Below are 57,671 nucleotides of genomic sequence, written 5' to 3'. Positions count from 1 at the left end.
AGCGTTTCCCGTATATACCATCGGCTTGCGACCACTTACCCTTTCAAATTCCGTCAAAAACGCCATGGCTACGTCATGGATCGCGGCAGAGCTAAGTCCACCCGGATTATTCTCATAATCCATGACCGCTGGAAAGTCCAGCGCTTCTGCACCTCCAACCCGATCCAGTACCTCGGCAAAATGTCTGGCCTCCGCTTTGGCCGCGTCAACGCTGGTTGCATCTACAAAATGGTAAGCTCCCAGCAATACCCCTGCTGCCTTGGCCCCTTTGGCGTTGGTGATAAATGTCGGATCGACGTAACGCTGTCCCTGACTCGCTTTTATAAAGGCAAACGATTTGCCATCGGCTCGTACACGTTTCCAATCAATATTTCCCTGGTATCGGGACACGTCAATGCCCTCGGCAGCGTTAGGACTGCGATCTTGCATAAGTCGATCCCTCCTTGTCATTCATAATGTTGTAACCGATGATGTTACTGTTATAACTATGCTTGGACCATTGACGTGGTCCGGGCTTTTCCAACTTGGTGCTGAAAATGGGGCAAAGGTGCATTCTGCTCACCTTATGAAGCTTTATTTCTTTTGTCGGAGGGGTCTGTTGGCTTTTTCTTTTCCCCGACCGACTTGGATTCAAAAATGGCTACCGCATTTCGCAAAATATCCGGCATTGGCACTCCCATTCGGCCCACATTTTCAATAATCGACAATAGTTCATTTGCCAAATAAAAGAAAACGACGGCATCCCGGAAATAATGTGCATCCCCGAGAATACCGTCGATCAGATGAGCTACTGTAATCATCAAAAACACCGTAACCTTGCGAAAAATACCGTAATAGCCTTCTCGGCTTTTCAATGCTCCATTAATCCAGGCCGCCGCCCAGCCGGTAAAAAAGTCGATAATGACCATCCATAACAACAACGTCAACATCGTCGTCCACCCCCCGAAAAAATAACCGATCAAGGTCCCCGTGGAAAACCCCAGCCAAATCTGATCGACCTTTTCATGCATGCTTGTTCCCCCTTTTGAATCAAGGTGTAAAATGAATGTCCCCTTGAGGTAATCAAGGGCACAAAAAGACACACTCCGTTGTGAAATGTGCTTGTTTATTTTATCTCTGTATTTATACTTGTTATATGTTATATCGTTTAATATTCTTTATTTTAATATTCTTTATATAGATTTAATTTCAATACCTTTGTTTCTAAGTTTAGAATACCTTATGGTATGTCTTTTAGTCGGCTGAAGGGAAGGAGTAAAGCAAAGTCACGGTGTACTATCCTAAATTTCAGATGTGTGTGCCTCTCCCTTAACGTCCTAAGTTCCTGTTGATTCAATCAATTTTCCAATTATTCTTCTTCACTCGTAAGCCCACCACTGATATAGGCTAAACCGAAAATATGAAACTACAGGACTGGTAGTCGTTGATGTAGGTTTGAACGTAACCTGTTTTCCAGATAATGATATATCCACCTTACCGTTTGACCCCTGCACCCCGATTCCATCTTTTCCTGTATTCCTAATTACTGCAAATACTGAACCTCCACCTGAATAGTCTTGTAAAGCCTCCAAAGTTACAAAAACAGCACTGGGGTTAAAATCTATTGGTAAGGTAAGGATATATGATTCCCCCACACGAACGACCGTTCTATCTACGTTAAGATAACCAGTTGCATATTTCTTTGTAGGTAAATTTAGAATCGATGCTGCTAACTGATCTCCGGTCATACCAGAGTTGGCGCTGCCGCCTTTGCCAGTGATAGCGTTAGCAACCTTTGATTTAAGATCACTGGCTTGCGTAAAAGCCTGGTCTGCCCGACTATATGCCTCATTTGCTCGATCATTAGCTGCCTTTACCGCACTCGGCGTAGCTGCCTGATCCGTGGCCGTACTCCCGGTGGAAGTGTTAAGCTGAACAATACCACGTGCTTGTGTAGTGGCGCTTGGCAAATCCGATGCTGGGTGACTATGCTGCTTTGGAGCTGCATAATCCCTTGTATATTGCTTAGCATTCCCCTCTGCTGCACTCCATGCCACTTGCTTGACTGCCGAAACGTGAATATCTGTATTGCTGGCGTGGTTATCCAGTGCTTCTTTGGAAGCAACACCATTCCCGGCTGGGTCCTTTTTGATGCTTTCCACCTGTGCAGCCAGTTCCTGGTCGTTTGAATAAAGCGTATCAATTGGTACATTCAGGACATCCGCATGTCCCTGATCCGTTGTCACAAATCTACGTGGTTGTTTTATCGCCATAAGACTCATCCTCCTTAATAAATATCATCAATTTCAAAAATAAACTCCATGTCAGCATCCTTGGTCTTATTGCTCATCGTACGAACAGCCGTCAGCTTACCAGCCGAATCCACCAAAGCAAGCTCATTAATCGTTTCACCAGCCAATTCAGCTTCCGCCAGTGAGCAGATATAGCGGATTGTCGCAGGCGAAATAAATTCAAAGCTGGTAATATCCTTTTGGATTAGTTCTTTTCTCAATGACTGTTCCGTTCCTTCCAAAGGTAGCGGCTTACCTGCTTGATCCACACCTCCGCTACCAAATGCCATCTTCACCACTTTAGTTAGCGAACCACCTTCAGCGCGGGCACGCGCCATTTGTTCCCTTGCATAAGCGGTCGTGACTGTTAAAACTTGTTCTGCCATGACTAACATCCTTTCTCTCATAAAAATTAACGTTTACCCTTGTCTAATCCATTTATTATGGGGCAACTATGTTGCAAGTTTTCACGCTCTTGCCAATGAGTACCACATATTTGTAAGTGCTCTACGTTGAAATAATCGTCTCGGTTGAACTTAAAAGCTGGGTACCATCGAGCATCATGCTCCCATCAAATTTCCAGTAATGATTCCGGATCTTCACGTTACCTTCCTGATAATTGTCCACTCGATGCAAAATGGACAGCTTCGTGCGGTTCAAATACCGCAGACGTTCCCCAGTCCACCCGGACAAGGAAGCCCCTCCGTTTAATAACTCAACACCATCCAGATACCAGGGGCGACCACCAAAAAAGCGAACTCTTGAACGTAACCGGAGACGTGGATCCATCTCATGATCATGAAGGAATGTAAGCCTCGTTTTATTATTTATATAAAAAGCAAGATGAGCAGGCTTAATATCCCCTATGATCTTTCTGAAATCAGCCATATTATCTGGAACTCGATTTTCAAAACTTATGCCAAACTTGTATGCCGTCGGGAAAAAATCAACTTCTCCATCGGCACCAAACGAGTTCATAATACCTCGTACTAAATCCCCGGAAAATTTGCCACTCCCGCGCAGCTTGGATTCTACTACCGAACGTCGCTGCTCCAGCGGCTTGTCCAAATGATTAGGGATGCCCAGTTCCATCTCCCAACGCTCCAACGCCCAAGTGGCGGTACGAACGAAAAACTGGGCTAATGTATCGTCCAACGCGAGATATAGAGCATCCAATTCACTACCCTTTGCGTCCATATCAGCGTGCATTACACGGGAAATTTCGTAATAGGCTGGTAGATAGGAGAATAGATCCCGTCCTCGCACACTGCGCATTTGACTTTTGATATCCTTCATCACACTCTGGATATCGAGTTGATTATTGTTCAACCCATCACCATACACTGACGATCACCTTCCTCAGCTCTGCCGCCTGACCAAATCGAATCCTTATTTGCTGATTGCTCTGTCTATTCATTTTCAGATTGGAACGATCAATCATAATCGGATTCATTCTTTGATACATGCTCGTTCCCCCTTTGGGTACAGGCTGTTTTTTGTTCTGTTCGCTATACTGTTTTCTTGCGGAAAATAGAGCTATACCATTTAACCGTTTCTGGCTGTGTATCGGAAATCTCCACAGATGACGAATCCTCTGCGTTACCTGGTGCAAGATCAGAACGTTTGGAGAAAATGATCTCCATTACCTTGCCACGCTGTTGTTCATCCAAAACATAGCTTCCAATGATCGTAGCTACATCGCCCTCTCCCCGATCATAGCGGGTGATGCAGGCATGAGCACAAATACGCAATTGAGCCTCTGTTAAAGCTGCCATGGTTATGATTTCACCTCTTTTATATAGATGTATAGAATAGTCAGTACACGTTATTTTCCTATGTTACCAAGCATGAGTTGGGTCAGCGTTACTTCCAGATCTGCAATACGCTGCTTCAATTGGTCTGCCTCGCTTGGCTGTTGCTCCGTTTTTTGTGTCAGCTCCTTGATCGCTTCGTCACTTAATCCTTCACCCCAGAATGTCGTTGGGTCTTTTCGTTCTGGAGTTGTAAAATTTGATGCAGAATATACGGGTTCTTCCCCACGTTCTTTTTCCGGCTTGCTTTGCCATTCATCATGCAGCTTCTGAAACGAAGTTTGGGATTCCTTGCCCCGTTGCTCATACGCGTTTTGGGCCTCTAGCAGCTTTTGGTTAAACTCTGCTTCATAGATCAGCCAGCCTTGGATGTCAAAACGGGGATGGTATAAGCCTAGTGGCACTGGAACAGCCACGATATAACCAGCAGGAATCTTTTCCTGGCTAGTTTGATCCGTAGTATTGGAATTAGTGACGGTAGGCTGATAAGTGTCTAGCTGCTCGTTTTCATAAGATAGCGTGAGCGAAGATGGAGCATAAAAAGGGAAAACGCCTGAAAAGGCATCGTCCACCAACTCGTCCTCCAGATAGAGGCCGTCTGTGTTTACTTTGGCTGCTGATTTCATTCACTAACCTCCCTTAATCTAAGTTAAATTCAACAAACGCGTTGATTTGATTATTCGATCCTGCTGACGGTATAACTCTTCCATCAACGTCCAAGATCAAGGTCGCCAACACATCAGCGCTGCCCGTGTAAGAATGGATCGGTATAATGGCATACTTCGTTGGTCTGTAATCTTTCGGCAGAACTAAAACTGGTGAACCGATCACGCCGTTTTTAACGCGCATTCGTAATTGGACTCTGTTTCCCATCCGTCTATACTCAGGAAGAATACCTGCCGTAACCCAGCCGTTAATAGTGGTTGAAATCTGAATCCAAGCCGGATCATCCCACTCCGCTTTCTTGTTCTCCAGCACAGACACCCGCTCTGTGTTCTGTTGTACACTGTCTACCAAGTCCAGCAGCAGCGTTTTTTCATTCGCTACGTAGGTGCCTGTAAACAGCACGACAGGCGAGCGGTCAAATAATAAATATGTGGCACTATAGGCCCGATCTAGTCGTGTTTCCTGTGGGGTGATAGAGGCAAACCCTGTACCAAGCAAGGGTACATAAGTTGGGCTGCGTTGCCCCAAAATCGCGGAAGGTAAGACGTGACCGTCCTCATAAATTACCAGCACTTTTTCCGCTCTAAATTTGAAGGCCGATGCAGCGGCATTGAATACATTCGCACCAGCGCCATTGTCTGCGTAGGTAGCCCGTTCGCGCAGCACAATCCCTGTACCCACCTCAACCTGATTATCCCCCTCAACAAAGGATAGCTGCCCTTCGCTCGTGATAGGTTCCACTGTAGGCGTTGCAAGTTGGTATACGAGTTGGTACGGTGTTTTGTAATCCGGCGCTACAGTATTCGGTAGCGTGTTGGTGTAGTAGTCTGTGCCACCTGATACGAGGGAACCCCAAGCTTTAACGCCACTTGTGTACGGGTCTAGAGTTGTTTGATTACGCATCCTCCAGCCCATGAAATACGCCTTAATCTCGTTTGCTGTCGGTGTATAGCTGTCTCCCCATCCACTGTCAGCGGTAGCGACAGAAATGTATAAATCTCCTGCGCCTGTAACAGCGTTTGTATCCGTTGTGCTACCTGTCGTACCCTGCGGGATGATTTTACCGTCAAATTTGGTTGCCCATCCACTCGCGGTAACTGCGCCAGATACCAACCCGACTACCTTAACCTGCTTAAGCCCTGTAGAGGATGTATCCCCAATCGCCCAAGATAACGTGCCATCCAATACCAACGAACGCCATTTTTTCGACTTGAAGTATTGACCATCTCGCTCATACACCGTATCGGCATTAGCCCCTGTAACTGGATCGGCGTACAGTTCTGTTTGCAATGCAAGCATGGAGTCTTCACGCGGCTTGAATGGCTTGAGTGTGCTGCCGATAGAGAGTATGGGAGCATAAAATTTATATTTGGTACCTACAGGCCAAGTCCAGGTATCGACATTAAACTCATTTGTGTACTGTATGACACCACTTAAGTTCACACCAATTCGAACAGCAGCAGCATCCATTTTTATAACCCGTGTTTCACCGGGTTTAATAAAGATGCCTTGGATACGTGTTCCAGCAGCGTTATACGAGGATATCCGTATTTTACCTGTGCTTTCAGCAGGATTGGTAACTGTATACTCTTTGTTCGGAATTACACCAAGGGAAATGACCGAGTATGCATCTGTTCCAATTGCGCTGCTTAAAAGCTCTCCCTCAATGGAATATGGCGAATTAATTGATACTTTGTGCCCCGTTGTTTGCCACTCATAAAACGATGGCAACAAATTCTCCCCATAACGTATCGCATATGGATTACGTACAGGCATTACACTGTCCACATATGGATACTTAGCGTCAATTTGCTCCCCCGTCATTAAGGCCAAAGCGGTATAATCAGTAGCAGAAATTTCATAGATGCGGACAGCCTCAAAATAAGAATACTGTCCTTGAGTCCCCTGTATTCTCAAATCAATATTTGAAGTCACATTGCTGGTAGGAGCCGCCCTGAACCATGAAGTAGTAAATTTAGTCTTATCTGTTACTGTCGTCCCTTCCTGAACGTTCGGGGCCGATATCCCCGCACTTACAGAGTTTCCAACCTTCACCTTTGCGATTGCAACATAATACTTTCCAGCCAAAAATTTAAAATCGCTATAAAACCCAACTCCGACTGTATATCCCGATTTGATTGTTACTTTTAACGAATTGGGCATCGTTTCCTTATTCGTAGTATCCAGTGCTATCTCGGATTGATAAGGTGTAATACCCGTTAAACTACTTAAGTTTCCCCATCTTCCCAACAAATTCACCAACGTACGCCCGCTCAGCCCCGTGAGCGAGAACGGCGAAGCCTTCTCCGCATGAACAATCTGCACCCCGGGTTCCAGCGTTACCTCCTTACGCTCCGTCGTATCCAACCGCTTCTTGATCGCATCCACACCATCATTCACATCACCTGCAAAATTATCTACAGCACGCCAGTTTTGATCCAAATACTTCTCCAGATCAAAATACGTTGTTTTAGGCGATGTACGGTCAATTTGATTTAAGCCTAGATTTGGTGTCTTTTCGCTTGCCATGTTATGCGCCACCTCCTAAATATCTATCCTGTGTTGTATGTTCATTTTCATAGATGGTCATAGACTCGACTTCAGCAATGGTCAGGTAGCGTAGTTTATATTCTACCGCCAAATGAGCCGGCTTGATCTCCTCAATGGCTGCTTTAAGATCCTCCACGTTGGGCGGAATCCCGATGGTATCTATAAATTTGACCGTGAATCCCCATTCAGCGGGATGAAAGGTAACATCTACTGTACCGCCGTCATATGCTTCAGCTACATTTTTGACAAGTCGGCCGGAAAAAGTCCCTGCTCCCCGTAGCTTCGACTCTACTACTGCACGACGCTGGTCCAGCGGCTTGCCAAGGTCGGTTTCGATACCCAGCTCCATTTCCCAGCGTTCCAATCCCCATGTAGCGGTACGGACGAAAAACTGAGCCACCGTCGCATCCATCGCCAGATACAAGGAATCCAGTTCACTGCCCTTCGCATCCATATCGGAGCGCATCACACGGGAAATTTCATAGTAGGCGGGTAAATAGGAAAACAGCTCGCGTCCCCGCAAGCTGCTCATTTGCCCCTCTTCACCCATAGCTAGACGATTCGTTTGATCGTTCATGTTCATTCCATCATTACTCACTGACGCTCACCGTCCCCAGCACCGCCACCTGGCCTGATCCAATCTCAATATTTTGATTGGTCAGTCCGTTGATTTTTAGCTCAGAGAAATCAATAATGATCGGAATGTCCAGCAAAACAGCAGAAATCCGGGTATACCGAACCAACGGGTCTTCCTTGTAAAAAGCAAGCTGCTTCAAATACGTCCTCACACCACTTTCGATCAGCTTTTTGATCTCTTCCAGGGTGGATGGCTTCTCCTTGGTACGCTGTACCTTGACCGAAATGTTAATTTCCACCTCTGTCGCTGGCATGATCGTCACTACAGGACCCGCTGGTGCCAACCCTTCGCCTTGCCCATCCTGAGTCGGATCAATGTACTTCTGTACCGCAGCGACGATAACCGGACTGGCAGCGCGTTTATCTGTGTCCAGCACATATAAAGCCACCGTACCCGGCCCTTTCCACAGCGGAACAACCTCCACGCCGCCTACTCCAGCGATTTCATTCGCCCACTGCATATACTGCGCCTTGTTGCCGCTTGTCCCCTGGTTCCGCACCTTGGCATAAAAACGCTCCAGCAACAGCTGGTCGCTCTCAATGTCCGTGCCACTTTTCGTTTCCTCCGTATTGATAACGGAGGAAACACCATTGACCGGGCTAGCCATCACCTGAATGACGCCCGCGGGTACGTTACCGCTGCGACCGGGATTGACTGCCCGAATCGCCGCTTCTCCTTTACCCTGCTCATCCAGCGTGACTGATGCCGTGGTCGCATACTCAATGGAGGCTTCCCCCGATACATCATCTGCCGGGGTCGCAACCAACGTTCCCGCCGGAACGGTCGTTCCCGCTGTGCCCGTGAATGTGACCATGCCTGAGGCAGCAACCGCTTCCCGCCGTGTCACTCCATGCTCTGCTGTTCGCAGATCCAGCTCCGGCGAGCGAAAATCCGGGTTATCGCTAGCTGCTGTGCTGGCAAAGCCACGTCTTAGCAGCTCCTGCGCCCAAATCGCCGCTTCGGAGAGCATAAACGCTACCGGTGCCTGCGCATCCCAAATAAAAGAACCCTCGGACTTATCAATGTCCGAAGGCACTTTTTCCAGCATACGACTCAAAATTTCCTCTTCCGTCTGGTCTACCAAATATTCCGGCAAGTCTGCCATTAGATCACCACACTTTCTACAATTTCCGTTTCATCCCGCACATTCGTAATCTGGCAGCTAAAATGGCATGCCTCACCTTCCCAGCTAAACGTGAACTGATCCACACTAGCCGTGCGAGCATCTGCCAGCAACGCTTCGGTGACCATGCGCTTGATTTCACTTTCCTGCACACCGTGCCCATAGCTGCTGCCAATTAATTCCTCCAACTCGCTACCATAGTCGGGAGAATAGATGACATGACGGTAGCGGGGGGTACGAATTGCTTTTTCACACCACTGTACCCAAGCTTCTTTTTCACCTGTAGTCACGATTTTACGACTGGGACTCATGACAAATTCTCCGGCTTCAAAATCAAACCGCCAGCTTCGCCCAAATACTGCCCGATTATCCTCCAGCACATCCGGGTCCGTAATATCCGTCCAGAGCATATCATCCGTTTCGGGAAATAAATTAGCCACGTCCACTCACCACCTTGCACACCACAACCACATCGTTGCCGCTATTCACCCGAACCGCAAGTACGCGATCTCCGGGTTTAAGTCCTTCGTTCAGGCTCAGATTCACATCCTTCAGCTCGTCCTCCCCGATATAAAAGGAGGTTTTCAGCTCCTTGCCCTCCCAATTCTCCGACTCTACTGCGGTTGAGGTTCCTTTGTACATATGACGCGGTACAGACAGCAATCCCGGCAGCTCGGCGACCAAATAGTCCTGAAGCTCATGTTTAAAATCGTCCAGCTTGAGTCCCGTGGAAGTAATCGTGCCCAGTACCGCACCTACTCCACTCAGCGCTTGCCGAGTGTGTCCCGCCATAGACGACTGCATTACACTTACAAATGCACCATAGGGGTCTTTACTCAAGAAAATACCTCCTTTTTACCATATCGAAGGAAGCGAGCTCTAAAGTCATATTTCCCGGATTCCCCAAATCCCGACTGACTGATGTAACAATCAGCTTCAACCCTTGTAACATTACAGCTTCACCAGCACGTAGGGTATTAATATCTGGTAAATTAACTGTAAAAGTTTCCTGGATCCCAGTTATATGACTTTTAGCAAGCTTACTGGCTCCACCAGCTGCTTTCACTTGATCATCCTCAACCAGCTTTTGCAAAGTACCCAGCGCTTTAGTATCCCCTTCTGCTACAGCCAGCACCTTAGACGGCACCTCTTGTCCGCTTCCTACATTCTCATTAGCTGTCATCACTTTAACTTTAGTTACGGCTCCCTCAAGTGTCCGCAACTGAGTAAGATCAATAAATCGGTCTAACACATAGGGGGAAGGATTGCTGCCGATTTTAAATAACTCTAATCCAGCACTTGTCATGCGTAACTGGTACAAATCTCCGCCCAACTTTGCTGTCTCTTTCAAATCAGCCAGCATCATGGAATATAGAGTCTGGGCACGATAGATACCTTTTCCTAACTGCACTTTCGTATCGGGTATTGAGGCGATTTGAAACTTCCAATCCTTCGCGTATTTGCGCAACCGTTGTGTGGCCGTTTGTCCTTTGGGAAATAAATATTCGTCCTCGGATTTATCCAAATAAATCGTCCTATCGTATACAACCAGAGAGTAACGTTTTGTTCCGCTGTTAGAACTCTCTACTTCCCACACAACAGCAGGATGGAGAAGTGGCACCTTCACATTTTTCCCAAATGGAATTCCACTGACACGAATAGGCATTCCCGGAGTAATCGCGGGCATACCATTTGAAGCAGCTACTCGGATGCTGGCCTGATATGCAATTTGGTTAAGAGCATCTTTTAAAGTTATTTTCTCCACCAGAGGGGTAAGATCATATTTATCTTGAAGTATTACTTGGTAGCTCATGGCATCACCAGCTTTTGACCCACTTTAATCATATTCGGGTTCTTGCCTATGACCTTTGTATTCATTTGATATATACTTTTCCATTTGGAACTATCCCCCAACTCCAGCTTTGCAATTTTGGAAAGTGAATCCCCTGTCTTGACAGTATACGTTTTAGATTTAGCTTTAAGATCCGTGCGTGGAAGGGTTTTTGAGTTCACTTTTTGGGGAGAGCTTCCAGTTCGTAGAGCTATTTTGGGTTCACGCCATGTACGCAAAGTAATTTCAAAATAGATATCCCCTGCCTCTCCTCCACGAAAGGTCGTATTATGGGCAATGATAAAAACCGGAACACTAATTAGCGTATTGGTAATAATAAATTGATATGGGTTCTCTGCTTTTAACATTGCATTTAACCTGTTCATCGCTTCATTAGGATCCGGAATATTTTTATAACGGCAATAAGATGCATCATATACCTTGGGAAAAAAAGAAGAAAAGGTGATTTCTTTCACCTTTTCTCCTTGCGGAAAATCAAACTCTCCGTGTGTAAGCATCGTAACTGTTTCATATCCCTTTTGTCGTGAAATATTCACCTCTTCAGGATTAACCGGGAATTGAAATACACTTCTACCATTAATCAAAAAAAAGTCTATACTCATGGCCCCCCTCCTTTCTACTATGATAGATTTACGTTAGGCTTGTACAACTTTACCCTTTTTAAGGGAGCTATTGTCTCCTCCACCTCTATTAATAATTGCCTGTCGCACCTCATTTACAATCCGGTGTCCCACTTGAAGTGCCATCGTGTCAAAATCAATTGAATCTTCCTGAACTGTTACCTGTACTGCCCCTGGGGGTAACGTCACACTAATCTGATTGTTCATTTCTGTCTTGAAATCCTTGAGAAAGCCTGAAAAACTGCTCATTTGCTCATCCGTTATTCGCACGAGCTGCGGAGCAGGTTTTCCTCCATTCGCTGTAGGAGCTTGTGAACCACCTGGTCCCATGCCTTGAATTACCTTAGAACGGTTTTGGGCATCCTGGATAAAAGATGGTAGCGGCAGTCCCGGATCTACCGAAGGAAATCTTGACAGAGCTAACGACTGCCCAGGTGTGGTGGAAGCGGGATTATAAGCTTGTGAGATCTTATTTTCAGATACAGCAGGTTGTGATTTTTCTGGTTCTTTTGAATAACCAAATATATTGGATAAGTCATTTTTCAAACTATCTGTTTGACTGGAAAACCAATTACCTACATCAGATGCTTTATCACTCATCCAATCCGTTGCTTGGGAAGCTTTTTCTCCAACCCAATCCTTTGCAACAGTAGCTTTTTCGCCAATCCAATCCTTTGCACCAATAGCTTTTTCTCCAACCCAGTCCATTGCAGAAGTAGCTTTTTCTCCGGCCCAATCACTCATTTCAGAGAACTTTTGAGCTAACCATTCACCTGCTAAACTATCTACTATAACACTAGCAATTGCACCAATAAGACCACCAATTACGGTACCTATACCCGGAGCAATCATTGTACCAATACCTGCACCAGCTATGGTAAGACTACTTCCTAAAACTGCTGATGTAATAGCAGCCGGACGTTCTTCCGGCGAAGCAGTAGCAATGTCTACAGCATCTAAAAGCAAGCTAAATGGTCCAAGTAACCTCTTGCCCCCCTTCATAACCCCCTTGCCTAGCTTCTTAAGTGTATTACCCGGATTCTCACCAAGTATTTTTTTTCCGAAATCAAAGATTTTTCCAAACGTTCCCTTATTTCCATTTGGAGTCGGCCGTCCCCCTGGAATTCCCGGCTTATTGGTAGGCTTAGAGCCTGGTTTTGGGTTTAAAAGACTCTTTACCTTTTCCCACAAATCAGAAAACCCTGGTTTTTTTCCAGGATTTTTTTTGTTCTTCTTATTGTCTTTCTTTTTGTATTTACGATCAGGTCCGTCTTGTTCAGGAGCGTCTCTTTTGCGGCCGCCTTTTTTTCCACAACAACAACAATCACAAATCACCTTTATTCTGGGAGAAACTCGAATGGGGCCTGTTTTCACATTGATCTTAGGCGCATACTTTGGAGCCGCCACTCTAATATTCAATCTCGGTGGTTTAACCTTGATATCATAATTAAAGTTAAAGTCAAACTTAGGATCCTTTATCTCTATGTTTGCAGTAACGCTAACAGTCTTCTCTACAATATTAGAGATATTTAAATTGTTCCCCTCAGAGCCGCCACCCCTAGCCTTCTTCTTATTTGTACCCTCTTGATCAATGCCCGTTTTAGCACGCGCAACAATGTAGACATCCTTAAGACTTTTTAGCTTTCTGATGAGCGCTTCAAGCACTGGAGTAGCCTTGTCAATTAGAAAGACTTTCGGCATAATACGCAGGCGACTAAGACGAATAGCCAAACTGTAAATGTTGCCTAGATGCCTATGCATATACTTGAGTTCAGTATTAAGCTTAATCAAGCTCTGATAACGAGCGCGCCCTAGCCGATCAGAAAGTCGCTGTATTTGCTCAATATAACGACTTGTGGCTTTAAGTTCCCGGTTTGTCATGATCAAATCCTCTACATCTGTAACAATATTAACTCTGTAACTACTTGATCCTGCCATATATTCACCTCCTAACGTATCATTGCTGTATTTGTTTGGATAATGCATCCAGTTCCTCTTGTGCAAATGCGATTAACATGGATTTTTCTCCTCTGTTTAAGGCCCAAAACTCTCCGGGACGGAGATGATGCCGTATCCACAAATGATACAGCAGCGTCGTCATCCCGCCGGAGCGAATCAGTTTTTTAGATCATCAATCTCCACACCGAAGCCGGATAGTTCCAGAACTTTGTCACCTACCGCATCCAACTCACCAGCCAAAAGCATACGACGTACTGCCTGTTCACCACCGGACAATTTGAGACGGCTAGTGATTCGCGGATCACCCCATCCATTAATTTGGAGGCCTTTGACTTCCAGTCCAGCCGTAGCTTCAGAGATAAGCAACGCATTAAATGTTTCTGTATCTACTTTTTCATCCACACGGCCTTTAATTGTTTTACGAATTGTGCAACGTTCACGGATGCTATCGACTTTGTTGGAAGTTAAGCCACGAAGTGTGAGAAGCATATCCAAGCGCTGAATACGAACAGTTTCCTCTGGTAATTTGTCTGCGGCTTCAAAAAGACTATCTAAAATTTGTTCTTCTGACATGTTTTCTGGCAAGCTCATTTTATATCCCCCTAATATTTTTTAATTAGGCCTGGATTACTCCAGGCCCACTATTAAGCAATAAATTACTCAGCGACGATAGGATCGAGAAGCTCGTAGCCTTCAAAGGTAAATGTCGTTTCCTCCGGTACTTCTTCTCCAGCGGTCCAGTTAGCCAACTGAATTTTATCTGGCATGCAGCGAATCAAACGAACACGTTCATGTCCAAAAGATTCAGGATCATCCAGCTTGGAAATAATATCGAATTTTGCAAATCCACGACGAATCATATCAGAAGTTACTTTGTAACCGCTCATTGTCCCAGTCCCTTTTTTGGCTCCATTTTTATGCACTTTCCAGGTATTACCTACCAAATTCAGTTCTCTTTTATCAATTTCCACACTGGCTTCCAGCTTGTTGACATGTGTCTGCCATACCCCGTCAATATATGCCTGACCATACGTACCTAAAATGACTCTTGAAGCATCCAACATTTATTTTTCCTCCTCAAAATGATCCATAATATAGTTTTGGATTTCTAATTTTCCACGAAATGCTTATTGCACGTAAAATGTACCGAACAGTTGCTCCATCACGTCGGTCAGCTTCACATTCCATTGCAGGAACACTTGGTCCGGCTCCGGTTTGATGACTGGCGCATCACCATAGTAGGCTGGGTCGAGAATGACATCGTAGCCATCGGCTTCGATAACGTTGCTTAGCGACAGCTGTGCCAGGTATTCTTTGATCGCACCGATGAGTGCCAGACGGCCTTCTACCGTGTTGTTGATTTTGCCGATGTAGGTCTCTTCGGCTGCACGCTGCAAGTCAGCGTTAATAGCATCCATAACGCGGATGGAACGGATTTTCTTCCATGCGTTGTTTTGCCCGGCAGCCGGGTTCACCAAGCTGTTGATCCCACGCAACGCTTTGACCTGACGGCCGTCGAAGAACAGCAGGAAGACACCATTGCGGACAGCCTGCTCCTGCTCGGAGCGTGTCCAGCGGCGGGTTACATCCTCAAAAGGCGTCACCGCATATGTGGCGGATTGATTCAGACGTTGGCCTGCGATCAGTCCGGCTACATAAGCAGCCGTTTGAGCGGAGCTGTAGTCCGTACCTGCCAGACGCACGCCAGTACCCACGTTTACGATACCTTCATGGTTGAGCGCCAGGGAGCGGGCAGAGGCCAGGCTGACAGCGGTTTTGGATACATCATCCGCCGCAGAACCACCGAACACGGCGATAACACCCTTGCCTTCGCTCCGGACACGCTTGATCCACGCGGCAAAGCTTTGCAGCAAGGCCAGATCGGCTGCATAATCCAGCGCGAGGACGTTAAATTCCTGTCCTTCCAGCGCTTCCTGCATGGCGATGTAGTCTGCATTAACCAGCTTGCTATTACCGCTGTTACCGCCTGTGAGATGTACGCCGCTGACATCCACCGGAATGCCGCCGTTGCCGACAACTTCCGCCTTCACCCATACATTTTCGCTGTTCTTGTTCATCGCTTCGGCAATCGAAGCAGCCGTACCGTCGCTGCCTTTATACGTACCCAGCAGCTTAGTGCCCTCATAGAGACGCACCTCACGGGCTTGCTCGTCACCCAAGGTTGGCTGTACCGTTACGGCAAAGCCATTACCACGACTACCTGTGTACAAAGCCTGCAAGCGCAGCACATCGGTTGGGGCCTCACCGCCGCTTTTCAGCGTCACAGTTGCTTGAGCAGCCGTGTCATCTGCCAAACGGTAGGCCAACAGCTTTTTCGGTCCACCCAGCAGAGCCAGATACAGCGTAGAATACGCTGTTGCTCCATCCAGACTGTCATTCGAAAAGATTTGGTTGATCGCCGTTTCGCTGCCAATCTCTACAAACTCACGTACAGGTCCCCAGTTGGCTTTAACCGGCACAACGACCGTACCGCGTGAACCACCTTGAATAGCTGAAGCTGCTGCTGCCTGAAAATTCATATACAAACCCGGCAATACCGGTTTATTCGTGTTTTCCCATGTTCCGCCTGCCATAATTAGTCCACCTTCGCTTTCATAAATTGTTCGATTTTAGTGTGTGCTTCTGCTACCGTGAACAGCTTGTCCTGTGTGCCAAAAAATGCGCCTGCCAGCACTTCTTCCTTCACGGAAAACAATTGTTCCGCGTGTTCCTTAAGCTCCTCCAGCGTATAGCGGGGACCGCTTGCTTCCTGCCCGGCATTAACCGGGGCTTTCCCGTTGTTGTCCAAGGTCACTCGGACCACCTCATTTCAAAATAGGATGAATTTCCACTCTGCGGATTAACGCCGCTTCCTCAGCCGGACGCATCCGCCGCTGTACCAGCGTCAGCCGGAGCTGACCGTCCAAAATCGCATCCGCCTGCAAGTCTGCGGAAGCTTCCGCCGTGGACATATAACGGCCCTTCTCCTGATCCAGAGGAAGCTGAATTTGAGCGCCAAAGCCCTCGACCAGCACGGAAGCCCCGCGGTTCTCTTCAGCAGTGTCCGGGGCAATAACGTGCCCAATGAACCGTTTGCGGAGTTCATACATGGAGGCTCCCGCCATCCTTGTCTCGCAGCCGCTTAGCCGCCATAGCACCGAGTGGCGTCCCGGCTGTGCGGGCCATGCATCGGCGTATACCGACCACGTCTCACCCAGCTGCTTCTGTGTCCAGCGGGTCAGCGCCGCCAGCCATTCATCCGGCTGTGCAACACCGTTTGCCGGAGCGGCCGCCGGACTCCCTTCCGTTTCAGGCACATACACGCCAAATCGCAGCGTTCTGTAGGCCTTGCACGTGACGGTGTCCAGCTTTTCCGCATCCCGCACGCCCAAATAGTGCGCGGTAAAAGCCGACGTGTCCTCGCCTTCGCCTGTCACCGGTTCCCGGTGCAGTCCGGCAATCAGGGCGTTCGCCCATACATCGGCCTGTGCCAGCCCGGCTTGTCCTGCGTACAGCTTGATACGGACAACCTGCCGATATCCAGCCCAGGACGACTTCCAGATTTCCTCGCCCAGCGCCATAACCGCGTACGGCTCCTCTGCCGCCTGCGACGGTGGCTGAACATCGTATACGCGCCCTTGTAGCGCTGGAACAATTTCAATGAGCTTTTGTTTAAAGGCTTGTCTCATCCTGCGGCATGCCACCTTTGCGCATCCTGCACTCGCATGTTGTGGCTGCTTAGCCAGGCTTTTTTCCACTTCCGTGTTCTCATCCGGCGCAGCCTCAACCTCATGCATTGCAGCATCCATTGCTTAGGCAACACGACTCCTCCTTTCTGTAAAACAATTCCCGGGAATCGACAGGGACGACAACCGCATGAAAAAACCGGCCCTGGTGGCCGGCTAACGTTTGACTGTGTGTGTCTTCGGTATGTCCTCTTGTCTTGATTCCCGATGATACAATCTTACACCCTTATAACGAATGCGTTGCCGGGGAAATGGACGATAAAAGCAGAGACTAGGGATGAAGTTGGGCGGATTTTTGAGAACAAGTGTTCTTATTAATAAGAAAGGCCTTAACCCCCGCCATTGCAGGAAATCAAAGCCTTTTAAGAAGCGATATTAAATTAAACATGCGAACGAATGGATAATTATTACATCATCCCAGTTTCCGATCCGCGTCCTTCTGTAAACCCGCCAGATTCAAAACACCTTGATCCGCCAGTGCAAGCGCCATTTTGTAAAAAGCCCGGGTGCGGATTTTCGTGTACGTATCCTTGCTTACTGGCGGGTCGAGCACATAATTGTAAACCTTGTAGTCGAACACATCGTCATCCTTTAAATAACGCTCACGGATGAGCAGCTGTTCGCGTTCATTCAAGCGGCCGACTACGGCATTCACCATTTCACAATAAGCCAGGCGAGCCGCAGGAGCATCTACATTATATACGGCTGTCCGTGCCGTTGGATCGCTGGTCACATTCGTCGGTCCGTTCGGGCGATCCGTATAGCCGGCAGTGATAAAACTTTCCCGGTCCATAAAGGTAATGGTTTTATAAATCCGATATTTTTCAAATACCCCCTCCAGTGCGTTCTGCGTTTTGCGTCTGTCCAATTCGGGTAGGTTATTTTTCATGTAAAGCAACACTCCTTATCTTATGCCTTTTGACAATGATGTATTTTTTAAATCCAGAATTTTGCAAAATCCGATTCCAGTCGCTCCAAAGTGCAATATATAGACGAACTAGACCCTTTCGATCTATATATTGTTCATTGGAAGTCGCTTATTGGATTTTTGCAAAATCCTCAATCGTACAACTCTTACGTTTACAATTTGTTCCCCTTTTGTTCGTATTATGAGTATAACATAGCATTATTTAGGATAGCTATCCATCAGCAAAAAAAGCGGTATAGCTTCAAAAACAGGATATTCGCTTTATTTTCCTATGCCTTTTGGCATATTACGTGCTTTTACTATTTACCTAATGGTATAATGAAACTAATCTTTTATTCTGTTGCAGAAGGGAGCCGCCATTGTGGAACAACCAGCATTTGGAACATACTTAAAGCAGCAGCGTGAGCACAAGCAATGGAGCATTAACCAATTGGCAGAAGCCGCTGGCATCAGCAATTCACAAATTTCCCGCATTGAAAACGGGCTGCGTGGAGTACCCAAGCCCTCTACTCTCCGCAAAATAGCGGACGCGCTCGGCGTATCGTATACCGAGATGATGAAGAACGCCGGATATTGGGGAGACCATGATTCCGTAGAGCAACATTCACACGACTCCTATCGTTCCAGCGTACCGGAATGGGCTACTTCCAAGGACCGCCGGGATTTTAAAAAAATGCTGGAGGAAGACGGCGAATTGATGTTCGACGGCATTCCACTGGATAAAGAAGATCGTCAACGGATCAAGGATGTGCTGACAGGTCTGTTCTGGGAAGCCAAACAGATGAACAAGCATAAACCCAAATCGCCCCCAGCGGGCAGTGATCAGGAATAGTAGGTGAGCGCATGAACGAACTCATTCACAAACTCGTCCGAAAATACCGTACGAACTCCCCCTTCGATATTGCGGAAGCTCTGGGTATCCATATCCGTTATTGCGATCTGGGCCCCACAACCAAAGGGCTGTATTACCGCAAGCTGCGCAGAAGATTCATCGTCATCCACAACGGGCTTACACCGGAATGGGAACGATTCGTCTGTGCGCATGAATTAGGGCATGATCGGCTTCATAAAGGCGTCAGCCGCTTTTTTATGGAGGAGCATTCCTACTTTTTCCCCGGCAAATTTGAGATGCAAGCCAACCGGTTCGCTGTGCTATTGCTCAGTGAAGGACAACCACCGCTTACTGACGAAACGCAGGAGCATTATTTATCTCGGATCGGTCTGCCCAAGGAGGCTGCCCTTTTTTTTGACCCTAAAACGGAACATTAGTTCCCACATCTAATTGTCGTTTATTAATTCATCTTCAATATAGGTAATTTGGCGATGGCTTTAACAACCGATATGCAAAAAAATTTAGTGCCCTAATATAAAATAGAAGTTATTTTTACAATCTTCTGATAAAATGTGGACGTAAGTGGTTTCTCTAATTCATTCATTTTATAGGAGGTTGAAAGAACAACATGAACTCATGGAAAAAAATCTCGTCCATCTTGACGACCGCCGCGCTTCTGCTCGGATGTCTTGGCACAGCAGCAGCGGACCCGGCAGTCAGTACGGGAACAGCGGGAGCTGCAACTCCTCCGGTCAGCGGGAAACACATCACCATCCTACATACGAACGATACTCATTCCCACGTGGTGGCAAACGACAAGGAAATGGGCTTCGCCAAGCTGGCAGGCATCATTGATCAGTACCGTGCTTCCAATCCCAATACGCTGCTGCTGGATGACGGAGATACTGTTCATGGAACGACTTTCGCTACTTTGGTCAACGGTGAGAGCATTGTAAAAGTGGTTAACAAGTTGGGCTATGATGCGATGGTACCAGGCAACCATGAGTTTAATTACGGCTGGAAGCATCTTGTAGAGTTGAGTAAGGAAATTCAATTCCCGGTACTCAGCGCCAATATTAAGCAAACGGACGGAACACGTTTGTTCCAGCCTTATGTCATTAAAGAGGTCGATGGCGTTAAAATCGGCATTATCGGCCTGACCACACCCGAAACGGCATACAAAACGAATCCTAAAAATGTCGAGGGCATTCAATTCACCGATCCCGCGGCTGAAGCCAAAGCGGCTGTAGATGAAATCCGCAGTAAAGTGGACGTGGTCGTGGTCCTTGGTCATCTGGGACAAGATGCTTCCAGCAAAGACACCAGCCTTAAGGTCGTCAAGGAAGTGCCTGGCATTGATATTTTCATTGATGGACACAGCCATACCGTACTGGAAAAAGGCTTGGTCGGTGACAATGGTACACTGATTGCAAGCGCGGGTGAATATACGAAGTATCTGGGCGTTGTTGATTTATGGGTCGACGGCGGTAAGGTTACCCAAAAACAAGCCAAGCTGATTGATTCGACGCAAGCAGCCGACATTCAGCCAAATGCTGAGATTACTTCATTGATCGCTTCCATTCAGAAGGAACAGGAGCCTATTCTCAAAGAAGTTGTAGCACAAACGAGTGTGAACCTGGAAGGAGCGCGTGAAAAGGTACGTGCAGGTGAAACGAATCTCGGCGATCTGCTCACCGATGCCATGCGTGATATTTCGGGGGCAGATGTGGCCCTGACCAACGGCGGCGGCATTCGGGCGTCCATCAAAACGGGAACGGTAACCAAGGGAGACATCATCACTGTGCTGCCATTCGGCAACCAGATTGTTACCCTGAAAGTGAAAGGCTCCGACATTCAGGCAGCACTTGAAAATGGCACAGCCTCCTATCCGGAGCCAAGCGGCGGTTTTCCACAAGTATCGGGGATCTCGTTTAAAATAGATACATCGGCAGCCAAGGGAAGTCGGGTCCACTCCATTCTGATTGGCGGAAAAACGCTTGATCCTGATGCCACGTACACACTGGCAACCAATGACTTTACTGCTGTAGGTGGAGATCAGTATACAATGTTCGCCAAATATCCGCAGGCAGGTATGTTCGGATCGCTTGACGAGGCGCTGATTCGCTACATGCAAAAGGTTGGCTCCGCCAGCCTGCAAGTACAAGCAGACGGCCGCATTCAAGAAGCCAAAGCAGACGGCAAGGCTTCCGTTCCTGCCGCGCAGCCTGTACCATCTGCTCCAACCGCAACACCGGCACCCGTGCAGGAAGAACCGCAAGTGGTCTCTACCCCGTCTGCGAAACCTGCACCAGCCAAAGCTCAAACAGCGAAGCCACAGCAGACACCTGCTTCTGCACAAGCTACAAAAAGCCATGTGTATATTGTAAAGTCCGGGGATACACTGTATGACATTTCCCGCCAATACGGTATCACCTGGCAACAGCTTCAAAAGCTGAACAAGCTGAAAAATCCTCACCGCATTTATCCGGGACAAAAGCTTGACCTCCCGGCCTAATTCAATAAGCTTGCAAAAGCAGCGTCCGGAATCCCAATGGTTTCGGACGCTGTTGTATGTCAGAAGGTTGTTTTTATGCGATAGTCCAAACTCATTTGGACATCGCATATTTTTTTCAAAAGCAAGCCTTTTAGACGCTGACAAGTTGTGAACCGGGAGGTATGATGGAGAAGAGCCATTCGGGCAGAAAATATCCATCCCGTTCTCTAACGGGATCAGTTACATGTGTGGAAGGAGCACAAAAATGCAATATATTATTTATGATCTTGAGTTTACCGTTAGCCGTAACGCCAGATATTCCTCCGAAATCATTGATATCGGTGCCGTCAAAGTCATGAAGGGAGACGATGGCTTGTACGTTGCGGACACGTTCCATAGCTTTGTCAGGCCCTCAAATCGGCCTGTGCTGTCTACAGATACCGTGCAGTTCACCGGTATTACTCAACGAGACATTGATGCGGCCCCGCTCTTCCCTGAAGCTGTGAAGCAATTTATCGCATGGCTCGGAACGGACTCCCCCTATTACTTATGTGCTTGGGGGCCAGATGACCGTCAGAAGCTGGTATCTCATTGCCGCACCCATCATGTGGACCTCCATTGGATTCATAATACGAATGATATACAAAAACAAATCTCCCGTCTGTCCGGCTCCAATGGCAAATACCGTCAACTAAGCCTGTCTCAGGCGCTGGAGCTGTGCAACATTGACTTTGATGGTCAACAGCACCGTGCGCTGGACGATGCACTGAATACCGCTCAGGTTTTCATGCATCATTTTGATCGTATCACATTATCCAATAACGCTTCTGACGATGAGGAAAGCCGGGGTTCGAAGCTTGTATACTCCACACCGGAAGAAGAACAGGAGCAGTACAGTCCATTTGGCAATCTCGCCAACCTGTTTAAGGACCGTTAGGAGGATAGCACCCCGGCCCGTTCCGGGGGATCTATCACCCCTTGTCATTCGTGATTCCCTGCCTTTTTATCGGAATAAAATGCCCCCCAGGTTCGCAGCATTTCCTGCATTCGCTTGCGGTATCGCAAAGGCTCCAAAATTTCCGCCTCCGCTCCATATTGAGTGAGCCAGTCCAGAAATTCACCATCATGATTAACCGTTACCTCAAACAATAGACTTCCATCCGGCAAATCCTTGAGAAAAGGCTTGATGAACAGCTCCTCTTCTTTGACCCGATATACAGATCCAGCAGAAAACCTTACCACAAAACGGATATTCTGGTCTCCCTTGGTAACCGACCAGGTTCCCTTAAAAAACATTTCCATTTCATAAGTATTCTTCTGAAACGTATACGGCAAAATCCTCATATTTCGAAAGCGGCTGATCCGAAAGGTTCTCATGGCGGCTTGCTTGTGACAAAAACCAAGCATATAAAAACGCCGATCCTGTGGAACCAGACAATAAGGATCAATCTGAACCAATGATACATCTTCATTTTGAGGCGAACTGTATTCCGCTTCAATGGTCTGCTGCGTAAGACTTGCCAAAACAATCAGCCTGAGCAGATAGGGCTGGTTTTCCCGCTCAAGTGTCGAGCCGAGCCGGACGATATTTTTCATTTCCTGCGCGAAGCTTGTCTGGTCCATCTTTTTTTTCTGACTGGAGGCCATCACTTTCTCATAAGCACTTTCAAAAGCTGGTGGTAAAAGAGGCTTTACGGTTTCCATGACATCCCCCAGCCTGGCAAAAGCCAGTGCCTCTTCTTCCGTCCAATTGAGAGGATACAAGGCGAAGTTACTAATAAATATGTATCCTTTGCCATGTCCCATATTGGCTATCGGAATATGCATAGCGCTTAGAGCCTCCATATCTCGGTAAATGGTGCGTTCTGATGTTTCACAACGTTCGGCAAGCTCTCTTGCCAATATCCCCGGATTTGCCTGAACAATAGTAATAATCCGCATTAACCGTATCAACCGATCAGTCAAGGAAGTCTCTCCTTTACAAAAAGATAGTAAATTAGACTCACTATATTACATAAATAAACTAGCATAATTGCCTACTTTAAAATATTAATTTCGGTAAAGCGAACATCCTCTACAGCTATCCCATTATTAACAAAGACTTTAGAACTATACGTTTCAAATAATCCAAAAGTCCCATTCCATTTATTGCGTACGGCAAAGAGTAATTCGGCTTCCTGCAGATATTCCATGTCTTCTGTTCTCGCCGCCCGTATAAGCAGTTCATCTGCTTGTCTGGTAAGCACAAACGCCCCTCGCTCCTGTTCCCCCTTCTCGTACATACGCAATACTTTCTTCACAATAGGAGCCGTCTCATTCAGCTTTATGTATTTTTCCACCTTCGGGTTGATTGGAATGCTCAGCAGACCGAGATGATGCGTGTAATGGATATAGAGCTGATCCGTTCGAATCAGCGTCCTTTTTTCCTGAGTTGGCTTACACCAGCTCCACTCCATCAATCCAATGATATGTCTTCCGGAAGAGTGGGCCGGTATAGAAAAGGACAAAATTGCCTGCTTATACTTCCCCCTCCGCATATCACCACAGTGAACAAGCATACACTCTCCGTCTTCCGAGCGATTGAAGCTGAGCCTGGCCCCATCCACTTTTAATAGATTTACCCCACTCTCTGGAATGAACCGGAGTTGCAGGTCACATCCAACTGTTTTCGGCATTAAAGTCCCTTTTCTTTTACGTATAGCCCCATGGCCCCATTCTATCAGCAGATTTACTTGCTCGGACCCATTCGCAGATATAGACTCTTTGTCCCATGTGTACGTTACGTTAATCATTGACTTCACCACTGGTAAATTCCCCCTAAAAGAACATGTAACTCTAAATTAACAGTGTTATCTGACACTATATTGTCAGGGAACATATGTTCGTTACCGAAAATTATACATGGTAATCTATAGGAAAGGGGGAGTACATCAATAAATAACATTTTAACCCATTTAAATTGCATGATTACGCAAAAACAGCCCGGCGTAAGCCGGGCTGCATTATAGTCTCGTTTCATATATAAAGCTAAGATATCATAGTTTCTGTCAAAGAAACATTCGCTTTTGTGAAAATATCGGGAACAGGCGCAAAAGTTATACTGTCCACCACTAGTTCCTTCGACAAAGGCTTTCCGTTTACCGTTATTTTTAACGTTTTATAGGTTTGTTCCTTTTCGTTCATCGTTCATTTCTCCTTCTATATTCTTGCTTAATATATTTATACTCATTTCTGTTCTTCATCAAATAGGGCTGGCTCTTGTACGTGCTCCCCAGAAAATTACCGGAATGTAGTTGCTTCCTTGATATACCCGTTTTGAGGTACACTTAAACTAAAATATCGACTTTTTTTGTAAATATTCCTCCCGGATTTGTCATCCTGTTATTCTAAACTTTGAACCCTAATCATTACACTATGCGTAACCATAAGATATGGGTAATTATGCTTATCATTTAACATCTTGGTGCATCAGAAGGAGGAAGATCTCTTGATACGACAAATTTCTCGCTTTGCTTTCTGCCGCCGTGTCGTCTGCGCTGCTGTAGCGCTTCTGTTTATTTTTGGCGGAAACGGAGTTCCGGGAGCACATGCCGCCTACTGGGATGATGTATACCAGGGCTTTGAGCAATTTTCCCGACTGCCTGGCGATGTATACCAGCTCAAGGAAAGCTATAAGCAAACGCAGGAAGAGCTGCAAAAGGCCCGTAGCAGCATTGAGGCTTATCAGGAGCAAAACGCTCAACTATTAGAGCAAAATCGCAAGCTGACTGACACCGTCACCGAACTGAAAAATCTTCAGGTTCAGCGCGATCAGGCTTCACACCGTAACAAGATGCTGATCCTCACAGCTGTCATTCTGCTGGCTGGTTATTTTATCGGTATCCGCCTGTTGCGTTACGGGATGCGTCGACGTTCGGGAAGATACTAGCCCCCTGAAAGGATGAAAGGTCAGAATGGACATACAAGCAGGACAACACCATGATGAAAGTGTCGGTTCTGTCGTAACGCTTGATCTGGCGGAGGGCGAAAAGCTGCATGTTCTTCACCCGCAGCAAATCATCGCGTACCGCGGACCCAGCTCAGGCCGTAGTGACAAACTGATGAATATTAAAGGCATGTACCGCAAGCACAAGCTGATTCAGGCCGATTTTACAGGAGCTTGCCGCCTCATTGCCGCACTTCCTCCCGGTTTCAGTCTGAAAATGATTGAGCTGGAAGGAGGCGACGATCTGCTATACGATTTTCGCAACCTGTTCTGGTACAGCTCCGGTATCCATATGCGCACCAAGCTGCTGAGCATGAAAAACATGTTGTTCAGTCGGGATGTCATTAAAATGAAATTCGATGGCATCGGCCAGATCGGTCTATTGACTCAGGGACTGGTATGCCAGGAACAGCTTCATCCAACAGAGCCGATGTATGTCGATGCAAGCAGCGTCATTGCCTATCCCGAAAACGCCAAGCTGGAGCTGACAGTGTATGGCAACCATTTGGCCAGCCAGCATATGAATTATCATTTTAAAATGACCGGACACGGTACTGTGCTTTTTCATGCGGGTGAGCATCATCGACGGCTCCAGCAGGATATGAACGACGATGGCGTGATCAAACGCTTTTTAAGGGAAGTCATTCCATTTGGCGGAGTGTTTATCAAATAGCTCTGCCATGCTATAATGAAGGCGTCTGTCCTCTGTCAGACACCAAATGAAGAAAGTCCATGCTCCATGCATGGGAGAGGTTCGCGAACTCCCTCTATAAAAAACTAACGATGCTTTGTCCTCCGCATGAAAAATAATCGCGGGGCAAGGCCTGTTTTTTGTTGAAGTCGGTTCAAGAACTCTCCTTCTTCCATGTGACAAGACCCTGTGTCTTACACCATTCCAAGAAGATCGAGAGGTTTTTTTATGTTTGCAAACGAAAAAGCGGTCGTCGTATTTAGCGGCGGCCAAGACAGCACCACCTGTTTATTCTGGGCGAAAAAACATTTTGCCGAAGTAGAAACGGTGACGTTCGATTACGGTCAACGCCACAAGCAGGAAATCGAAGTAGCGGCCGGGATTGCCCACGAGCTGGGTGTTCCGCAATCGGTACTGGATATGAGCCTGCTCAATCAATTAGCCCCCAATGCCCTCACACGCACCGACATTGACATTACTCAGCAGGAAGGCGAGCTGCCCAGCACCTTTGTAGACGGCCGCAACCTGCTATTCCTCAGCTTCGCAGCAGTGCTCGCCAAACAAAAAGGAGCCCGTCACATGATCACAGGCGTATGCGAGACGGATTTTAGCGGCTACCCCGATTGCCGGGATTCTTTTATCAAATCGCTGAACGTTACTTTAAATCTTTCCATGGACTATCCCTTTGTCATTCATACCCCGCTCATGTGGTTGAATAAGGCCGAAACCTGGCAAATGGCCGATGAGCTGGAAGCCTTTGAATTTGTGAGAACCCGTACACTAACATGCTATAACGGCGTCATTGGCGACGGCTGTGGCGAATGCCCTGCCTGCAAACTGCGCCGCGCCGGGCTGGAACAGTATCTGGCTGTACGCGGAGCTTCGTCGCAAGGAGTTGAAGACCATGCGTGAGCCGGGCCCCTTTCGTATCGTCGACAAGCTCCAGCAGTTCGGGACGGACATTGAACGCTCCCAGCTGCGTTATCATCGCAAACGTGTACTGGTCAGCAAGCAATTTACGTTCGATGCAGCACACCATTTGCACTGCTACGAAGGCAAATGCAAAAATCTGCACGGACATACTTATATCGTCGTTTTCGGCATTAGCGGCATACCGGACGAAATCGGTCTGACCCTTGATTTTGGTGATATCAAAACGATCTGGAAGGAGCGGATTGAGCCTTATCTGGATCACCACTATCTGAATGAGACGCTGCCCCCGATGAATACAACGGCGGAAAATATGGTCGTCTGGATCTTCGAACAAATGGAGTCCGCCCTAACCTCGGAAGCATACCGCCATCGTGTGGAAGGCGGGCGCACTGAATTTGTACGGCTGTTCGAAACACCTACCAGCTACGCCGAATTCCGACGGGAGTGGATGCTGGATGAGTAATATCACGGCGACTCACCAAACAGCCGCACCTTCCCGGGGCCCAAAAACAGCCCCTATCCCTGTACTGGAGGTGTTTGGTCCTACCGTTCAGGGCGAAGGCATGGTCATTGGGCGCAAAACGATGTTTGTTCGTACCGCAGGCTGCGATTACCACTGCTCATGGTGCGATTCCGCCTTTACCTGGGACGGCAGCGCCAAGGATCAGATCCGTCGTCTCAGCGCCACAGACATTTGGCAGGAGCTTCAGGCCATCGGTGGCACACGGTTTTCACATGTGACCCTATCCGGGGGCAACCCGGCCCTGTTGCCGCAGCTTGGAGAGCTAATCACGCTGCTGCGCAGCCAAGGCATTGCCACCGCTGTCGAAACACAAGGCTCCCGCTGGCAGGAATGGCTGTATGATATCGACGAGGTAACCCTGTCACCCAAGCCGCCCAGCTCTGGTATGTCGACCCACTGGGACGTGCTGGATGACATCGTAGCCCGCCTGTCAAATCGGAAGATTACTGATTGGAAGGCGGCTGGAGAGCCCTCGTCAGCGTCCAACTTCTCTACCGCAACGTGCACGAAGGAAGCCACTAATGAATCAGTGAGATGCTACCACGGAGCATGCAGCTTGAAGGTCGTCATATTCGATGACATTGATCTCGCATATGCACGCACCGTTCACGAGCGCTATCCACATGTACCGCTGTTCCTCCAGACTGGCAACCCGGATGTGAACACGGAGAACACCGGACAGATTGCGGAATCCCTATTGCATCGTTATGAATGGCTTATTGACCGTGTTATGGACGATTCACGTCTGAACGACGTACGGGTACTCCCGCAGCTCCACGCCCTCGTATGGGGCAACAAACGCGGCGTATAGCACTGATAAGTAATATATTCCATATGAGCTGTATGTGATACAAAAGTTACACCAAATTCGTTGAAGTACACTTTCGACATCCAAAGTTATAAAAAAGAGAAAGCCTCGTCTCTAAAGACGGGCTTTCTCAAAGTGGCGCTCCTTTAATAAAAGAGCGAACACTATTCACTTCTGCCCCAACCTACATGTAAAACGAGTAGGGATTTTATGGTGTTGATGGCGGAGCGCTTTCCCCCTCCGATCACCATAACTCCCTCCCCCTTTTACCAAACTAAACTTAAGGAGCCTTATCCAATATGACCGGAAGAACACCCGAAGAAATGACCAACGTTACTCTGCTTGGCAATCAAGGCACACAATACACCTTTGCCTATGATCCCGCCATTCTTGAAAGCTTTGATAATAAGCATCCGTACCGCGATTATTTTGTAAAGTTCAATTGCCCGGAGTTCACCAGCCTGTGTCCAATTACAGGACAGCCGGATTTTGCCACCATCTACATCAGCTACATTCCCGATATCAAAATGGTCGAAAGCAAGTCCCTCAAGCTATATCTGTTCAGCTTCCGCAACCACGGCGATTTCCATGAGGACTGCGTCAACATCATTATGAATGACTTAATCAAGCTGATGGACCCGCGTTATATCGAAGTGTGGGGCAAGTTTACGCCGCGCGGTGGCATCTCCATTGATCCATACACAAACTACGGCAAACCGGGAACAAAGTATGAGCAGATAGCAGAGCACCGTATGATGAACCATGATATGTACCCGGAGACTATAGATAACCGTTAACATTTCACGAAATTTCACTACCAATGATTTGCTATTGTAAAGATACTTAAAACCCAATATCCTCATCATTAAACAACAAAGTGCACCCTTAGAATTGACATGGGAATAACCCTTCCGTTATCCGATGAATTCTAAAGGTGCACTTCAATTGTTGTATTCCGAGTTTATTACTTTGTAACTTTTAACTGAATACTATCAGCTTTATAGACAACCTTCACTTTGTACTTGCTTGGCAATCCTGTGGTTTCAATAGAAGTAAATGCTCCATTTCGTTTACCATAAGTCATGATCGTGGCACCGTTAGCTGGTACATATTTGTTTGAAAAATTCAGACGCAATTTCCCATTAGGTATTGCAGTGCCTTTAATTTTGAGCAAATCATTTTTACTCTGAAGGTTGAGCTCAAGTGTGCCCTTGGCAGATTGTTTGTAATTGCCGCCGATGATCAGCTTGCCAGCAACATTTTCAGTGAGGGTACCCCCGTTGTTCGTAACATCCCCATTTCCGAAAGCCGTCTCCGAATTCCCCTCAAGTCTGCCTTGGTCGAGCTGTGTACCGCCGGAATACGTATTGTTGCCCAGCAGCTTCAACGTACCTGTTCCCTTTTTAGTCAGCTTTCCAACGCCGGAGATATTGTTGCGCCAGCGATCCAAAGCATTGAAACCGCCTTTGGAAGCGTCCATGGTCACGGTAACGTTATTGGCAAAAGCCCCAAAACCATCCGCCGCGGAAAAGAGATTAAGCCGTCCCCATCCCTCAGCATCATCCAGTACAGGATAGCCGGAAGGAAGACCTGTAGTAGCCAAAACCCAACGGCGTTGTGTGCTGTCCAGATAAGGCAGACGTGTTTCCAGCAGCACCTCAGCTCCCTTAGGCACCTTCATTGCAGTCGCGGTCGGGTTCATTGGACTAAATCCGTATGTCAATCGTTCAGTATAGCTTTTTTTATTGGCAGAGTAATTGCTGAACCGATCCGAGGCTGTACCCGTTTGCGTTAACAATGTACTGTGAGCATCCTGATAAGCTGCTTTCTTTAAACTGCTATTGGCCGGATCAGACAGGATGGCAGCCGCCGCCGCAGTTGCCATGACGCGCCCTCCCATAACATCAAATGGCGAATGCACACCGGCAACAATACGGTTGTTGCCCAGCTCCGAAGCTCGCGTCATCAATTCCTGATAACGTTCTGGTACGGCATAGGCCATCGCAAAAGCGCTGAGATACGCGGCATTGGTATGACCACTAGGAAAACCGCCATCCTTGCTCGGATCAGAATTTTGCGCGGGCAGCAGGGTCGGAACCACGACTGAATTATTGCTCCAGCGAAACGGACGAGGATAGCTAAAATAAGCCTTAGCCGAGCTCGTCGAAGAGTAATCACCACGCAAGGTATTGACTAAATTCACGATATTGCCTAAAGCGGAACTCGTACTGCCTGCATTGGTTCCGGCATCTTCATATTTTTTAGTCAAGGCATCTGCCGGAATGTCATTGATTGTTGTAGTTGCCCCTGCATTCTTTCGATATACATCGGTAAGCGAACCCAGACCATCGATCACACTGTAGCTCTGATTTCTGCGATCATCCAAATAAGCCGCATCTGCCTCACTGGAAGTACGGCGAGCAGCAATATCAATAACTTTTTGAATATTGGCGTCCAGTACGCTACTATTCAGCTTGGTACCTGTATCCCAGGTGGTGCCGGGAGTCCAAAGCTTATTAAATCCGGAAAGCAACCCGAGTGTCGGATTTGAACTTTCCGTCTTATTATCAGAATTATTATTTTTGTAATGATCTACGAAATATCCCCAAGACGGCTCTGGCGCAGTTACCGTTGTTGGCATTGTTGCCGCACTCGCATAACTTCCACCCAGGGAACCTATAAGTAAGGGTACAGATAATAAAGCAACTGATAACGGTTTCCTTAACAATTTCATTCTCAAATCATATCCTCTCTTGTGCTCTTCATGCGTTCTCTACAAAGCTATCACCTATACAACAAGTTGTATGATATAAAGAATCATATCTTAAGTTTGTTAAATGAAGAGCATGGTTTTGTTAAAAGAAAAAAGGGCACCCCCAGAGCCGCATATACGGACTCTTGAGACACCCTTGTTTAGTCTGTTATAGAAAAGCTGGTTTGAATTCCCATGCGACGTGTAGAAAATCCAACTAAATCAAGCAATTGCGAGTATGCAGCAGGATGGGAAAGAACCACCGAGTAAAGGCGGCCTTTATGCCCCTTTCAGCCATTTGCTGCAAACGGATCGCTTCCTATATCTTAAAATATACATACATAATCGGAGGTTGCCATGACTACTAAATCTGCTACAAAAAAAGAAGCGGGCCAATCGCTCCCTCTGCCGGGACCTCAAGCGAAGGGCACCGTTTTTGCGATTCTGATTGCCATCAGCTTCGTCCATCTGTTCAATGACTCGATTCAATCGGTCATTCCTGCGATCTTTCCGATCTTAAAAGAATCCATGAGCCTGAGCTACACGCAGATCGGCTGGATTTCATTCGCCATCAATTTTACAGCTTCGATCATGCAGCCAGTCATTGGCTTGTTTTCGGATAAGAGACCTACGCCCGCGATCCTTCCGATCGGCATGGGCTTTACGCTGACAGGCATGCTGCTGCTCGCCTATGCTGCCGATTATAAAGCAGTGCTCATCGCGGTCATCTTCGTGGGCCTGGGCTCGGCTGCCTTTCACCCGGAAGGCTCGCGGGTATCCCACATGGCGGCCGGACCTCGTCGGGGGCTGGCTCAGTCTATTTTCCAGGTTGGCGGCAATGCGGGCCAATCGCTGGCACCCATGCTTACGAGCTGGATTTTTATCCCGTTAGGGCAATTTGGCGCCATCTGGTTCACAGGTATTGCTGCGGCCGGGATTGTGGTCCAGTCGTTCATCGCCCGCTGGTATGGTAACGTCCTGCGCACGGAAGGCTATGCACGTAAAAAAGCGGCGGCACGCCAGATGAAGCCCGAAGTACGCAACCGTATTATGTTTGCCATGGTTGTTCTCATTCTGCTGGTATTCGTCCGTTCGTGGTATTCAACCTCGGTCGGAAGCTACTATTCGTTTTACCTGATGGAAGTGTTTAAAATGCCTCTGGCTGATGCACAACTGTACATTTTCCTGTTTCTCGGAGCTGGTGCGCTAGGCACCTTCTTTGGCGGTCCACTGGCAGACCGTTTTGGTAAACGCAACATGATTTTCCTGTCCATGGTATTGGCCGCGCCTCTCGCGCTATTGTTACCTTACGCCAACCAATTCTGGACGGCTATCCTGTTGCCGATTATCGGATTTATTATGCTGTCGAGCTTTTCGATTACGGTCGTATATGCTCAAATGCTCGTACCCGGCAAAATCGGAACCGTCTCCGGTCTGATCACGGGCCTCGCTTTTGGCCTTGGTGGGGTAGGTGCGCTTGTGCTCGGCAACTGGATCGACAAAGTAGGCATCACCAACATCATGTTCCTGTGCGGCTTTTTGCCGCTGCTCGGCATTTTGACGTTCCTGCTTCCTACAGATAAAACCCTGAACCGCTGGGCCGAAGAAAACGGAGCCGAAGTGTAACAGGCAAGCGTGTGGCGGCCATCCCGGCCGCTTCACACCTTTGTAATTGCCTAACCTGATTCCCCTAGCAAGCCAAGAAACATCCCCCTTATATCCCGAATCATCCAGTCAGCTCTCTTCTTCCACCAAACGCATCAAAATACGGCGCTTCCTGTATAGCATTTTACCCGCCTCAGCTACGTCACGAATAGCATTTCGATTTGCAATGGAGCCAAACAAAATGCCCGCAATCGGGACCATCTGGAGTAGCTTTTTCCATCCAAACTGATCGCGGTACGTATTAACGACTTCTCTCCATCCCTGCATCTGGGAAAAGACCTGCGCCTGGCGTGAAGGATCATCAAACAAGGCCAGTTCCTCCAGCACAGCCTTTTTGCCCACAATATCGGATGAAGCGAATTGCATACATTTAATGATAAATATACGTTCCTCCTTCTCATCAGGATTGAAGCCGTAGCACAACGCCATTTCCTGAAGTACCTTGAGCGACAAGCCGAGCAAAATAGGAATATCCGCCGCAATGGTAAACACACCGCCGATCCCCGTTGTTGCTCCCTGAGCGGTAGCAAAGGTGATGCGGCCTGATATCATATCGTCAGCGGTCTGATCCATGATCGTCAGGGGCAAATCAGCCGCCTGCTTCAATCCCCACGTCGGTTCAGAACTACTGTCCGAATCAACGTTCTCCCCATCATGAAGCCGATCCTGCGTATCAGAAGTGGAATCCGCGCCCTTTTGCCGAATCACGTGTTCACGGGCCGTCCTTTTCAGCTTATTCAGAACCGTTTCTTCTTTCACCAGATATTTACCACCGTTTTGAATAAAGCTTCCCAGCTCATTAAGCAGTTGCTCCAGCTTGTCCTTAATCATTTTGGGTGTCAGTCGATCCAGTAGCATAAAGGGCCATCTGCCGAGCTTTTCCCAGAAAAAAATATCCTTTTGCGCCTTCTCCCACGCCTCAATGGCTTTCAGCTCATGACGCAATAGATCCTGACTTTCACGATATTGTGCAGCCTGCTTCATAGAAGTACACGTCTCCTTTTAACCATGCTTGTTTATGTAATGGGTAATACGTAAGTGAGGAGAGTTCGGGTTTCTCTTTTTGTACATTTTTTAGTTCAACTGATAAAGTCAATGAGATGTTATAGTATGTTAAAAATACGTACGGATCGGAGTATAACCATGAATAAACCTACATGCACCTCACAGCCCTCCTCTACCACTGACGTAGAACTTGTACCTTACCATTGTGAGCATGATGCCATTTTACATACGTTTTATCTGCCTGAGGATCAGCAGCAGTTTACAGGAATGCCGGATGAAATGCTGGCACTGGCCAAGCAAGACCCGCACCGCCATCCTGTCGTTATTACAGCTGCCGGAAGACCGGTAGGCTTTTTCATTTTGTACGATGGAGATGAGTTAGCGGACTATACGAATACTTCCGAAGCTCTGTTGCTGCGTGCCTTCTCTATTCATTACTCAGATCAGGGACAAGGATACGCCAAAAAAGGGCTGCTTCTACTGCCCCCATATATCTCCGAGTATTTCCCACATATTCGTGAAGTCGTGCTGGGTGTCAACGCCCGTAATCTGCCTGCTCAAAGTCTGTATCTCAAATGCGGCTTTAAAGACGAGGGCGACACCAAGATGGGATCGCACGGCTTGCAGCATATTTTAAAAATGAGCCTGCATAGCTAACTCCTATGCCTCCTTTCTAACAAAAAAGCTCCCGGTACTAGCACCGGGAGCTTTTATCATTTTATTTCTCCTAACGAAAAGCTTAGCTTGTAATTGCCGTACTGCGTCAGTTCATCAAGCATGGTATTTAGCTCTTCCTGTGACGACATGCGCAAGCGCATCCAGTAACAGCCCTCCCCACTAACCCGATGAATCTCAACAATAGAGGGATGCTTCCGTGCGAATGCCTGGAAAGCACTATGAACGGTTCCCGAATTCAAAAACACCGTAATAAAGGCATGAATGGTCTGCCCCATTTTTTCAGGGTTCCAGCGTAGCGTATAGCCTTCGATGATGCCCGCATCCTGCATTTTTCGAACACGCGCTCCTACCGCTTGGCCCGTAAGATGAACAAGCAGACCAATCTCCTTGTGCGATAAAGAGCTGTCCTCAATCAGATGATGAAGAATGCGCAGATCAGTGTCATCGGGTACGAATAGTTCCATAGCCATTTTTCCTTTCATGATGAAACGAGAATTCTTGTTTTCCTTTCAGCAGGCCATAGCCTGTAGCTTCTTGCATCAGATATGATTGTAACAGAAACAAACAACTGCCGAACATATTCGGCTAAAAATTAATCTGTCCAACTAAAAGGAGCTTCCAAATATGAAAATCACACTGATCCGCAATGCAACCCTATGGCTGGAGTACGCCGGAGTAAAATTTCTGATTGACCCGATGCTGAGCGAGCCTGGCGTAAATCCGCCTATCCCGAATACGGAAAATGACCACCGTAATCCGCTGGTTCCCTTGCCGCCGCAATGGGAAACGCTTGGACAGCCTGACGTTGTTATCGTTACGCATTTGCACCCGGATCACTGGGACCCGGCAGCAGCGCAATGGCTGGACAAACAGCTCCCTGTCCTCTGCCAGCCCGGAAATGAAGATCAGATCGCCGCTGACGGTTTTACGCAGGTAACTCCAGTTTGGGTGGTTGGTTCTGTGGGAGAAATTGAGATCATCCGCACAACCGGGCATCATGGTACTGGGGAAATCGGCGAACAGATGGGCCCCGTATCGGGCTTTGTATTCCAGGCTCCGGGCGAGCCTGCTGTCTATTTGGCAGGGGACACAATCTGGTGCAGTGAAGTGGCAGAAGCTCTCGACAAGTACCATCCGGAGTGGACGATTGTGAATGCCGGAGGAGCGCGGTTCACAGTGGGTGATCCAATTACGATGACAGCGCAGGATGTGACGACGGTTGCGCAACACGCCCCTTATACACAAGTAGTGGCTGTCCATATGGAGGCGATCAATCATTGTCTGCTCACCCGAACTGAGCTATCCGAACATATATGCAACGAAGGACTGAGTGAGCGTGTGCATATTCCGGTAGATGGAGAAAGCTTATCTGATAAATAAGCTCCGCTAGCGTCAAAAACGAACCAACAAGGAACCTCCAGCATCCACATTTCAAGTGGGACTGGAGGTTCTTTCTGTACAATCCTGGAATATGAAGCTTAGGCTGATCTTTTGTTTTTGTTGTAAATATCGAAGGCTACCGCCAGCAGCAGCACCAAGCCCTTGATGCCTTGCTGCCAGTCAATGCCCAGACCGATCAGGGACATGCCGTTATTCAGTACGCCCATGACCAAACCACCGATAATCGCTCCGAAAACCGTCCCGATCCCGCCGGATGCCGAAGCCCCACCGATAAAGCAAGCAGCGATAGCATCCAGCTCAAAGTTCGTACCTGCTCTTGGTGTAGCCGCGTTCAGACGTGCAGCGAAGATCAGACCGGAAATGGCGGCCAGCACGCCCATGTTGACGAATACCCAGAACGTTACTTTTTTCGTTTTGACACCGGACAGACCCGCCGCCTTTTCATTTCCACCCAGCGCATACACATGTCGGCCCATAATCGTGCGGTTCATGACGAAGGAGTATACAACGATCAGAATGAACAGCAATACGAGAATGTTCGGAATCCCCGCATAGCTTGCGAGCATAAAGGTGAACAGGTTGATGACAGCAGCGACCACAATCAGCTTGAGTACAAACAGAGTCTGTGACGGAACCTCAAAGCCGTATTTAAGCTGGGAACGGCGTTCGCGAAGCTCGTTGACGATAAACCATACCGTGAGCGCGATGCCGACAATGACGGATACCAGGTTATAACCCGAGGAAGCAAAATCAGGCAGGAAGCCTGAACTGATTTTCTGAAAGCCACCCGGAAAAGGAGAGATGGATTGGCCTTCCAGTACGATCATGGTCAAGCCGCGAAAGAGCAGCATCCCCGCCAACGTCACGATAAACGCCGGAATCCGCACATAGGCGACCCAGAACCCTTGCCACGCGCCGATCAGCGCCCCGACTACCAAAGATGCAATGACGGCGATCCACGCCGGAAGCTGCCAATCCACCATCATGATGGCGGCCACTGCTCCGACAAAAGCGGCGATCGAGCCGACAGACAAATCAATATGCCCCGTGATGATGACCAGCACCATCCCGATGGCGAGCACGAGAATGTAGCTGTTTTGCAGAATCAGATTTGTAATATTAATCGGCTTCAACAGCAGGCCGCCCGTCAGCACCTCGAACAAGATCATTATGACGACCAGCGCAATCATCATGCCATATTGGCGGATGTTATTTTTAAATAATTTAGTTATGGTTTCCATGCTTCACGCCTCCCGACTTGGTCATATATCTCATCAATGTTTCCTGCGACGCGTCCTCACGGCTAACCTCTCCCGTAATCCGCCCGGCGTTCATGACGTAAATTCGGTCACACAAGCCCAGTACCTCTGGCAGCTCGGACGAAATAACCAGCACACCCTTGCCTTCGGCGGCAAGTCGATGAATAATCGTATAAATTTCATATTTGGCACCCACATCAATGCCGCGCGTCGGCTCATCCAGAATCAGAATATCCGGCCCGGCAAAAATCCATTTGCTCAGTACCACCTTCTGCTGATTACCGCCGCTCAGATTGCCCGTTTTCTGTAAAATGCTCGGCGCTTTGATGTTCATGCTCTTCTTCATATCCTCGGCAACGATCACTTCCTCCTGCTCATTGACGACAACGCCCTTCGTCAGCTTGTTCAGGCCGGTCAGCGAAATATTGCGCTTGATATCGTCCATCAGAATAAGGCCATACTCCTTGCGATCCTCGGTCACATAGGCAAAGCCGTTGTTAATCGCGTCTGTTACCGTGTTGTTCTGGATCGGCTTGCCTTCCTTGATCAGTTGACCGGAAATATTGCGTCCATACGATTTGCCAAAAATACTCATCGCCAGTTCCGTCCGTCCCGCTCCCATCAATCCGGCAATGCCGACAATTTCACCTCGCCGGATGTTCAAGTTCACCTGATCCAGCACCTTGCGCTCCGCATGATGCTCGTGATACACCGTCCAATCCTTCACTTCCAAAATAACTTTGCCAATCTCCGCATGGCGCTCCGGGTAACGGCTGGTCAGATCACGTCCAACCATCCCGCTAATAATCCGGTCCTCTGTGACCTGATCCTTTTTCATATCCAGCGTCTCAATCGTCTTTCCGTCCCGCAAAATCGTGATCGAATCGGATACCTTGGCGACCTCATTCAGCTTGTGGGAGATCAGAATGCAGGAAATGCCCTGTCTTTTAAATTCCAGCATCAGATTAAGCAGGTTTTCGCTGTCGTCCTCATTCAACGCCGCTGTCGGCTCATCGAGAATGAGCAGCTTTACCTTTTTAGAGAGCGCTTTCGCAATTTCAACCAGTTGCTGCTTCCCGACCCCGATGTTCGTAACTAATGTGTTGGGATTTTCGCTCAGACCCACCTTGGACAGCAGCTCGCGGGTGCCGACAAAAGTCTCTTTCCAATCAATCACGCCGCCGCTGGCGCGTTCGTTGCCCAGATAAATATTTTCTGCAATCGAGAGATAGGGGATCAGCGCCAGCTCCTGATGGATAATGACGATTCCCAATTCCTCGCTCTGCTTGATGTCCTTGAACTCGCATGTTTTACCCTGGAAAACAATATCCCCTTCGTAGGTTCCATGCGGATATACACCACTCAGTACCTTCATCAGCGTCGATTTGCCCGCACCGTTCTCACCGCACAGGGAATGGATCTCGCCTTCCTTGACCTTGAGATTTACATTTTCCAACGCCTTCACACCGGGAAAGGTCTTGGTAATTCCCTTCATTTCCAAAATGATTCCAGTCATGGGATACACTCCTTTCGGTTTGAATAGCCTGCTCTTATTTCAGTCCGATTTGCTCCTTGGTGTAATAATGGCTGCCAACAATATCCTTCTCGACATTCGTCCGATCTACCGAGATCGGATCAAGCAAATAAGCAGGAACTACCTTTATTCCGTTGTTATACGATTTGGCATCATTCACTTCCGCTTGCTTGCCCTGTAAAATACTGTTGGCCATCACAACTGTTTGCTCTGCCAGCTTGCGGGTATCCTTGAACACGGTTTGCGTCTGCTCCCCGGCCACAATCGACTTGATCGAAGCCAGCTCCGCATCCTGCCCCGTAATGATCGGCAACGGCTTGTTCGCTGATCCGTAGCCAACCCCTTTGAGGGATGAAATAATACCTATGCTGATTCCGTCATACGGGGATAACACCGCGTCCAGATTCGCTCCCGAATAGTAGGCACTCAGCAGATTATCCATCCGCGACTGGGCCAAAGCTCCATCCCACCGCAGCGTAGCGATCTGCGCCATCGTCATTTGCTTGCTGCGCACAACGAGTTTGCCGGAATCGATGTATGGCTTGAGGACGGACATCGCGCCGTTAAAGAAAAAATACGCGTTGTTGTCATCCGGTGAACCGCCGAACAGCTCTACGTTGAAGGGACCTTTGCCTTCCTTGAGTCCCAGCTTTTTCTCAATATACGCCGCCTGTAGCACGCCCACCTGAAAATTGTCGAAGGTCGCATAGTACGTCAGATACGGCGTGTTCCGAATCAGCCGGTCATAGGAAATGACCTGAATCCCCCGGTCATGCGCCTTCTGGATGACGTCCGTCAGCGTGTTCCCATCCACGGAAGCAACCACCATAACGTTTACGCCCTTGGTAATCATATTTTCAATTTGGGCAATCTGGTTTTCCACCACGTCCTCGGCATACTGTAAATCCGTTTTATAGCCTTGCTCCTGAAACAGCCGGACCATATTCTCCCCGTCTCCTACCCAACGCTCGGACGATTTGGTCGGCATGGAAATGCCCACATAGCCTTTTTCCTTGCTGCCTGTTCCACTCTCCGCCAAATTACAGGCTGAAAGCATCAAGGCCAAAACCAGAAGCCAGACGACAACAGCTCCTTTTTTCATATGAAGCTCCCCTTTCCTCATGTGATGCGGGTCATTTAGCACTGATTAGAGTAGAAATTAGATAGCGCTTACAATAGAGTGGCGATGAACGCCTCTCCTTTTTTTATGTGCAACCACATGGTATCATTCCAAGCCGGGAAAGGTCTTTGCTGGTTTTGAACTTTTTTTATAAAATTTTAACCTTTGTGTGGGGGGGATTATTTTAAATAAATCAAAAAAGGCTACCCGACATGGGTAGCCCCTACTGTACACCTATTCCTTCGACTTCCGCTCAAAATGAACATGCAACCGATATAGACAAATTTCCTTCGTCCATTGATATAGTAGCGCGCGTTCGTCGGCGCCCTTTACTTTAAAGGCAAGTGTAAATACACCGTCCTCGAATCGCGTCATGCTCCCTTTCGCCGCACTCCACTTGGTCATAGGCATATTTGAAATGAGTTGTGCTACCTTCGTTTCAGTCAACGCATTCCATTCCCACAAACCTGTTGATTCCTTATCGGCAAAATCCTTCTGTCTCCGATATTCCTTTTCCGTAATATACGTATGGAAAAATAATGCCATTCCCTCCGGTGTTACTGGTTCTGTCCAGCGTGCTTCCCCGCGTTCCAGCATATAGAGGAGCACGATCATTTTGTAGCTTTTGTTCATGACAGTCCATTCAACATCCCGCAGCCACGCCTCATGGCGGACATAGGTTTCTTTTTCCTGTTCAGACAGAAGCTCTGCCCAGTAGAGAAATCCGACATAGGAACCGAACTCATTCCGGTACGCCTTACTTATTGAATTACCAAGCAAGTGCAATTCCAGATATGTAGGAATACGTCCTAATTCCTGTTTCAAGTCCAGAAAATCCCGTTGCAGCTTTTCACGGTGGGGCATCCTTTTGCGACTTAGCTCTTGCAGCAAGTTCACAACTTGTGTCTCAAGTTGGATTGCACAGCTTTCAGGTACCTCTGGTACGATAGCTTCTCGCTTTTTCCCTTTGGAATCCTCTTCCTCTGGTCCAGCAAAAAGTTTCAGCTTCACATCCGCATTCCGGTAATTTCCAATCAAATCAATGATGACACAATGCGTTTTCCCCTTAGCCAGCCGCAGACCACGACCCACCTGCTGAGTAAATACGGTCATTGATTCTGTCGGTCGAACAAACAAAAGCGTATCTACACGTGGAATATCCGTACCTTCATTAAAGAGGTCAACCGTAAATACGATCTCTAGGTCGCCCATTCCCAACTGCCGAATCGCTTCCTCTCGGGACATTTGTACAGTTCGTGAGTGCAAGCTTAATACGTTCACGCCTCTACCGTGAAAATAATTTGCCAAAAAATCCGCCTGTCGTATCGACGAACAAAACCCGATTGTCCGTGTCTGCTTGTGCCGAAGCCATGCATTATAGATTTTCTCCGCCTGTTCTTCCTGAAGCTGTACTGCCGCAAGTTGTACATCGTCATATTTTGTACCTAACCAGTGAATTTTCGAGTAGTCCGTTTGGTCGTATACCCCATAATATTGGAAAGGTGCCAGCCAGCCTCGTCGAATTGCTTCAATAAAATGCATTTGGTAGGCTACATTTCCATCACATAACGCATATACATCCTTGCCGTCCAGCCGATCCGGTGTTGCCGTTATACCCAGCAAAAATTCGGGCTGAAAATGCTGGATTACCGACAAGTACGAGGGTGCCGCTGCATGATGAAACTCGTCTACTATAATTAAATCAAACGTATTCGGCTCAAATCCCTCACGGTGCTTTCTCATCCCGAGCGTATATATGGACGCAAACACACAATCTGCTTCCCCATCCTTGAATTGCCCGTTGTAAATCCCGTAAGTACGTTCCGGCATAATCTGCTGAAAGGATCTTTGCGCCTGAAACAAAATTTCCTCTCTGTGCGCAACAAACAGTACACGCCGAAACCGTCGAGCAAAAAAGCCGGCCAGATACGTTTTTCCCAATCCGGTAGCCATGATAACCATTGCTTTGTCATATTGCTCTTCCAGCGTTCCTTCAAGAGCCTCCAATGCTGCTATCTGTGCAGGACGTGGCTCAATCGGTGTAAGCAACTGCTCATCCGATTGTTCAGACGAATTCTCCACCAGTCCCAACCCGATTTCGGCCTCTTCCATGTCTGTTATATGCCGAATCAATTCTGGGTTCTTCCGGTGAACCTTTTCGTATTCCTCCTCATAATAAGCAATAGAATCTTCATTTACTGGAAGAGTCGTTTCATGGTAAAAGCTCTGCATAAATTTGTCCAAAGCTGTCTGAAATGTGTAAGGTTCTGCCTGTGCGTCCATGGCAAGATTCCATTCATACCCCGTCTTCAATGCGGTGAATGAGAAATTGGATGAGCCTACTACCAGTAGACCTTCTCCATTGTCATAATCGAACAAATACGCCTTCGGGTGAAAAGACGTCCCCCTACTCTGCCACAATCTTGCCTCAACCCGATGATCTATTTCACACAACGCCCTCAAACCTTCCGGCTGCGTAATATATAGATAGTCCCCCGCCAACACCCGTACCTCTGCGCCACGTTCTACAGCCTGCTTTAGATGTGGAGCCAACAGCTTTACTCCGGATTGCATAATAAATGAAGTCATAATATAAATCCCGGAGGCATGTTGTATCCCGGAGATCAGCTCATCCGCCAAATTGTCCGTAATAAGCTTGACATTAAGCTTCGTCGACATCAATTAAAAACACCCGCTCCTGAAAGCCGCCCCGTGCCTCGGCTTTGTTTGCCCGCAGCTTGTCCAGCTCTGCCGCATTCGCCCCATGTACTTCTGCCAGCGCCCGGATGACTTCCAGCATATCCGCAAGCTCTTCCAGCGCGTCCTTATCTTTCGCCGCTTCAAAATATTCCTCTGCTTCTTCACGAAGCTTCGTTCTCAGCTCTTGCTTATATTCCTCCGGGTCCAAAATGCGCGTGCGGCATTCCTTGCCCTGAGATGTAATGATGTGCGGAATACGATCCCGCACCAGCTTGTTGTATGTAGGCATCTGAAATAACACCCTTTCTGTTGTGGAGCCTTAGGCCGTAGCCAACATCTCCCTTTTTTCCATTATATCATTCGTGAGAAGAGGTTGGGTGTTATTAACATATGATTTAACTACTTCATGGACTGATTCTTTATAAAAATAGATTGATACCACTCAGCAGGATCAGCTACAATTCGACGAGATAGACGTATTAAAGTATGGTCCGTTCTAAAAAGCAGCCTATCGACCTCCTCCAGCTTCATCGGCTTGTTATGTGCATGATCCTCTGCGGAAATAAGGTAATGCACTGTACCCATAAACAGCACCATATCCAAACTCGGCTCAGCATCCGTGTGGATTAAAGTTGGCAGGTCGGTAATTGATAGGTTAATGGAGGATAGAATGATTTGATTTCGATGAACATAAACGGCCTTAGCCATAGAAAACATCGCCCGGTCACAAAGAATGAGGCAGTTGTGAAATTGATGATGATTGCGCATGATCTGTGCAAGCTTGATCTGATATTGGGCCAGCTTTTGAAAATCCATCATGCAATTCAATATGTTGGGATCGCTATGATTAGGCTGTATGGAATCTGGATCACTATGTAGGTGGTTGCTTAAGGAGTAATTTTTCACGGGGAGTCAACTCCTGAATTTTAATTTAATGAACAGTGAGGGCATCGTAGTACCAATAAAGAACAATCAAAATGTACAAATTTCTAGCTATCGGACAAGCTTTATAATAAATATTACTATATAGTAGTTTTTAATTCAATTTACTTATTAACAGTTATTAATTAGAAGTAACTCTTTCTCTACACTTCTAACTAGAAGATTTTGCAAAAATCCAATAAGCGACTTCCAATAAATAATATATAGATTGAAATGGTCTAGTTCGTCTATATATTGCACTTTGGAGCGATTGGAATCGAATTTTGTGAAATCCTTACTATAGAGAGGTGTAAACATGTCTGAACTTTTAGATTTAGTCGGTACACGCATTCGGGATATTCGGAAGTCCAAAGGGCTTTCCCAAGAAGCTTTAGCTGAAAAAGCAGGATTCAATTCGAGTTATATCGGTTTTATTGAACGCGCAGAGAGAAATATATCTTTGAAAAATCTGGAGAAAATAGCGAAGGCATTGAACGTGGGCGTTTATCAGTTGCTTACATATGTAAAGGAAAATGATGAGCTTACCGAAGAAGATTTGAGTGTAAAAAGTATTTTGACTCTGCTAAGAACGCGTGAATCCAAAGATACTGAGCTGGCATTGAAGATTCTTACGGACATATTTGCAAGAATTGATGAACATTAATCCATAATCGCATTCACTGGGTTTCAGATCAGTGATTACTTACTCTAGGTACACGAAATCCCCCCAAGGAGGGGGGATTCTTTGAAAAAGTTTACATAAAATGATCGAGAATAATGCTCATTTAAAGATTTTGTTATACAGCTTTATAATCAGGTATGAAAGTACAAAGCAGAATACAAAAGAACCCAGAAAGTCACCCATACCAAAGAAGTAGTTTTCGGCCTCTATACCAATTCTAAATACATTCTGACTACCTGTTACAACCTGAGCTGTACGTAAAGTCAGAAAGGGAAACAGCAACCCATAACTATACTCGTTGAAAGGGCTTCCTGATTCGGGGCTACTCGATCCTTGAGGTTCATATGTCGAAGGGTATATTAATGAGGCCATCATAATTAGAAATGCTAAAATCCAGTACTTTTTGGTTTTGAGAAAATTCATGAATCACCTGCCGTAAAAGTTTATTAATAATTGTGTATGCTATCCTCAAATAATACTGTAATGTCCTGAGAATAGCTGAGTGGTGTACCTTTAATTCCCCATGTTAATAAGCCTCTGGCTGTGATATCAGCGCTATTCCCGAGAGCCCTAACATCTCCATCAAGATGTTTCCAATTGTTTGCGACAGCTATGCCCGTTTGCCAACTGGTAAGCACTTTCCCTCTCATAAATAAGCCATCGTACATTCTTCCGTCACTTGAGTCCCCAATTAAAATGTTGTACTGAATATGCACATAACACCAACCTAACGATGGGACACCAGTCCATACTTCAGCTTCCCTCTTATTGTATGTCTTGTAAGTTGGTTTTATGATGTTGTCATCCTCAGGTATCGTTTTAATATTGACCAACTTGGTTTCAATTGCAGATTTATCTACAAAAAATTGAGAAAGGTATTGTTTCAATTCTTCATCACTATAATTCTTGATTTTAGCTGTATACTCATCAGTCAATAATTCTTTATCAAAACTAAGAGCTCCTTCATTTGACTTCTTTGCTTCATTCAGCTCTATAATCGCGTTGTTGAGCCTTTTAGCAATCTCATCTTTGTTATAAACGCTGTCCATTAATCCACTTGATAAGTTGTTAGAAGAACTATCATTTATATTTATAGCCTCATCTGCAAAAGCCATTGTGGGTACCAACATACTACTTGCCAGCATACCTGCAATAAATCTCTTTTTCATTTTTTCAATCTCCTTTAATTTTTCTGTGTGAACACATTGTATTCAACACATACTCATTTAACCATTATTATCCACATGATGAAATAGTGCATTAGTACCAATATGTTCCATAAAATTAATGTAATAAATTGTTGAACATTCTATAATCATGTCATTTCATGACTTACCACAAAGATAAGCAAATAAAAGAAGCCGTGCAATAACACGACTTCTCATGGAGTTGTAACCATTTGTCGCCCCTACGACAACGCCAGCATCGCCTTCATATCTTCTTCCGCGGTAGTAATCAGCTTTAAGCCAAACAGCTCTACCAGCACATCCAGCACGCCAGAAGAAATAAACTCGGGCGGCTTCGGCCCGATGCGGATATCCTGCATGCCGAGGCTGAACAAGCCTAGCAGGATGGCAACAGCTTTTTGCTCAAACCAGGACAACACGATGCTGACTGGCAGCTCATTCACTGTACAACCGAAAGCATCTGCTAACGCCAGAGCGATTTTCACCGTAGAACCGGAATTGTTGCATTGCCCCAGATCAATATAACGTGGAATCCCCGTGTCCCCCACGGTGCCATAGTCCACGTCATTAAAGCGGAATTTGCCGCAGGACGTGGTTAAAATAACTGTATCGTTCGGCAAGGAAGTGGCCAACTCTCGGTAATAGTTGCCGCCTTTACCTGGTGCGTCACAGCCTGCAATAACGAAAAAGCGGCGAATATGTCCGTCTTTAACCGCCTGAATAATCTCGGGAGCGAGTCCGATGACCGTCTCGTGATGATATCCCGTCGTAAGCACCTGCTCAGATTCTACATCTGCGGGTGGCAGTGCCAGCGCGCGCTCGATCAACGGTGCAAAGTCGTCGTCCGTAATCTTGGCGACGCCCTCCAGCCCGGCTACTTCATAAGAGAAGAATCGATCTGCATATGTGCCTTTAATCGGCATCACGCAGTTCGTCGTGGCGAGAATCGCGCCTGGAAATTCCTCGAACAGTCTGCGCTGATCGTACCAGGCTTTGCCGATATTGCCTTTCAGATGTGCGTATTTCTTCAACGCAGGATAACCGTGGGCAGGCAGCATTTCCGAGTGGGTATAGATATTAATGCCCTTACCTTCGGTCTGCCGTAGCAATTCCTCCAGCGCATACAGATTATGTCCGGTCACGACGATACATTGGCCTTCAATTTTATTCTGACTGACGGTAATCGGCTGCGGAATGCCAAAACGATCCGTATGCGCGCGATCCAGCACATCCATAATCCGTACGGCTGCATTTCCGACCTTCATCGCCATGTCCAAATGCTCTTGTACATTAAAGTTAGAATTGGTTAAGGTCATATATAACGCTTCATGCGTGATACGATCCACCTCTGGATCGCTATAGCCCAACTGTCGAGCATGTGTCGCATAGGCCGCAATGCCTTTTAACGCAAAAATCATCGTATCCTGCAAGCTCGCTATCGTTTCATTCTTGCCGCACACTCCAACTACGGTACACCCGCCACTCGGCGTCTGTTCACACTGATAACAAAACATATCGTTTTCCTCCAAATATTGATAGATATTTGTTCGTTATCCACAGCGTAACAGACCCCCCAACGCGCAGGTGTGATTACACACACATTTTTCAGCTCACTCCTGATCCGACGCGATTACGCCGATCCCACCGCCTTTGCGGTACTGAACAGGGGAAACACCCATGGTCTTTTTAAAAGCCGTACTAAAATAGTGCTGGCTGTCGTATCCTGTGCGCTCTGCGATATCGTGGATTGACAGCGTGGTGGAGTCCAGCAGTTGCACCGCTTTGCGAATACGGGCGCGCGTGACGAGGGTCACGAAGCTATCGTTTAGCTCTTTTTTGAGCACACGGCTGAGATACACGGTGGATACCTGTAAACGCGAGGCGAGGGATTCCAGTGTCAGCTCCCGGTCCGCAAAGCCTTCCTGAATAAGCTGCCGTGCCCGGCGTACGAGTGGAGACAACTGCGATTCGCCGTACACACGATCACGGCACACTTGGAACGCATCAACCGCACCTTCCAGCCCCCGGGCATTTCGCTCCACATGTGTATGAACCGCTATGTTCAGGTAGCGACCAATAGCCTGCTCCATCGTTGCGCCGATGGCTTCGGGTGCCTCCTGCCACAGGCATATGCCGATCAGCCCGTTTGCATCGCGGAGCAACACATGCGGCAGGCCCTCCAACAGCTCGCCAATGATATTTTCAGCAGCAAAAAGAAACAGTTGGCGGTCATTCTCACGCATAATCGTCTGCCGCGCCTCTGCCGCAGGCCACCGTACCACGCCGATCTGAACGGGTGGCCGGGTTGGAAGACGTAAAAACGCCAGTTGTTCCATCACGTCTTTTCCCGTGTTCTGCCCTTCCAGCCATTCCAGACAAAAGCGCTGGCGCAGCAGCGGAATATTCCGCTCAATCTGCCCGGCGGCCTGTTCTACATAGGCGGCACGCTTGCGCTCTTCGTCCAGCCGCTGACAGAGCTGCGACAGCGCAGCGTGAAGCTGCTCCGCATCGACCGGCTTCAATATATAATCCTCCACGCCAAGTCGGACAGCCTCCTGCGCATACGCAAATTCATCATGACCAGAAATGATCAGACACCGACATTCCGGGCGTTCTTCCCGCAGCCGTCGGATCAGCTCAATTCCGTCCATGAACGGCATATTCATATCGACCAGCAAAATGTCGATGCCAAGCCGTACCGCCAGCTCCAGCGCTTCTTCGCCATCCTCCGCCTCACCCGCAACCTCCATGTTGAGAGCCGTCCAGTCTACGCAATCTCGTATGCCCTCACGAATGATCGGCTCATCATCTGCGATCAGTACCTGATAGCGTTTTTTTGTGTAATGTTTTGCCGTCATCGTCGTCACTTCCGTTATGGTCTTGTCCGTCAGACTCGTCGTTGTCGAGGTGCCGATGGTGTGTGATTTCGTCATCCTGATCCGCTCCTTTTTCATGAGGCTTCTTCAATTGTGCCATATCCCGCAGCAACGGATGAATGATCGTAACGCAGGTACCTGCCCCTTCTTCACTGTCCAATACAATTCCATATTCCTCACCAAAAGATAGCCGGATACGCGCCTGTACATTCAGCATGCCATAGCTCCTACCGTTCGCATTCACACTGGCTCCATTTGGCTTCTGTTGTCCTTCCATCGAGTCCAGCGGTGCTTCCAGCAAATGCCGCAGCTCCCGCAACCGTTCCACCGTCATCCCTGCACCATTATCACGTACTGTCAGCAGCAGCTTATCTCCCTCAATCCGCGCCTCGACCCCAATCGTGCCCGGACCACGTCTGGCCTTGATGCCGTGGTAAATGGCATTTTCCACCACAGGCTGAAGCATGAGCTTCAACACGAACAGCTCCCCTAATTCCTCGGATACGTTTAATTCCCAGCGAAGTCTGTCCCGATACCGGGTTTGCTGAATTTGCATATAGCTTGATATATGCTCAATTTCGCTGCGTAGCGGAATAAAGTCATCCCCCTTACTCAACCCGAGGCGAAACAATCTCGATAGCGCCCCCACCATATCGGACACGTCTTCTGCCCCGTTTTTACGAGCCATCCAATGAATCGTATCCAAAGTATTGTATAAAAAGTGAGGCTTAATATGCTCCTGAAGGCTACGTAGCTCGGCATCCCGCTTCTGCCGCTCCCTTAGCTCGCCAAGCGACATCAAACGGCGAATTTGCTCCAGCATCCGGTTGAAGCTCCTGCCGAGCATCCCGATTTCATCCCCGCGGTCACTCCATTGGCGAACCGTAAGATCCCCCGTTTCTGCTGTCCGCATATAGGACATCAGGCGGAAAATCGGCTGCGCAATCGAACGCGACAACCTTAAGGATGCCGTCAGTCCGAACAGACACACAATGAAGACAAAGGAGACGACGTAGAATTGAATTTGTCGTACCTCCAGTGTTGATTCCCGCGCCGGGAATACACCCACCGTTCTCCAGCCCGTAAACTCGGAAGCCCGGAACATGAACAGCAATTCTCTCCCTCCAGCTTCACGAGTAAACATCCCGCTGTCACCTGCCCCGAACCATTCCGGGGGAATACGCTCGATCAGCGGCATATCCGGCATGTACACGCTACGTCCCTCTGCATCTGTCACCATTAAATACCCGGTTTTGCCCAGGGTTACATCTCTGGCAGCCTGCGACACGGCCCGTAGCTTGAGATCAATCATAATCACGCCTAGCACACGTCCAGTCTCCGAATCCGTCACCGACCGGACGACAGACACAATTTCGCTATCCTTGTACTGAACATGAGTCGTCACATTACGATGGCTCGGCTGTCCCAGTACGGTAAAAATACCTGCATGCTGCGACGCCTGTTTATACCAGTCCTCTTCGGTCAGACTGCGCGTGCTTCGAGCATACATTTCGTTACTAATATAGTCGCCGTGTTCGTTCACGATCAGAATACCCGCAATCTCGGGATATAACGTGGTAAAGCCCTGCAAAAATTGCTTCATCCGATACAGCGTATCCTGTGCCCTTTCCTCCTGTTGTTTCTCCTGCGCAACCGACTGCGCTACTGTACCCGTGTGACCGTCAGCCAGCGTCTGTCCTTGCCAGAACTCTCCTATATCCGGGTTAAAGCCAATCAAATACGTCATGTTCTGCAAATTTTCCATTTTGGTATCCAATGCCTCATTTACCTTGCCAATGAGCTGCATCGTATGGTCTTCCACCTGCCGCTCAATAATCCGTTCCACCGTCCAGTTGACCAGCAGACCCAATCCCAGTGACGGTACGATGCCAAAGAACAGGAATAACAACATGAGCTGATACCGTAAAGGCATATTGCGCAAGCGCAAACGCTGCATCCTTTGATCCGACCATGCGCGTATACGCTTCCATCTCCGTTGATCATCATTTCGCATAATAATCATCTACATTCGCCCGTGTGACGACGGATATCCCTGTGTCCACTCGAACAGGTAGAGGGGCGTTGTCACCGGAGGAGGAAGGAGCGGGAATCGTCAAATGATGGTGCAGATGGAACAGGTATTGAAGCGACCAATAGCCCATATTCCACGTTCCCTGAGCAATGGTTGCCGAGATCGTCCCTCCACGGATCATATCCAGGGTCGCTTTATTCGTATCAAAAGAAATGATTTTCAGCGGACGACGGCTCTTTTGGCTCAATATCGCCTCACCGACACCTGTTCCTCCCGTCGCCTCGGTCACAAAAATCCCCGCCAGCTTCGGATACGCCTTCATCAGCCGCAGCGACTCATCCCGGGATACCATTGCGTCACCGCGTCCATCCGCCACTTCCACCACCTTCATGGCAGGATACTGCCGCTGAATGGTGTCACGAAAACCACGGGAACGCTCCTCGTGATTTTGCTGACCGGGTAACGTCAGAACAGCTACCTCGCCTTCCCGTCCCAGCAGCTCTGCCATTTTGTCCGCAGCAGTCACACCCGCCTTGTAATTGTCCGTTCCCAGAAAAGAATACGCCCGGCTGCCCGGTGCCCCGGCATCAAACAGCACCACAGGAATGCCCGCGTCCAGTGCCTTATTAATCGCCGGGATCAGCGAGTGTGGATCAATCGCGGAAATCGCAATCCCTGCGGGCTTCCGGGCAATCGCCTGCTCAATCACGGTCGTCTGCTCCTGCGCATCATAACGGGTAGCCCCCCGATACTCGACGGTCACACCCATCGCATCCCCGGCATCCTCAAAGCCCTTAAGGCCGCTTTTCCAATACTCCAAACCGGACTGGAACGTAATCATGATATACGTTTCTCCAATGCTGCCGCGTAGCCCTTTTTCTTCCCAGGTTCCGTTCAACGGCCCGGATTGTTCATATCTGAACACATACAACGCAAAGGCCGCAATCAGCAGAATATATACCACCAGTGTTTTTTTCATCCTTCCTCCCCCCTTTCTGTACCTATCCCAAAGTTGTGAATTTACTTAGATTGTAAACGCAATCATATCAAATTGGAACTACTTCCACTCCTCTTACTTTCAGGTAGCGTTAATCCTGCACTAATGTTCCTGCGTTACAATACCTAAATTGTGTTATGGAGAAGGTATACGATTTCTTTTGGAAAAGGAGTGATAGGGATGAGCAAGCCGCGTATCGCGGAGTGGACAGAACTGCGGGGTCTTGCCTACCTCGCTGTCGTGCTTCAGCATTGCATTGGTGAATATATTTACCGCAGCGATATCCAGCAGCCGGATTCCGTTATGCTCGCAATGCTGTACCATTTGACACGCTTTGGCACACCGACGTTCGTTTTCCTGTCTGCGGCGCTGCTTTTTTATAATGGTAACAAACCGATTGGCTATCCCCGTTACATTGGCAGGCGGTTTCGGGATATTTATCTTCCTTTTCTCTGCTGGACGGTTGTGTATTGGGTATGTAACCAGAACTGGTCGACGGCGCAGTGGGGAAATATTTATTTTTACAAGGGCATGTTCGAGGAAATGATTATACCTGTCAGCGGATATCATCTATGGTTTGTGGTGATGATTTTTCAGTTTTATATTTTGTTTCCCTTATTTGCAAAAGCAGCCGGGCATGTACAAGCGTTCCTCCGTCGCTACAGCACCAAAAAACGCAAACAGCTCGTTCTGATTGTAATGCTGACAGCAGCGGCGGCCTATGCTCTGCTCTTGCAATGGTCCTACTATGACATGTCTGCATGGAGCACCCGTTTGCCGTCCTTTTGGCAGGACTTGTTAGATTATCGCACCTATAACTTTATTATGTACTTTTTCTATTTTATGCTGGGCGCAGTGTGCGCTTATATGACGGACACCTGGCGGGGGCTGGCCAAACAGACGTTGCCGTGGAATGTATTTGTCTTTATTGGTCTGTTCATGCTCATGGGTCACACGATGCTGATCCAGTCGGGCAATACGATTAATCTGAACATTTCCACCTATCTCAAGCCAAGTACCTTTGTGCTGATTGTCTCACAGTTGCTTTTGTTATATGGACTGCTGCTCCATTTGCAAAAAGACCAGCGCTCCGAGCCGTTCCGCCGCATGCTGAACTGGATCGGACGTTATTCCTTCGGGGGATATCTGGCCCATGCGCTCGTACTGGCCTTCATATCCTACTTCACCCGCCCGCTTTCACTGGGCGATCATCATTTTACGGCGACACTGCTTACGTTTGTCGTCGTGGCAAGCGTGTCTCTCGGCATCAGCTGGCTGTTTGCCCATCTGCCGGGAGGCAACTGGATTGTCGGCTCCAAAGGCAAACAGCGCTTGACCTGGCCGTTTCGGTTTCAGCCGCTTTCCTCCAAACGCGCTTCCAAAAGCACGCAGGAGCTTGGCTAATAGAAAAAGAGAGGCTATATCACTAAAAAAGGACACTCCCGATTCATTTCGGGAATGTCCTGTTCTAATGAAAAAGGCCGGCACATTGGCCGACCTGATCCATCTTCAAAACAACTATGAGATAATTACAATTCTCCCCGTGAAGTACCTATACGAACTGCGAGTTCACCAGACATGTAAGCATTACCTGAGGTAAGGCTCACATAAAACTTACCGGTAGACCAAGCATTCGAGCTAACTTCACTATAAATCTGGCCAGGTTTTACAGTTCCAGAAAGCTTCTGCGTACCTGATGGTGAACCTTGATTTACGGAAAACTTAATTGGTTGGTCGCCGTCATTACGTATCCATACTTTAACATATCCATATCTTGAGGGAATTTCAAAATCCTCTGTAAGCTCTGTATTACGAAGAGTTCTATTGACCACCGATTTAGTTTCCTGAGGAGTAATAACATGATCTCCCGTTTTTGGCGTATTCACATCTGTCGATTCATTTGCAGACTGAGTCACTTGTACTGAGTCTGTTGTAGCTGGTGCAAGATCGGTCGTAGCTGCAGCAGAAGCAGTTAATGGAATGGCAACGGCTAAAGACAAAACAGATAATAATGAAGCTTTTTTAATACTTTTCATATTCATAGCCTTCTCTCTCATGAAATTTTGTTGTACCTAAACTGATCTTAACTCACTCTAATTGAATGGAATGAATAATAAATGACCACCTCTTTCCAAGACAGGAATGGTCTTTATTAATCAACCCCAGTATGTATAAGTTCCAATTTTGCTATATGACTAATAAAGAATTTCCAAAAGTACAGCAATATCATTTAGCAGCTATACTTTCTACATTTTATATGTCAGCCTGGCTACTATTGCGAATGCAAAGTATGCATCTCCCTAACTTATTAACATATTATTCCATGAACATGTATTTTATTTTAAAATAAGTCATTATATAGAATAATGATAAACGTTATGAGGGAGAAGTCACAGTTTTCAATAAAAAGAATGGGGGGATGGACTGAATATAGCATCGTCTTGTCAATGATTTGGCTCTAAACATAGTGAGGCAGATTTCTGGTGAAACATACGGTTGTACTGATTAATCAGTTCATCCAAAAGCATAGACTGCTCAAGTACACAAGCGTGTCCGAAGCCATACTCTTCGTAAAGCTCATGCAAGTGTTGTCTGGCGTATTCCATCTGCTGAATTAACGTTAACGTTTCATCCCTGTTCATCCTGCATACCTCCTAGTGAATCTCATTTTAGGAGGTAATGAACAAATACTTCATGTCCTTTTTTGAGCCAAGAAATTACAAAATAATCCAAAAAAAGACCAGCAATAAGCTGGTCCATTGTAATGAATATGAAGATGATTCCTTGGATCAAGATCCACTAACGTGTCCATTAGTTTGGATTATACCATAACTTGGATTCCCAGCTTGCACTGGTACTGCGAATACCCGCAATAAGCTAGTTACCGTCAAGAAGAAAACCATCTTTTTGATCAATTTTTTCCCATAGACTTTGCAACTGATCTCGGGTTTCAGAAACGGCATACGCTTTGAATCGTTCAAATAACATTGCACAATTATGCGAAAGTAGTCCTTTATTAATGAATTCAGCCTTTTCCCATGCATTTAGCAGACATTTGAAACCATATGGATATCTACCTTTATTTAGACTGTACTTAGCCATCTTGTACCAAAACCGTACGTATTCTTCCGGTAAAACTTGTTGTGTATACATGTCAGAAGATGACGGTTCCTGATAAGCTGCAATTTGGGACTCAAAACGCTGTAGAATATGGTCCACATCCACATTGTATCGGTTGGCTACTTCAATGACGTTTAGTAGCTCGGCAAGAATCTCTTTTTCACCAGCTATGTACTCCACGTAATCCGACAGGACACTAACATCTCCAGACATAAGTCTGTTTACGTAAGTATTAATTTTCGCCCATTGCTGATATTGCTGCTTCCAATAAAGCGCATCAGGGTCCTTCTCCTTCACCCAACTTAGATCGGTATAACGACGAATGTGTTTTAATGCCTGTTCATGATCTCCTTTTGCATCGCAAGCACTAGCACACAGAAGTTCGGCGTAAGTTATGTATACAAACAGCGGCCTACTTAGCTTTTTTCGTGGCTCTGTCTCTTTTCGCTTGGAGTTGTGAACCAAATTATATTGGAGCTGTCCTAATTGACCCATTTGAGATGAAAATTCATAAACCTTGTCCCACAAACTTAATGATCTGTACACGTTTGCTAAATCTTTTAAAGCATCTAATTGCTCTATCTCGTCCAAGCGATCAACAAAAGGGGCAAATTCGGTGGCAGCTTGAAGATTGACAGCCCGATCATGTCCGATGTTGATTTGGAACAGGCGATACTGGCAGATCGCCAATCGCTCTGAATGCTGGTGCTTCTCACTTTCAGCCACCTTCTTGTACAGGTATGCTGCTGCTTCATTGTAGCCGTCTTTATACACATTTTCTGCAACTTCAAAGAGCGACGGCGGATAAGTAAGGTTATCCAACAACAGAATTACAACTCGCTGCAAGCAGTCCAGTCGCCCTAGCTCAATGCATCGGTATAGGAATGGGCTGATTTTTTTCCAGTTTAGTGGAGATTCTTCAATGCACTCTTCAATGTAACGTTCGTAAAAATAATCCAGGGGTAAATTCATTCCCGCAGTAATGCAATCCAATTGGTGAACAGAAATAGAACGATTGCCCGTCACAATGCCACTAACTGTACCTACATTCAAATCAATAATGCGACCAAATTCGGTCATGGTTAAGCCTTTTCGTTTTAGATAGGTTTGAATTTCTGCCTGTATCGTAGGTGTGATTTCCATGGATAAACCACCCTTTCAGCGTGAACTTTAAATTAGTACAAATTTCAACAAAAAAATGGATTGGAAAACTTATAGTATAGTTAATATTTTTTCTATTCATGATAATACCATCTTCTGGAACAACAATAAATGCTTTTATTTTATTGCTTTTTATCTTTTTAATAGGAGAGTATTGGTTGATGGGCGTAAAAATGACAAGGAATTTAGAAACTTTTGGTAGACTCGTAATTCCCAAAGAAATACTCATAACCTGTGATATTTGTGCAAATGATGCTATAGAATTTTTCACAGATGAAGAAAAAGGTATCCTATCCCTAAAAAAATACATTGGTCAGTCTTGTAAGTTTTGTCAATCTACCGAGGGATTAAGTTACTTTAAGAGTTCTCTTATATGTACAAGCTGTAGATATATGCTCAAGAGTCATCCAAAGCCCGTGTAAGTCAGCTCATACCAAAAATGCTTGATCAGGCAGGTGACGGTTAAGAAAATAAAAGGAGAAGATCACTTGAAGAATACAGGTATGACACGTTCCTTGGATACGTTAGGCCGGATTGTTGTTCCTAAGGAAATGCGAACCTCTATGGGTATTGATGTTGGCGATCCTTTAGAATTTTATGTAGATGTTGAAACAGGATTTTTGAGTATGCGGAAGTATATTGGAGTCGCCTGCAACTTGTGCAATTCGGTTGAGTCTTTAACCTATTTCAGGGATTCATTTTTATGTAAAAAATGCATACTCGACCTGAAAGGAAACATAGGTGTGAGTCAAATTCCTGCTCCTGCTGTTAAGAAACCGTACAAAGAAAAAAGAGCAAATCGGTCGTCTTCAAAAAAACTGGCTGAACAACTAAGAAGACTCATGAGTGAGCATCCTACAGCCAAGCAAGGCGACTATGCTAAATGGCTTGGCGTGTCACAAGGTCGTATTTCCCAGCTTAAAAAGCTGTTATAGGCATCGCTCACCATTATCCACATTTTTAAGGATGATATGAACCGTGCGAGTAATTTTTTAGAAAACTTGAAAAAATACTAATGACTCGTTGTATTTATCGACTCCAAATTGCCTATCTAAGTGAAGAGCGAAATTGATACAAACACCAAAAAAGAATGTGGAGCCGTTCTGGTGTTTGCGACTCCATCAAATTCACTCTCAATAAAACAATTGGAGGCGTCTAACAATGGGTTTTCACATTCTTGCTAATTTTCCGGCTAATCGGGATTACAAAGGTATTCTGAAAGTATACAACGACAACGGTAAACTGGTATTTGGCCCTGTCGAAGCTTTGGGGCGCGGGTCAAATGATGAAGCGAACGGTGGCGACCATACCAACTGGAAACGTAAAAATGCAGATATCCCTACTGGTGTAGCTAAATGTAAAGTTTATGCTAAGGGTTCTTCGGAGTATTCTTACGGCCCCTACAAACGTGTATGGCTAAATGAAGCAGTAAGCGGGAATTTCCTAATTGCTGCACAGAACGGTCGAGATGAAATTATGGTCCATGGTGGAGATCCTGCTCCAAGCTCTTCCGCTACTTGGTATCCATTACGCCCAACCTATGGCTGTATCCGACTCTCGAATAGTGATCAGCAAGCACTGATTCAAATCTTGGAGGCAAACGGAAGTTCAGGAAAAATTACAATTTCCGAGGTTTAAAAAAACCAGGGCGGGAGCAACTCCCGCCCTTCTTGCTCGTCAATTTGCTTCGTATTTATCAAGCTTTAACCATTGTTGAAATTCTTTTTCACTTAATTTTTTAACAGTCTTCACTTTTTTAGTGATCATAGAGTACGTATACAGTCTTTTTTGATCCGATGGATATTCACTTATATAGTTGAATTGATTCCCATTTTTATTCCATAAAATCAAACTTGTACTAATGTAATCTGTTTCTCTAGGTAAAAAAGTAAACGCACCTTTTTGGGAATCATAAATAGCTATGGAGCTTTTGGCAGGATCTCCGTATGAGAAAGCAAGTTGGTCTGCTTTTGGTGACCAATTATAGGAATTTATTGTTTCAATATTTTTCTTGCCAGCAGCGCTTAACTGGTCATTTAATATTTGATGCTTTCCATTTTTCATATCCATAAGCAGCACCGTCTCCCCTGCGCTACGTCGTGTTTGTATAGCGAGCCAATCATTTGAAGGTGATACTGAAATACTCGATATAT

At 47.0% G+C, this 57,671-nt stretch carries 61 protein-coding genes and 1 riboswitch (2 of these 62 cut by a window edge); of the genes, 18 read left to right on the top strand and 43 right to left on the bottom strand.

Annotated elements, in window-relative coordinates; all coding sequences use genetic code 11:
* The 22 genes from ABH897_RS10745 to ABH897_RS10640 all read right to left on the bottom strand — a co-directional run.
* On the bottom strand, positions 1–429 hold the start of the coding sequence (locus tag ABH897_RS10745; RefSeq protein ID WP_404591878.1) for a glycoside hydrolase family 25 protein. It extends 537 nt beyond the left edge of the window; 429 of the gene's 966 nt are visible here — the first part of the coding sequence; it begins with the start codon at positions 427–429; its stop codon lies beyond the left edge, outside the window.
* A gap of 134 nt (positions 430–563) precedes the next feature.
* Entirely contained in the window at positions 564–1,010 is a 447-nt protein-coding gene (locus ABH897_RS10740) for a phage holin family protein (protein ID WP_283654940.1), read from the bottom strand.
* Positions 1,011–1,358: 348 nt separating this feature from the next.
* Positions 1,359–2,252: a tail fiber protein gene (locus ABH897_RS10735; protein ID WP_404591876.1), complete on the bottom strand. Its 894-nt coding sequence runs from the start codon at positions 2,250–2,252 to the stop codon at positions 1,359–1,361.
* Between the two features lie 14 nt (positions 2,253–2,266).
* Positions 2,267–2,656, bottom strand: a complete 390-nt coding sequence (locus ABH897_RS10730) for a phage tail-collar fiber domain-containing protein (protein ID WP_404591874.1) — start codon at positions 2,654–2,656, stop codon at positions 2,267–2,269.
* 121 nt (positions 2,657–2,777) lie between these two features.
* On the bottom strand, positions 2,778–3,566 hold the full coding sequence (locus ABH897_RS10725; protein WP_404592133.1) for a putative phage tail protein: 789 nt from the start codon (positions 3,564–3,566) through the stop codon (positions 2,778–2,780).
* A 37-nt stretch (positions 3,567–3,603) separates the two neighbouring features.
* The gene (locus ABH897_RS10720) at positions 3,604–3,735 is read right to left on the bottom strand and encodes a hypothetical protein (protein WP_404591872.1); all 132 of its coding nucleotides are present in this window, start codon (positions 3,733–3,735) and stop codon (positions 3,604–3,606) included.
* Positions 3,736–3,778: 43 nt separating this feature from the next.
* The gene (locus tag ABH897_RS10715; RefSeq protein WP_404591870.1) at positions 3,779–4,045 is read right to left on the bottom strand and encodes a hypothetical protein; all 267 of its coding nucleotides are present in this window, start codon (positions 4,043–4,045) and stop codon (positions 3,779–3,781) included.
* A gap of 50 nt (positions 4,046–4,095) precedes the next feature.
* Complete coding sequence (locus ABH897_RS10710; protein WP_404591868.1) at positions 4,096–4,707, bottom strand: hypothetical protein; 612 nt, start codon at positions 4,705–4,707, stop codon at positions 4,096–4,098.
* A 13-nt stretch (positions 4,708–4,720) separates the two neighbouring features.
* A complete protein-coding gene (locus tag ABH897_RS10705; protein WP_404591866.1) occupies positions 4,721–7,276 on the bottom strand; it encodes a hypothetical protein in 2,556 nt (851 codons plus the stop codon).
* 1 nt (position 7,277) lies between these two features.
* A complete protein-coding gene (locus tag ABH897_RS10700) occupies positions 7,278–7,874 on the bottom strand; it encodes a YmfQ family protein (protein ID WP_404591864.1) in 597 nt (198 codons plus the stop codon).
* Between the two features lie 13 nt (positions 7,875–7,887).
* Positions 7,888–9,039: a baseplate J/gp47 family protein gene (locus tag ABH897_RS10695; protein WP_283654936.1), complete on the bottom strand. Its 1,152-nt coding sequence runs from the start codon at positions 9,037–9,039 to the stop codon at positions 7,888–7,890.
* Positions 9,039–9,497 (bottom strand): DUF2634 domain-containing protein, encoded by a 459-nt coding sequence (locus ABH897_RS10690; RefSeq protein WP_044645249.1) that lies wholly within the window; start codon positions 9,495–9,497, stop codon positions 9,039–9,041. The genes ABH897_RS10695 and ABH897_RS10690 overlap by 1 nt, the downstream gene beginning before the upstream one ends.
* The gene (locus tag ABH897_RS10685) at positions 9,490–9,897 is read right to left on the bottom strand and encodes a hypothetical protein (RefSeq protein ID WP_283654934.1); all 408 of its coding nucleotides are present in this window, start codon (positions 9,895–9,897) and stop codon (positions 9,490–9,492) included. Before ABH897_RS10685 ends, ABH897_RS10690 begins: the two co-directional genes overlap by 8 nt.
* The gene (locus ABH897_RS10680) at positions 9,890–10,870 is read right to left on the bottom strand and encodes an XkdQ/YqbQ family protein (protein ID WP_283654933.1); all 981 of its coding nucleotides are present in this window, start codon (positions 10,868–10,870) and stop codon (positions 9,890–9,892) included. The genes ABH897_RS10685 and ABH897_RS10680 overlap by 8 nt, the downstream gene beginning before the upstream one ends.
* Entirely contained in the window at positions 10,867–11,505 is a 639-nt protein-coding gene (locus tag ABH897_RS10675) for a LysM peptidoglycan-binding domain-containing protein (RefSeq protein WP_283656213.1), read from the bottom strand. The genes ABH897_RS10680 and ABH897_RS10675 overlap by 4 nt, the downstream gene beginning before the upstream one ends.
* A gap of 39 nt (positions 11,506–11,544) precedes the next feature.
* Complete coding sequence (locus tag ABH897_RS10670) at positions 11,545–13,467, bottom strand: hypothetical protein (protein ID WP_404520358.1); 1,923 nt, start codon at positions 13,465–13,467, stop codon at positions 11,545–11,547.
* 177 nt (positions 13,468–13,644) lie between these two features.
* Positions 13,645–14,079, bottom strand: a complete 435-nt coding sequence (locus ABH897_RS10665; protein ID WP_025678604.1) for a phage tail assembly chaperone — start codon at positions 14,077–14,079, stop codon at positions 13,645–13,647.
* A gap of 65 nt (positions 14,080–14,144) precedes the next feature.
* On the bottom strand, positions 14,145–14,552 hold the full coding sequence (locus tag ABH897_RS10660) for a phage tail tube protein (protein ID WP_025685150.1): 408 nt from the start codon (positions 14,550–14,552) through the stop codon (positions 14,145–14,147).
* 63 nt (positions 14,553–14,615) lie between these two features.
* Positions 14,616–16,082, bottom strand: a complete 1,467-nt coding sequence (locus ABH897_RS10655; protein ID WP_283654931.1) for a phage tail sheath family protein — start codon at positions 16,080–16,082, stop codon at positions 14,616–14,618.
* Positions 16,083–16,084: 2 nt separating this feature from the next.
* A complete protein-coding gene (locus ABH897_RS10650) occupies positions 16,085–16,303 on the bottom strand; it encodes a YqzN/YkzM domain-containing protein (RefSeq protein ID WP_283654930.1) in 219 nt (72 codons plus the stop codon).
* A gap of 10 nt (positions 16,304–16,313) precedes the next feature.
* Entirely contained in the window at positions 16,314–17,285 is a 972-nt protein-coding gene (locus ABH897_RS10645) for a hypothetical protein (protein WP_283654929.1), read from the bottom strand.
* Positions 17,286–17,646: 361 nt separating this feature from the next.
* Positions 17,647–18,123 carry an ArpU family phage packaging/lysis transcriptional regulator gene (locus ABH897_RS10640; protein WP_404580742.1) on the bottom strand — a complete coding sequence of 159 codons (477 nt, stop codon included), beginning with the start codon at positions 18,121–18,123 and terminating at the stop codon, positions 17,647–17,649.
* Positions 18,124–18,523: 400 nt separating this feature from the next.
* On the opposite strand from ABH897_RS10640, the gene ABH897_RS10635 reads away from it, so the two are divergent.
* The 4 genes from ABH897_RS10635 to ABH897_RS10620 all read left to right on the top strand — a co-directional run bounded on the left by ABH897_RS10635 (position 18,524) and on the right by ABH897_RS10620 (position 22,425).
* A complete protein-coding gene (locus ABH897_RS10635) occupies positions 18,524–18,994 on the top strand; it encodes a helix-turn-helix domain-containing protein (RefSeq protein ID WP_283654927.1) in 471 nt (156 codons plus the stop codon).
* Positions 18,995–19,005: 11 nt separating this feature from the next.
* Positions 19,006–19,431: an ImmA/IrrE family metallo-endopeptidase gene (locus tag ABH897_RS10630; protein WP_044645259.1), complete on the top strand. Its 426-nt coding sequence runs from the start codon at positions 19,006–19,008 to the stop codon at positions 19,429–19,431.
* Positions 19,432–19,622: 191 nt separating this feature from the next.
* Positions 19,623–21,509, top strand: coding sequence for a 5'-nucleotidase C-terminal domain-containing protein (locus ABH897_RS10625; RefSeq protein WP_404591862.1), 1,887 nt, complete (start codon positions 19,623–19,625; stop codon positions 21,507–21,509).
* A 244-nt stretch (positions 21,510–21,753) separates the two neighbouring features.
* Complete coding sequence (locus ABH897_RS10620; protein WP_283654925.1) at positions 21,754–22,425, top strand: 3'-5' exonuclease; 672 nt, start codon at positions 21,754–21,756, stop codon at positions 22,423–22,425.
* 44 nt (positions 22,426–22,469) lie between these two features.
* Here the strand turns inward: ABH897_RS10620 and ABH897_RS10615 are convergent, their stop codons facing one another.
* From ABH897_RS10615 to ABH897_RS10605, 3 genes are all read right to left on the bottom strand, one after another.
* Positions 22,470–23,453 carry a helix-turn-helix transcriptional regulator gene (locus ABH897_RS10615; RefSeq protein WP_283654924.1) on the bottom strand — a complete coding sequence of 328 codons (984 nt, stop codon included), beginning with the start codon at positions 23,451–23,453 and terminating at the stop codon, positions 22,470–22,472.
* A gap of 71 nt (positions 23,454–23,524) precedes the next feature.
* On the bottom strand, positions 23,525–24,292 hold the full coding sequence (locus ABH897_RS10610) for a hypothetical protein (protein WP_283654923.1): 768 nt from the start codon (positions 24,290–24,292) through the stop codon (positions 23,525–23,527).
* Between the two features lie 223 nt (positions 24,293–24,515).
* On the bottom strand, positions 24,516–24,671 hold the full coding sequence (locus tag ABH897_RS10605) for a hypothetical protein (protein WP_283654922.1): 156 nt from the start codon (positions 24,669–24,671) through the stop codon (positions 24,516–24,518).
* 304 nt (positions 24,672–24,975) lie between these two features.
* On the opposite strand from ABH897_RS10605, the gene ABH897_RS10600 reads away from it, so the two are divergent.
* The 6 genes from ABH897_RS10600 (at position 24,976) to queF (ending at position 29,225) form a co-directional block, all read left to right on the top strand.
* Entirely contained in the window at positions 24,976–25,416 is a 441-nt protein-coding gene (locus tag ABH897_RS10600) for an SH3 domain-containing protein (protein ID WP_283654921.1), read from the top strand.
* 25 nt (positions 25,417–25,441) lie between these two features.
* Positions 25,442–26,146 (top strand): AIM24 family protein, encoded by a 705-nt coding sequence (locus ABH897_RS10595; RefSeq protein ID WP_404520359.1) that lies wholly within the window; start codon positions 25,442–25,444, stop codon positions 26,144–26,146.
* A gap of 70 nt (positions 26,147–26,216) precedes the next feature.
* Positions 26,217–26,260, top strand: a riboswitch (PreQ1 riboswitch).
* Between the two features lie 132 nt (positions 26,261–26,392).
* Positions 26,393–27,076: a 7-cyano-7-deazaguanine synthase QueC gene (gene queC, locus ABH897_RS10590; RefSeq protein WP_283656212.1), complete on the top strand. Its 684-nt coding sequence runs from the start codon at positions 26,393–26,395 to the stop codon at positions 27,074–27,076.
* Positions 27,069–27,560 (top strand): 6-carboxytetrahydropterin synthase QueD, encoded by a 492-nt coding sequence (gene queD, locus ABH897_RS10585; RefSeq protein WP_283654919.1) that lies wholly within the window; start codon positions 27,069–27,071, stop codon positions 27,558–27,560. The genes queC and queD overlap by 8 nt, the downstream gene beginning before the upstream one ends.
* Positions 27,553–28,431 (top strand): 7-carboxy-7-deazaguanine synthase QueE, encoded by an 879-nt coding sequence (gene queE, locus ABH897_RS10580; RefSeq protein ID WP_283654918.1) that lies wholly within the window; start codon positions 27,553–27,555, stop codon positions 28,429–28,431. Before queD ends, queE begins: the two co-directional genes overlap by 8 nt.
* A gap of 296 nt (positions 28,432–28,727) precedes the next feature.
* Positions 28,728–29,225, top strand: a complete 498-nt coding sequence (gene queF, locus ABH897_RS10575; RefSeq protein WP_283654917.1) for a preQ(1) synthase — start codon at positions 28,728–28,730, stop codon at positions 29,223–29,225.
* Between the two features lie 167 nt (positions 29,226–29,392).
* On the opposite strand, the gene ABH897_RS10570 is transcribed toward queF, so the two are convergent.
* Positions 29,393–31,162, bottom strand: coding sequence for an acid phosphatase (locus ABH897_RS10570; protein WP_283654916.1), 1,770 nt, complete (start codon positions 31,160–31,162; stop codon positions 29,393–29,395).
* A 375-nt stretch (positions 31,163–31,537) separates the two neighbouring features.
* Between ABH897_RS10570 and ABH897_RS10565 the strand changes: the two genes are divergently transcribed.
* Positions 31,538–32,806, top strand: a complete 1,269-nt coding sequence (locus ABH897_RS10565; RefSeq protein WP_044645276.1) for an MFS transporter — start codon at positions 31,538–31,540, stop codon at positions 32,804–32,806.
* A gap of 108 nt (positions 32,807–32,914) precedes the next feature.
* On the opposite strand, the gene ABH897_RS10560 is transcribed toward ABH897_RS10565, so the two are convergent.
* Positions 32,915–33,829, bottom strand: a complete 915-nt coding sequence (locus tag ABH897_RS10560) for an EcsC family protein (protein ID WP_283654915.1) — start codon at positions 33,827–33,829, stop codon at positions 32,915–32,917.
* 159 nt (positions 33,830–33,988) lie between these two features.
* On the opposite strand from ABH897_RS10560, the gene ABH897_RS10555 reads away from it, so the two are divergent.
* Complete coding sequence (locus tag ABH897_RS10555; RefSeq protein ID WP_283654914.1) at positions 33,989–34,507, top strand: GNAT family N-acetyltransferase; 519 nt, start codon at positions 33,989–33,991, stop codon at positions 34,505–34,507.
* Positions 34,508–34,563: 56 nt separating this feature from the next.
* Here ABH897_RS10555 and ABH897_RS10550 read toward each other — a convergent pair whose 3' ends face one another.
* Complete coding sequence (locus ABH897_RS10550; protein WP_283654913.1) at positions 34,564–34,992, bottom strand: Lrp/AsnC family transcriptional regulator; 429 nt, start codon at positions 34,990–34,992, stop codon at positions 34,564–34,566.
* A 160-nt stretch (positions 34,993–35,152) separates the two neighbouring features.
* Here ABH897_RS10550 and ABH897_RS10545 point away from each other — a divergent pair, with 160 nt between their 5' ends.
* Positions 35,153–35,908: an MBL fold metallo-hydrolase gene (locus ABH897_RS10545; RefSeq protein ID WP_283654912.1), complete on the top strand. Its 756-nt coding sequence runs from the start codon at positions 35,153–35,155 to the stop codon at positions 35,906–35,908.
* Between the two features lie 98 nt (positions 35,909–36,006).
* On the opposite strand, the gene mmsB is transcribed toward ABH897_RS10545, so the two are convergent.
* From mmsB to ABH897_RS10515, 6 genes are all read right to left on the bottom strand, one after another.
* Complete coding sequence (mmsB, locus tag ABH897_RS10540; protein ID WP_283654911.1) at positions 36,007–37,170, bottom strand: multiple monosaccharide ABC transporter permease; 1,164 nt, start codon at positions 37,168–37,170, stop codon at positions 36,007–36,009.
* Positions 37,154–38,704, bottom strand: coding sequence for a multiple monosaccharide ABC transporter ATP-binding protein (mmsA, locus tag ABH897_RS10535; RefSeq protein WP_404591859.1), 1,551 nt, complete (start codon positions 38,702–38,704; stop codon positions 37,154–37,156). The genes mmsB and mmsA overlap by 17 nt, the downstream gene beginning before the upstream one ends.
* 34 nt (positions 38,705–38,738) lie before the next feature.
* Positions 38,739–39,824: a multiple monosaccharide ABC transporter substrate-binding protein gene (gene chvE / locus ABH897_RS10530; protein ID WP_404580729.1), complete on the bottom strand. Its 1,086-nt coding sequence runs from the start codon at positions 39,822–39,824 to the stop codon at positions 38,739–38,741.
* A 252-nt stretch (positions 39,825–40,076) separates the two neighbouring features.
* Positions 40,077–42,521, bottom strand: coding sequence for a DEAD/DEAH box helicase family protein (locus ABH897_RS10525; RefSeq protein WP_404580728.1), 2,445 nt, complete (start codon positions 42,519–42,521; stop codon positions 40,077–40,079).
* Positions 42,505–42,831: a phosphoribosyl-ATP pyrophosphohydrolase gene (locus ABH897_RS10520; RefSeq protein ID WP_404591857.1), complete on the bottom strand. Its 327-nt coding sequence runs from the start codon at positions 42,829–42,831 to the stop codon at positions 42,505–42,507. The genes ABH897_RS10525 and ABH897_RS10520 overlap by 17 nt, the downstream gene beginning before the upstream one ends.
* Before the next feature lie 110 nt (positions 42,832–42,941).
* Positions 42,942–43,361 (bottom strand): hypothetical protein, encoded by a 420-nt coding sequence (locus tag ABH897_RS10515; protein ID WP_404591855.1) that lies wholly within the window; start codon positions 43,359–43,361, stop codon positions 42,942–42,944.
* A gap of 418 nt (positions 43,362–43,779) precedes the next feature.
* Here ABH897_RS10515 and ABH897_RS10510 point away from each other — a divergent pair, with 418 nt between their 5' ends.
* The gene (locus tag ABH897_RS10510; protein ID WP_283654897.1) at positions 43,780–44,127 is read left to right on the top strand and encodes a helix-turn-helix domain-containing protein; all 348 of its coding nucleotides are present in this window, start codon (positions 43,780–43,782) and stop codon (positions 44,125–44,127) included.
* A gap of 464 nt (positions 44,128–44,591) precedes the next feature.
* On the opposite strand, the gene ABH897_RS10505 is transcribed toward ABH897_RS10510, so the two are convergent.
* The 5 genes from ABH897_RS10505 to ABH897_RS10485 all read right to left on the bottom strand — a co-directional run bounded on the left by ABH897_RS10505 (position 44,592) and on the right by ABH897_RS10485 (position 51,219).
* Positions 44,592–45,314 (bottom strand): hypothetical protein, encoded by a 723-nt coding sequence (locus ABH897_RS10505; RefSeq protein WP_283654896.1) that lies wholly within the window; start codon positions 45,312–45,314, stop codon positions 44,592–44,594.
* A gap of 239 nt (positions 45,315–45,553) precedes the next feature.
* Positions 45,554–46,846: a hydroxylamine reductase gene (gene hcp, locus ABH897_RS10500; protein WP_283654895.1), complete on the bottom strand. Its 1,293-nt coding sequence runs from the start codon at positions 46,844–46,846 to the stop codon at positions 45,554–45,556.
* A gap of 96 nt (positions 46,847–46,942) precedes the next feature.
* On the bottom strand, positions 46,943–48,190 hold the full coding sequence (locus tag ABH897_RS10495) for a response regulator (RefSeq protein ID WP_404592131.1): 1,248 nt from the start codon (positions 48,188–48,190) through the stop codon (positions 46,943–46,945).
* Positions 48,138–50,231: a cache domain-containing sensor histidine kinase gene (locus ABH897_RS10490; RefSeq protein WP_283654894.1), complete on the bottom strand. Its 2,094-nt coding sequence runs from the start codon at positions 50,229–50,231 to the stop codon at positions 48,138–48,140. The genes ABH897_RS10495 and ABH897_RS10490 overlap by 53 nt, the downstream gene beginning before the upstream one ends.
* Positions 50,212–51,219: a substrate-binding domain-containing protein gene (locus tag ABH897_RS10485; RefSeq protein WP_404580724.1), complete on the bottom strand. Its 1,008-nt coding sequence runs from the start codon at positions 51,217–51,219 to the stop codon at positions 50,212–50,214. Before ABH897_RS10485 ends, ABH897_RS10490 begins: the two co-directional genes overlap by 20 nt.
* A gap of 198 nt (positions 51,220–51,417) precedes the next feature.
* Between ABH897_RS10485 and ABH897_RS10480 the strand changes: the two genes are divergently transcribed.
* Positions 51,418–52,641, top strand: coding sequence for an acyltransferase (locus tag ABH897_RS10480; RefSeq protein ID WP_283654892.1), 1,224 nt, complete (start codon positions 51,418–51,420; stop codon positions 52,639–52,641).
* Between the two features lie 125 nt (positions 52,642–52,766).
* Here ABH897_RS10480 and ABH897_RS10475 read toward each other — a convergent pair whose 3' ends face one another.
* From ABH897_RS10475 to ABH897_RS10465, 3 genes are all read right to left on the bottom strand, one after another.
* Positions 52,767–53,273, bottom strand: a complete 507-nt coding sequence (locus tag ABH897_RS10475; RefSeq protein ID WP_283654891.1) for a hypothetical protein — start codon at positions 53,271–53,273, stop codon at positions 52,767–52,769.
* A 408-nt stretch (positions 53,274–53,681) separates the two neighbouring features.
* On the bottom strand, positions 53,682–53,879 hold the full coding sequence (locus ABH897_RS10470) for an aspartyl-phosphate phosphatase Spo0E family protein (protein ID WP_283654890.1): 198 nt from the start codon (positions 53,877–53,879) through the stop codon (positions 53,682–53,684).
* 235 nt (positions 53,880–54,114) lie between these two features.
* Positions 54,115–55,500, bottom strand: a complete 1,386-nt coding sequence (locus ABH897_RS10465; protein ID WP_283654889.1) for a helix-turn-helix domain-containing protein — start codon at positions 55,498–55,500, stop codon at positions 54,115–54,117.
* Positions 55,501–55,598: 98 nt separating this feature from the next.
* On the opposite strand from ABH897_RS10465, the gene ABH897_RS10460 reads away from it, so the two are divergent.
* The 3 genes from ABH897_RS10460 (at position 55,599) to ABH897_RS10450 (ending at position 57,156) form a co-directional block, all read left to right on the top strand.
* Positions 55,599–55,940, top strand: coding sequence for a peptidase A2 (locus ABH897_RS10460; RefSeq protein ID WP_404591853.1), 342 nt, complete (start codon positions 55,599–55,601; stop codon positions 55,938–55,940).
* Positions 55,941–56,006: 66 nt separating this feature from the next.
* Positions 56,007–56,453: an AbrB/MazE/SpoVT family DNA-binding domain-containing protein gene (locus ABH897_RS10455; RefSeq protein ID WP_283654888.1), complete on the top strand. Its 447-nt coding sequence runs from the start codon at positions 56,007–56,009 to the stop codon at positions 56,451–56,453.
* Positions 56,454–56,679: 226 nt separating this feature from the next.
* Complete coding sequence (locus ABH897_RS10450) at positions 56,680–57,156, top strand: L,D-transpeptidase (RefSeq protein WP_283654887.1); 477 nt, start codon at positions 56,680–56,682, stop codon at positions 57,154–57,156.
* A gap of 39 nt (positions 57,157–57,195) precedes the next feature.
* Here ABH897_RS10450 and ABH897_RS10445 read toward each other — a convergent pair whose 3' ends face one another.
* A protein-coding gene (locus ABH897_RS10445) for a hypothetical protein (RefSeq protein WP_283654886.1) crosses the window boundary here: on the bottom strand, positions 57,196–57,671 show its 3' portion. 313 nt of this gene lie beyond the right edge of the window; only the last 476 of its 789 coding nucleotides appear in the window; its start codon lies off the right edge, out of view — the gene reads right to left on this strand; the stop codon is at positions 57,196–57,198.

The organism is Paenibacillus sp. RC73, assembly GCF_044908085.1.
GTDB lineage: Bacteria > Bacillota > Bacilli > Paenibacillales > Paenibacillaceae > Paenibacillus > Paenibacillus terrae_A.
The sequence above is the reverse complement of the archived record's forward strand: the minus strand, read 5'-3'. Positions and strand labels throughout refer to the sequence as shown.

Coding starts and splice junctions, on each gene's coding strand:
- ABH897_RS10740 (WP_283654940.1), bottom strand. CDS start 1,010: ATGCATGAAAAGGTCGATCAGATTTGGCTGGGGTTTTCCACGGGGACC.
- ABH897_RS10735 (WP_404591876.1), bottom strand. CDS start 2,252: ATGGCGATAAAACAACCACGTAGATTTGTGACAACGGATCAGGGACAT.
- ABH897_RS10730 (WP_404591874.1), bottom strand. CDS start 2,656: ATGGCAGAACAAGTTTTAACAGTCACGACCGCTTATGCAAGGGAACAA.
- ABH897_RS10725 (WP_404592133.1), bottom strand. CDS start 3,566: ATGAAGGATATCAAAAGTCAAATGCGCAGTGTGCGAGGACGGGATCTA.
- ABH897_RS10720 (WP_404591872.1), bottom strand. CDS start 3,735: ATGTATCAAAGAATGAATCCGATTATGATTGATCGTTCCAATCTGAAA.
- ABH897_RS10715 (WP_404591870.1), bottom strand. CDS start 4,045: ATGGCAGCTTTAACAGAGGCTCAATTGCGTATTTGTGCTCATGCCTGC.
- ABH897_RS10710 (WP_404591868.1), bottom strand. CDS start 4,707: ATGAAATCAGCAGCCAAAGTAAACACAGACGGCCTCTATCTGGAGGAC.
- ABH897_RS10705 (WP_404591866.1), bottom strand. CDS start 7,276: ATGGCAAGCGAAAAGACACCAAATCTAGGCTTAAATCAAATTGACCGT.
- ABH897_RS10700 (WP_404591864.1), bottom strand. CDS start 7,874: ATGAACGATCAAACGAATCGTCTAGCTATGGGTGAAGAGGGGCAAATG.
- ABH897_RS10695 (WP_283654936.1), bottom strand. CDS start 9,039: ATGGCAGACTTGCCGGAATATTTGGTAGACCAGACGGAAGAGGAAATT.
- ABH897_RS10680 (WP_283654933.1), bottom strand. CDS start 10,870: ATGAGCTACCAAGTAATACTTCAAGATAAATATGATCTTACCCCTCTG.
- ABH897_RS10670 (WP_404520358.1), bottom strand. CDS start 13,467: ATGGCAGGATCAAGTAGTTACAGAGTTAATATTGTTACAGATGTAGAG.
- ABH897_RS10665 (WP_025678604.1), bottom strand. CDS start 14,079: ATGAGCTTGCCAGAAAACATGTCAGAAGAACAAATTTTAGATAGTCTT.
- ABH897_RS10660 (WP_025685150.1), bottom strand. CDS start 14,552: ATGTTGGATGCTTCAAGAGTCATTTTAGGTACGTATGGTCAGGCATAT.
- ABH897_RS10655 (WP_283654931.1), bottom strand. CDS start 16,082: ATGGCAGGCGGAACATGGGAAAACACGAATAAACCGGTATTGCCGGGT.
- ABH897_RS10645 (WP_283654929.1), bottom strand. CDS start 17,285: ATGCATGAGGTTGAGGCTGCGCCGGATGAGAACACGGAAGTGGAAAAA.
- ABH897_RS10640 (WP_404580742.1), bottom strand. CDS start 18,123: ATGAAAAATAACCTACCCGAATTGGACAGACGCAAAACGCAGAACGCA.
- ABH897_RS10630 (WP_044645259.1), top strand. CDS start 19,006: ATGAACGAACTCATTCACAAACTCGTCCGAAAATACCGTACGAACTCC.
- ABH897_RS10625 (WP_404591862.1), top strand. CDS start 19,623: ATGAACTCATGGAAAAAAATCTCGTCCATCTTGACGACCGCCGCGCTT.
- ABH897_RS10620 (WP_283654925.1), top strand. CDS start 21,754: ATGCAATATATTATTTATGATCTTGAGTTTACCGTTAGCCGTAACGCC.
- ABH897_RS10605 (WP_283654922.1), bottom strand. CDS start 24,671: ATGAACGAAAAGGAACAAACCTATAAAACGTTAAAAATAACGGTAAAC.
- ABH897_RS10595 (WP_404520359.1), top strand. CDS start 25,442: ATGGACATACAAGCAGGACAACACCATGATGAAAGTGTCGGTTCTGTC.
- queC (WP_283656212.1), top strand. CDS start 26,393: ATGTTTGCAAACGAAAAAGCGGTCGTCGTATTTAGCGGCGGCCAAGAC.
- queD (WP_283654919.1), top strand. CDS start 27,069: ATGCGTGAGCCGGGCCCCTTTCGTATCGTCGACAAGCTCCAGCAGTTC.
- queE (WP_283654918.1), top strand. CDS start 27,553: ATGAGTAATATCACGGCGACTCACCAAACAGCCGCACCTTCCCGGGGC.
- queF (WP_283654917.1), top strand. CDS start 28,728: ATGACCGGAAGAACACCCGAAGAAATGACCAACGTTACTCTGCTTGGC.
- ABH897_RS10570 (WP_283654916.1), bottom strand. CDS start 31,162: ATGAAATTGTTAAGGAAACCGTTATCAGTTGCTTTATTATCTGTACCC.
- ABH897_RS10565 (WP_044645276.1), top strand. CDS start 31,538: ATGACTACTAAATCTGCTACAAAAAAAGAAGCGGGCCAATCGCTCCCT.
- ABH897_RS10560 (WP_283654915.1), bottom strand. CDS start 33,829: ATGAAGCAGGCTGCACAATATCGTGAAAGTCAGGATCTATTGCGTCAT.
- ABH897_RS10555 (WP_283654914.1), top strand. CDS start 33,989: ATGAATAAACCTACATGCACCTCACAGCCCTCCTCTACCACTGACGTA.
- ABH897_RS10550 (WP_283654913.1), bottom strand. CDS start 34,992: ATGGAACTATTCGTACCCGATGACACTGATCTGCGCATTCTTCATCAT.
- ABH897_RS10545 (WP_283654912.1), top strand. CDS start 35,153: ATGAAAATCACACTGATCCGCAATGCAACCCTATGGCTGGAGTACGCC.
- mmsB (WP_283654911.1), bottom strand. CDS start 37,170: ATGGAAACCATAACTAAATTATTTAAAAATAACATCCGCCAATATGGC.
- mmsA (WP_404591859.1), bottom strand. CDS start 38,704: ATGACTGGAATCATTTTGGAAATGAAGGGAATTACCAAGACCTTTCCC.
- chvE (WP_404580729.1), bottom strand. CDS start 39,824: ATGAAAAAAGGAGCTGTTGTCGTCTGGCTTCTGGTTTTGGCCTTGATG.
- ABH897_RS10525 (WP_404580728.1), bottom strand. CDS start 42,521: ATGTCGACGAAGCTTAATGTCAAGCTTATTACGGACAATTTGGCGGAT.
- ABH897_RS10520 (WP_404591857.1), bottom strand. CDS start 42,831: ATGCCTACATACAACAAGCTGGTGCGGGATCGTATTCCGCACATCATT.
- ABH897_RS10515 (WP_404591855.1), bottom strand. CDS start 43,361: ATGATGGATTTTCAAAAGCTGGCCCAATATCAGATCAAGCTTGCACAG.
- ABH897_RS10510 (WP_283654897.1), top strand. CDS start 43,780: ATGTCTGAACTTTTAGATTTAGTCGGTACACGCATTCGGGATATTCGG.
- ABH897_RS10505 (WP_283654896.1), bottom strand. CDS start 45,314: ATGAAAAAGAGATTTATTGCAGGTATGCTGGCAAGTAGTATGTTGGTA.
- hcp (WP_283654895.1), bottom strand. CDS start 46,846: ATGTTTTGTTATCAGTGTGAACAGACGCCGAGTGGCGGGTGTACCGTA.
- ABH897_RS10495 (WP_404592131.1), bottom strand. CDS start 48,190: ATGACGGCAAAACATTACACAAAAAAACGCTATCAGGTACTGATCGCA.
- ABH897_RS10490 (WP_283654894.1), bottom strand. CDS start 50,231: ATGATTATTATGCGAAATGATGATCAACGGAGATGGAAGCGTATACGC.
- ABH897_RS10485 (WP_404580724.1), bottom strand. CDS start 51,219: ATGAAAAAAACACTGGTGGTATATATTCTGCTGATTGCGGCCTTTGCG.
- ABH897_RS10480 (WP_283654892.1), top strand. CDS start 51,418: ATGAGCAAGCCGCGTATCGCGGAGTGGACAGAACTGCGGGGTCTTGCC.
- ABH897_RS10475 (WP_283654891.1), bottom strand. CDS start 53,273: ATGAAAAGTATTAAAAAAGCTTCATTATTATCTGTTTTGTCTTTAGCC.
- ABH897_RS10470 (WP_283654890.1), bottom strand. CDS start 53,879: ATGAACAGGGATGAAACGTTAACGTTAATTCAGCAGATGGAATACGCC.
- ABH897_RS10465 (WP_283654889.1), bottom strand. CDS start 55,500: ATGGAAATCACACCTACGATACAGGCAGAAATTCAAACCTATCTAAAA.
- ABH897_RS10460 (WP_404591853.1), top strand. CDS start 55,599: ATGATAATACCATCTTCTGGAACAACAATAAATGCTTTTATTTTATTG.
- ABH897_RS10450 (WP_283654887.1), top strand. CDS start 56,680: ATGGGTTTTCACATTCTTGCTAATTTTCCGGCTAATCGGGATTACAAA.